This window comes from Zestomonas insulae (assembly GCF_016901015.1).
Lineage (GTDB): Bacteria > Pseudomonadota > Gammaproteobacteria > Pseudomonadales > Pseudomonadaceae > Aquipseudomonas > Aquipseudomonas insulae.
In genome coordinates this window covers 55874-110828 of sequence record NZ_JAFEUP010000001.1, presented here as the reverse complement: position 1 = coordinate 110828, position 54955 = coordinate 55874, and the positions used below count along the sequence as shown (strand labels likewise).

Genomic DNA, 54955 nt, shown 5'->3' with positions numbered 1-54955 from the left:
TGGCGAGTGGTAGCGGCGAGCGCGGCTTCACCTATTTCGGCGTGCTGTTCCTGGTGATGCTGATGGGCATGGCGCTGGCGGTGGCCGGCCCGGTGTGGTCGACCCAGGCGCAGCGCGACCGCGAGCGCGAGCTGCTGTGGGTCGGCGGCCAGTACGCCCAGGCGCTGCGCAGCTACTACCGGAGCTCGCCGGGGCTGGCGCAGTACCCGATGGAGCTGCGCGACCTGCTCGAGGACGAGCGCTTCCCCAACGTACGTCGCCACCTGCGCAAGCTGTACCGCGACCCGCTGACCGGCAGCGACGAATGGGGGCTGGTGCGTTCGTTCGAAGGGCGCATCGTGGGCGTGTACAGCCGCTCGACCAGCCAGCCGCTGAAGCAGGCGAACTTTCCGGTGCAGTGGACCGAATTCGAAGGCATGGGCAGTTACGCCGACTGGCGCTTCGTCGCCGAGAAGGCGTTTCTGGAGGCGCCGGTGAAACCCGGCGAGCGGCGCTAGCCCTGGCATGGGCGATGCAACGCAGAAGTGTGGTTTCGACGTATGGGACGAGGTACGACATGAAGTCGCTGGCCGTTTTACCAACACCCGTTGCACCCCGGCGCTTCGCGCTGGCGCTGCTCTGCGGCCTGGCCCTGTTTGGCACGGGCAACAGCGCCCGCGCCGAGAACGACGAGTTCCTCGGCTTCATCGTCGACAACAGCATTTCCCACATCGGCCACGAGTTTTATCGCTACTTCAGCGACCGCCTGCGCGACACCAGCAAGCTGGATTTCAACCTGGTGGTGCGCGAACGGCCGTCGGCGCGCTGGGGCAGCCTGGTGTGGGTGGAGTACGAGGGACGCGTGCTGTATCGCGAATTCCTCGCGCCGAACACCGCACAACTGCAGCCGTTGGCTTACGCGGCGGCCGACCTGGTCCGCGAGCAGGTCGCCAAGCAGAAGATCGAGCGCCTGCTGCAAGACACTCAAGATCTGGAGAGGGACGAGCTATGAAGAGGAACACCGCATTGCTGCCGGGCTGCCTGCTGCTGGTCGGCACGCTCGCCCAGGCCACCGAGCTGGTCTACACGCCGGTCAATCCGTCGTTCGGCGGCAACCCGCTGAACGGCACCTACTTGCTCAACAACGCCCAGGCGCAGAACGATCACAGCGACCCGAACGTTACCCCGCGCGCCGCGGCCTCGTCGCTGGAGCGCTTCACCAGCCAGCTGGAGTCGCGGCTGCTCTCGCAGTTGCTGAGCAATATCCAGGACGGCAACACCGGCAGCCTGACCACCGACGCCTTCATCATCGACATGGTCGATGACGGCGGCCAGCTGAGCATCGTGATCACCGACCGGGTTACCGGCGAAGTGTCTGAAGTCGTCGTCAACGGGCTCGGCCCGCTGTGATGTAACGCGCCAGGAGGGCGAGAGCATGAAAGCCTGGATGATGTCGATCCTGCTGATGGCCACGCTGCAAGGTTGCGGCCTGCGCGAGCCGATGCCGGCCGAGACGGATAGCGAAATTCCGACCCTGACGCCGCGCGCCTCGACCTACTACGACCTGCTGGCCCTGCCACGGCCGCGTGGCCAGCTGGTGGCAGCGGTGTACGGCTTCCGCGACCAGACCGGGCAGTACAAGCCGACCCCGGCCAGCTCGTTTTCCACCAGCGTGACCCAGGGCGCGGCGAGCATGCTGGTCGACGCCTTGCAGGCCAGCGGTTGGTTCCGCGTGCTGGAGCGCGAGGGCCTGCAGAACGTGCTCACCGAGCGCAAGATCATCCGCGCCTCGCAGAACAAGCCGAACACCCCGGCCAATATCCAGGCCCAGCTGCCGCCGCTGCAGGCCGCCAACTTGCTGCTCGAAGGCGGCATCATCGCCTACGACACCAACGTGCGCAGCGGCGGCGAGGGTGCGCGCTACCTGGGCATTGGCGCCTCGGTCGAATACCGCGTCGACCAAGTCTCGGTGAACCTGCGCGCGGTCGATGTGCGCAGCGGCCAGGTGCTGGCCAACGTGATGACCAGCAAGACCATTTACTCGGTCGGCCGCACCGCCAGTGTGTTCAAGTTCATCGAGTTCAAGGAACTGCTCGAAGCCGAGGCCGGCTACACCACCAACGAGCCGGCGCAGCTGTGCGTGTTGTCGGCCATCGAGGCAGCGGTGGCCCACCTGATCGCCCAGGGCGTCGAACGCCACCTGTGGCAGACCGCCGCCGGGCAGGCGCTCGAAGACACCTCCTTGAAGAAATACCTGGGGCGCATCCAGGCCTCCACTCCCTGAAACAACCCCTGAACTCCCAGCTGGGTAGGGTGGGTTAGCCGCGCAGCGGCGTAACTCACCGTCGCTGCGGTGCCTGCAATCGCGCTCATCTACCGCCAGACTGCTTGCCCCCGTTCCCATGGCGCGGGCCGAGTCTCAGAGAGCTGGCCGAGCGTTCGCAGCGGGCAGCTGGATACCGGCCTGCGCCGGTATGACGGGGCGGATAATGGCGTGGTCTGGGGGAATTGGAGCTGCTGGCGATTCCGGTCGCCCGCTTGCTTCGACTACCGCCAGCCTTCCTACCCCGTCGCCCCGGCACAGGCCGGGGTCCAGAGTGCCGGTCGGCAACTCGCAGCGTGCCACTGGCCTCGGCGTTCGGCAGCAGCGCTGGGTAGCTTCTACGGCTAACCGATCCCGCACGGCTAAGGCGCACCTTCCAGTTGCCGAATCAGCGGCGGCTGTTCAATCCCGTCGACCCACCAGCGCAGCCGGCTTTCCAGGCGTTGCTCAGTGCGCAGAGTCATGCGCTTGAGTGTCGGACATTGCGCTTGCACGCCGGCGCGCAATTCGCCGGCCTGGCGCGAGCGGTTGCTGCCGGCCTGGGTTTCCAGTTCGAAGCGCACCTGCTGGCCGTTGCCGCGAAAGCATAGGCGCAGCTCCGCCAGGTTCGGCGAGGGGGTGTGCAATTCGAGGCTGGCGTCGACGCTGAGCAGCGCGGCGAGCAGGAGCGGGGCGGTGGGTGACATGGCGGGAAGGGAAAAAACCTGCCGCCCGCGAGGGCGGCAGGAAAGGGCAAATCACTGCTGGGTGACGAAGGCCTGGTTGCCCGAGCCGGTCTGATTGACGATGGAGCTCATGTTGATCCCGCCCTGGCTGGCGGTGACCTGGTTGGAGCTGCCGATCTGGTTGACCTGCAGGGTGGCCAGACTGCCGGATTGCGCAGCTTCCACGTTGTTCAGGTCGCCTTGGCTGAAGCCGATGATGCTGCCGTCGGCACCGCTCTGGTCGGCGAGCAGGATGTTCTCGGAACCGTCCTGGTCGAAGAACAGTTCGTTGGTGCTGCCGTCCTGGGTGATCGCGGCGCTGTTGAAGTCGAGGGTCTGGGTCAGCGTCACGCTGTTGCCGTCGCCGTCCTGGCGCAGGCCGATGGTGTTGCTGTTGCCGTCCTGGGTGAGGCTGGCGCTCTGCCCGACGCCGAACTGGCCGCCGTCGAAGGTGCCTTGCCAGTTGCTGACTTCCACGCGGTTGTCGTCGCCCACGGTGCTGACGCTGAGCTGGTGCGCCGCGCCTTCCTGATAGGTGTAGGTTTCGTTGCGTTCACCGCTCTGGAAGTGATCGGTGGAGGAGGCGGCCGACTCGAACTGGTCGGCCTTCAGCACGTTGTCGGTACCTTGCTGGATGATGCTGACCATGTTGTCGCTGCCGAAGCTCTGGTCGACGGCCAGGGCGTTGCCGTCGCCGCTCTGCTCGACGGTGGACTGGCTGCCGATTTCCCCGGATTGCCAGACGTCGATGTAGTTGCCTGTACCGTCCTGGGTGATGCCGATGCTGTTGTCCTGGCCGCCGTCGGACTGCGAGGCGTAGGCCTCGTTCACTTCGCCGCCCTGGGTCACCGAGACTTCGCCGCGATCGTGATCGGCCTGGTACACCGCGGTGTAGTTCAACGTGCCGGTCTGGTCGATGGTCGCCTGGTTGCCGCTACCGGTGATCTGTTCGGCGAAGCTCTCGTTGATCTGGTCGGCCTGATTGACGGTGATCTGGCTGCCGGTCTGCGCCTGCTGGTAGTTGAAGGAGAAGTTCTCGCTACCGCTCTGGGTCTGGCTCGAGGCGCTGCCGATCCCTTCCAGCTGGTCGGAGTGGACGACGTTGAACTCGCCGGACTGGGTCTGCACCGAGCTGCCGTCGGTTTCGAACATCTGCCGGCCGTAGGCGGCGTTGAGCGTGTCGCTCTGGGTCTGCTCGATGCTGCTGTTGTCGGCGCTGCTCTGCTCGGCCATGGCGTCGTGCCCGTCGCCTTGCTGGTCCTGGGTCACGCTGCTGTTGTTGGTCAGGCTCTGGATGACTTCGGCGCGGTTGCCGTCGCCGACTTGGGTCTGGGTCGATGTGCTGTCGCCTGCCATGGCTTGCATGCTAGCCAGGGCCAGGATTGCGGCGGCGAGCGGTTGGTACTGGAATTTCATGGTGTTGCCTCCTGGGAAGGGTCCCTGCTGAACGCACTGCTCGATATGGTTTGCCCGATTCAGCGGTACTGGCGGACCAGCACGCTCTGGTTATTGCCGGTTTGGGTGACGCTGCTGTGCAGGCCAGTGCCGGACTGCTCGATCTGGGCGGTGTTGTAGGCACCGTCCTGGACGATCTGCGCGACGTTGTCGGCGCCGCTCTGGCTGATCCCGGCGACGTTGCCGCTGCCTTGCTGGTAGATGCTTGCCATCTGGTTGATGCCTTCCTGCAAGATGAACGCTTCCTGATTGCTGCCGTTCTGCACGATCAGGCCGAGCAACGACTCGCCGTTCTGGTGGAGCTGCGCCAGGTTGGCCTGGCCGGTCTGTTGCACCAGGGCCTGGGCGGTGGCGCCGCCGAGCTGGCCGAGGTCGGGATCGCCGCCGGCCAGATCGAGGTTGTCCATCAGGTCGGCGGCGTACAGCGCCGTGCTGCTCAGGTACAGGCCGAGCAACACGGCGAGACGACGCTGGCGAAACCCTGCATGGCGTTTCATTGCCCATCCCTGAATCAACCTGCCCGCGCCAGGGCGCGGGCAGGCACTGCGTTAGCGATTGACCAGCGTGACCGTGCGCACGTTGTTGAACGACGAGCGAATGGTGGCGGTGGTGGTGGCCGGCAGGACCAGCCCGGTGGTGGTGGCCGACAGCCGCCAGCGTCCGCTGGCCGGCACCACAGCGCTGCCGATGACCACCGGACCGGTAGTGGTCTGCACCGTCACGGTGATGCTGTTGCCGGTGGTCAGCGAGGAGGTGCCATCCACGCTGAAGGTGTGCCGCGCGTTGGAGCGGGCGACCACGTCAGCCGTGGTGATCGCCAAGTTCTCCGCGACTACCGGCGGTGGCGAGACGTTGATGGTGACCGTGGCTGGCGCGGAAACGGCCCCCAGCGAATCTCGCGCCTGATAGGTGAAGGACGTGCTGAACGCAGCAGTCACGCCGGCCGGCGGGGTATAGGTGATGCTGGTGCCGTCGGTGCTGGCAGTCCCGCGAGTGGGCTGTGTCAGGTTGATCACCGTCAGCGGTCCGTTGCCTTCCGGGTCGGCGTCGTTGGTCAGCACGGCGAGCGTTAGCGGTACGCCGAGGGTGGCACCGGTGTCGTTGACCACGTTCGGTGCCTGGTTCGGGCTGACCGTGACGTTGACCGTGACCGGCGCCGACTGCGCACCGAGGTTGTCCTGCACGCGGTAGGTGAAGCTGGTGCTCAGCGGCGTATTGACCACTGCCGGCGGGGTGTAGACCACCGTGGTGGTGCCATTCAGTGCCACGGTGCCCTGGCCGGCCGGTGGCGGGGTGAGCCCGGTGACGCTGAGCGGCGTGTTGTCATCCGGGTCGCTGTCGTTGGCCAGCACGGCGATGGTCACCGGCACGCCGAAGCTGGTGCTGGCGGTATCGGTCAGGCCGACCGGCGGCTGGTTGCTCGGCTCTTCCGGCGCGCTGCCGACTACCGTGACGTCTTCACTGTCCTCGCCACCGGCGGAGGATTTGACCAGCACGCTGGCGGGCGGCTGGGCCAGGTCGTTGACGGTCAGGGTCTGCACCGGACCGGCCTTGCTCATGCGCCCGAAGCCTTGCACCACCAGATCCGGCACCGCGACCTCATCGCTGGAGCGGGCTTCGATGGTCAGGCGTTTGTCGGCCCAGGAGTAGCGCGCGTTGCTGACCTTGACCACGTCGATCACCCGACTGGAGGCCGAGGTCGGCTTGGTGCTGCCGCTCGGCGCGCTGGCGGTGACCACCACCAGCGGCGGCAAGGGTGCCGGCGCCGGGTTGTGGGCAAAGAAGTGGCCGTTGTTGTCGCTGAGCATGGTGGTCTGGCACGGCGAAGGTGGCGTGCCGATCAGCGCGATGGATTCGCGGAAGCACAGCGAGGAGGTGTTGCTCGAACCGGCGAACACTTCAAGGCGGGTGCCCTGGGCGGTGCGCCGGTAGGTGGTGCGTCCCATTTCCAGCGCGGTGGCCGGACGCGAGTCGAAGACCTTGCCGGTCACGCTGAACACGTTGGTCTGGATGGTGCCGGCCGGGCCTTCGATCTTCACGAAGTTGGTGCCGTTGGGGCTGCCGATCACCGGTTCGACCAGGTTGGGGTCGCCGACAAAGCTTTCCAGCACGCCGGTATCCGGGTTGCGCTCAGGGTACGGGCCGTTGACGCTCTGCAGGAACGGTCCGATATCGCCGGTCAGTGCGCCGCTGAAGTTGCCCGGCGCGCCGATACCGATGTCGCGGGTCATGTTGATCCCGCGCCGTCCGGTCTGGGTGACGGTAATGGTTTCCACGCCGTACGGGTGGGTCACCTTGTACACCCCGGCTACCGGGATCGAGGCGCGGATGCGGATGCGCGCGAAGGACTGCTGCTGGCCGTCGACCGGTACTTCGCCACCCGAGAAGGCCGCTTCGATCGCCGCGACATACACCTCCAGGCCATAGCCGGCGGCGTTGTTGGGGATCTCGGTTTCAGCGGAGAACCAGAACAGTTCGCCCGGCCAGTTGCCGGGGAAGATCATCGGCAGGGTGTCGTCGTACACGCCCGGATCGGGGATCAGCGTGCACATGTAGGCGTTCGGCGCGCCGCCGGCGCGCGAGCTGACGGCCCGCGACTGGCAGAGTTCGAGGCTGAGGTTGTTCTCGTCCTGATACCACACCGGGTACTTGCCGGTCGCGAGGTTGTAAGGACCGGTATCGACCGCGGCGAGATCGGCCATGACCTGGCCAATCGAGAGGGCGGCTACGGTGCAAAGCAAGCCTGGCCACTTGTTCATGATGCCTCCTGGCTCGAAAACGGATATCGCTAGGGGAGGATGACCACTTCTTCGATGTCGGTTCCGCCGTTGGCGGACGTCACCTTCACGCGGGCCGGTGGCAGCGGTGAGATGCCGGTGCTCAGGGTCTTCAGCACGCCGTCGCCAGTCAGCGGGCCGATCGGGGCGCCGTGGTCGAAGTCGGCGGTCAGCGCCGGCAGTGCGGTCTGGTCGCTGCTGCTGGCCTGCACGATGAGCTGGCCGGAATTCAGGCTGTATTCGGCTCGCTGGATCTGTACTTGGTCCTTCAGCCGGAGGCTTGCGGTGGTGGGGGTGCTGGTGGCGATGGCCGCCTGGTTGTCGGCAGTCAGACTGATGTCGACGAGCGCTGTCGGGTTGTTCGCCGACTGGCCGTACCAGTTGCCGGTGGCGGTGCTTTCCAGCATGTCGACGTTCTCACCGAGGCTGTCGGCGAACTTGGCGGTGCCGGGTGGTGGTGGCGCCAGGGCGAACACGTCCTGCTGGGCGACCACGCCGTTGCTGCCCGGCTGCCGCGAGTAGGTGGCGCGCTGCATGATCACCGGGGTCGGCCGGGTGACCGTGGACAGCTTGCCGGAGACGGCGAACAGGTTGGTGCGCAGGTCGATGCCGTTGGGCCCTTCGATGCGCACGTAGTTGGTCCCGTACGGGCTGCCGGTCACGGCCTCCTCGAGGTTCGGGTCGCCGATGTAGCGCTCGCTCTGCTGGGTGACCGGGTTGGTCTCGGTGTACGGGCCGTTCACGCTGCGCAGGAACGGTCCGATGTCACCGCCCAGCGCGCCGGTGTAGGTCTTCGGCGCGCCGATGCCGATGTCGCGGGTCATGTTGATGGCGCGCCGGCCGTCGCCGATGTTGGCGGCGGTGATCTCGTAGACCTCGACGCCGTACGGGTGGGTCACGGTGTAGATGCCCGGAGTGGGGACATCGACGCGGATGCGGATGCGCGCAAAGCTGACCTGATCGCCTTCACGCGGCTCCTCGACGTTGAACGCCGCCTCGATGGCCGCGCCATAGCCGAGGTCGATACCGCTGGCGGCGTCGGTGATCGCCGCGTCGGCGGTGAACCAGAACGCTTCGTCGGGAAAGTTGGTGGGGAAGACGATGGGCTGGGCGTCGTCGAAGACCCCGGGAGTGGGCAACAGCGAGCACATGTACGAAGGCGCGCCGGGGGCGCCGGGCACCCGCGAGCTGAGCGCCTTGGACAGGCACAGGTCGAGCACCCGGCCATGGGTGTCCTGGTACCAGGCGGCGAATGAGCCGTTCTCGGGCAGGTAGGGGCCGGGGTCCACGGCATACAGGACGGCGTGGGCGGATTGGGTGGCCAGGGCCAGAAGCGAGAGGGTGGCCGTGGCGGTGGTCAGTTTGCTGGGCATGGTACTTCCCTCGTGCGTTGGGGAAATGCCCTGTGTAAGCGGAGCTCACAGGCAAGGCTGCGGGCAGCTCCGCAACAACCGTACCAGCCGGCGGGAGAGGCTCTATTTCCTGGGGTGCGCGGGGGTTTACAGAGGTGGTGCTGGGGGTGGCTGGGGGTCTGCCCCCACAACTGGGGCTCCACGGCTGGGGGCAGAAAAGTGGACTAAAATGTCGGTTCTAGATGGCGTGGCAATTTTCCGGCGCGTTAAAAACCAATGAGTTAGGGCGGCTGTCCTTGGTGATTGCTAATACTGTCAAGTTAGTAACGCGTACAAGCTAATTGCCATTGGTGATTTATCGGGGGCTCGGGTTGTGCGCTATAACACACTAAAAATGTGGAAAGGACATTCCCATGCAGGCGATATCAGTCAAAGCGTTCTTCATGGCTGGCGGGGGGAGCACGGAAGCGCCTCAGCAATTCAACCTGCTGCGCTGGTTTTCCCTGGTCAGCCTGATTGTCATCGCCTCGGTGGCGATTGGTCTGGGCATCATTTCGACCCGCTACGTGGTGACCGAAAGCGTCGAGCGCGACGCGATGCTCACCGCGCAGTTCATCCAGGCGATCGCCACGGCCGAAGCACGGCACATGGCGATTCCGGATGTGATGTCGCTGGGCGAGCTGCTCGATCCACGCACCGACGGGCGTCACGTCAACGTCACCCAGGACGCCATCAACCGCGCGCGTAACGAGTACCTCGACCATATCGCCCACCTGCCGGATGCGCTGCTCGCCAACATCTATGCGCCGGACGGCACGATCATCTGGTCGACCAACCCGGCGTTGATCGGTCGCCGCGTACAGAACGATGAACTGGAGGAAGCGTTCAAGGCCAAGACGCGGATTTCCGCCAGCTACCACCGCGCCGATGCCGACCGCATCGAGCAGAAGTTCCTGCGTCCGCCGCAAAGCCTGTTCATCGAGAACTACATCCCGCTGCTCAACGCCGCCGGTGAAGCGGTGACGATGGTGGAGATCTACAAGGAGCCGAAGGACCTCATTGCGCGCATCCAGCGCGGCTATGTGGTGATCTGGTTGGCCACCGCGCTGGGCGGTGGGCTGATCTACTTCGGCCTGTACTGGATCGTGAGACGCGGCTCGGTGCTGCTCGATTCGCAGCAGAAGCAGCTGATCGCCAACGAAACCTTCGTCGCCCTCGGCGAGATGTCATCGGCGGTGGCGCACAGCCTGCGCAATCCGCTGGCGGCGATTCGTTCCAGCGCGGAGCTGGCCCAGGAACTGGCCGCGCCGCCGATCCAGGGCAACATCGGCGACATCATCACCCAGGTCGACCGCATGTCGAAGTGGGTGCGCGAGCTACTGCAATCGTCACGACCGCTCACCGGCGATTCCGAATCGGTGGACGTGGTGACGGTGGTGCAGGAGGTGCTGCAGTCCTTCGACCAGCAGCTGCATCAGGCGGGCGTGACGGTGGAGTTCGACACCCAGTACGCGCCGCGTGTGGTTAGCCAGCGCATGTTGCTCGGCCAGGTGCTCAACAGCCTGTTCGCCAACGCGCTGGAAGCGATGCCCAAGGGCGGACGACTGGCCGTCGAGGTCGAGCCGGACGCCGGCGGGGATACGTTGCACATGCTGATCCGCGACAGCGGCAAGGGCATGTCGCAGCAGCAGAAGGCCATGCTGTTCAAGCCGTTTTTCACCACCAAGCAAGGCGGGCTCGGGGTGGGGCTGGTGATGGTCAAGCGGATCATGGAGCGCTTTGGCGGGACGATTAATCTGACCAGCCGCGAGCAGGAAGGAACCCAAGTAGCGTTGAGCTTCGTTATTGAGAAGGGAGGGCGACATGGAACACAGCATATTGATCGTTGAGGATGACGAGACCCTGGCCGGGAATATCCAGACCTACCTGGAGCGCAAAGACTACGAGGCGGTGGTGTGCCACTCCGCCGAAGAAGCCCTTGAAGTGCTCAAGGACTTTCATCCGGACATTCTGCTCACGGACAACTCGCTACCCGGCATGAACGGCCTGGAGCTGATCCGCCAGGTCCACGAGAGCGCACCGCAGATCAAGCCGATCATGATGACCGGCTACGGCAATATCGACGAAGCGGTGAAGGCGATGAAGGTCGGCGCCTACCACTACCTGACCAAGCCGGTGGCGCTGATCGAGCTGAAGCTGCTGCTGGAAAAGGCCATGGAAGTGCAGCGCATCGAGAACAAGCTGTCCTTCTATCAGAGCCGCGAGGATCGCAGCGCCGGTCTCGACCAACTGATCGGCGAATCGCCGGCCATGCAGTCGGTCAAGGCGGTGGTCGGTCAGTTGCTGGAAGCGGAGCGCCGCGTCGCGGGCGTCGACCTGCCGGCCGTGCTGATCGAGGGTGAAACCGGCACCGGCAAGGAGGTGATCGCGCGTGCCTTGCACTTCGACGGGGTGCGCGCCAAGGGCCCGTTCGTTGAACTGAACTGCGCTTCGCTGCCGGCCAGCCTGCTAGAAGCCGAGCTGTTCGGTCATGAGCGCGGCGCGTTCACCGACGCCAAAGAGCGTCGGGTCGGCCTGGTCGAAGCGGCCGATGGCGGCACGCTGTTCCTCGACGAGATCGGCGAGATGGACATCGGCCTGCAGGCCAAGCTGCTCAAGCTGCTGGAAGACCGCACCATTCGCCGGATCGGCTCGGTGAAGGAGCGCAAGGTCAATCTGCGCATCATCAGTGCGACCAACTGCAACCTCGAGCAGATGGTCCAGCAGGGCAAGTTCCGCCGCGACCTGTTCTTCCGCCTGCGCATCATCTCCATCAAGGTGCCGCGCCTGTACGTGCGCGGTGACGATGTGATCCTCCTGGCGCGGCATTTCCTGCAGCTGCACGGCCAGCGTTATGGCAAGCCGGACCTGCGTTTTTCCAGCGATGGCGAGGCCTTGCTGCGTGGTTACAGCTGGCCGGGCAACGTGCGCGAACTGTGCAACATGCTCGAACAGACCGTACTGCTGGCCCAGGGCAACCTGATCGGCGCGAGCCAGCTGGCCCTCTGCACCGGCCTGGCGGACGAGCCGAAGGGCTTCTTCAGCAGCGATCAGCCGCTGTGGGTACCGCCCACCGAGCATGTCGAGAGCCACAGCCTGCCGGAGGTGGAGCGCGAGATGGTGATCAAGATGCTCAACAAGACCGACTGGAACGTGACCAAGTCGGCCCGTCAGCTCGGCCTGTCGCGCGACATGCTGCGCTACCGCATCGAGAAGTTGGGGCTGGTGCGACCGGGGCGTGAGTATTCCTGAGTCGTAGCTGCTGCGGGTTTGGGCATGACGTCCGGTTGTCGACCGGTTGCCCGACCTTGGCGGTTTGCCGTCACCATCCCTGGCTGACGGATTTGTAATTTTCCGGTCAGTCGGCTGCCAGCTGCGTGCGGGCAACATGCCGACATCGACAACTGACTGGAGTCCCCCATGTCGCTGCGCTCGCTGCCGCTGCTCGCTTCACTGCTCGCCACTTCCGCATTTGCCGATGCGGGGCGGTTCAGCTTCGGCCATCCCGCCAAGCCTGCCGACGCCACGCGCAGCGTGGAGATCGTGCTCGGCGACATGTACTACGAGCCGAACACGGTGCAGGTGAAGGCCGGCGAAACCGTGCGCTTCGTGCTCAAGAACGAGGGTAGTCTGCTGCACGAGTTCAACCTGGGCGATGCCGCCGCGCATGCCGAGCACCAGAAGCGGATGCTGATGATGCAGCAGATGGGCATGCTCACCCCGACCCAGATGAAGCACGACATGCCGATGGACCACAGCCAGATGGGCCACGCCGTGGGCAGTACCGATCACGCCGCAATGATGAAGCACGACGATCCGAATAGCGTGCTGGTCGAACCCGGCAAGAGCGCCGAGCTGACCTGGACCTTCAGCCAGGCCAGCGGCCTGGAGTTCGCCTGCAACATCCCCGGCCATTACCAGGCCGGCATGGTGGGCAGCCTCGAGATCACCCCGTGACTCGCCTGTGGCTGGCGGCCGGCTTGTTGAGCGGCAGCCTGGGCGCGCACGCGGGTACCTATGAGCTGCTGATCGATGAAGGCGAGCTGCGCCTGAGCGATGGCAGCCGTCCGGCGCTGACGGTCAACGGCCAGACGCCGGCGCCGGAGCTGCGCTTCCAGGAAGGCGAAGAGGTGGTGCTCAACGTCACCAACCGCCTCGATCGCGACACTTCGCTGCACTGGCACGGCATCATCCTGCCGTATACCCAGGACGGTGTGCCGGGCATCAGCTTCCCCGGTATCAAGCCGGGCGAGATCTTCACCTACCGCTTCCGCGTGCAGCAGGCCGGCACCTACTGGTACCACGCGCACAGCGGCTTCCAGGAGCAGGAAGGCCTGTACGGGCCGCTGATCATCGAGCCTAAGGGCCGCGAGCCGTACCGCTACGACCGCGAGTACACCGTGCTGCTGTTCGACTGGCAGGACGAAAAGCCCGAACGCACGCTGAACACGCTGAAGAAGCAGGCCGACTACTACAACGACCAGCAGCAGACCGTCGGCGACTTCTTCCGCGAGGCGCGCCGCGACGGTCTCTGGGCGACGCTCAAGGACCGCTGGGCCTGGGGCGACATGCGCATGGCCAAGACCGACATCGCCGACGTCAGCGGCTTCCGCTTCCTGGTCAACGGCAAGGACGTCGAGCAGAACTGGACTGCGCTGTTCAAACCCGGCGAACGGGTGCGCCTGCGCATCATCAACGGCTCGGGGATGAGCTACTTCGACCTGCGTATTCCCGGCCTGCCACTGACCGTGGTGCAAGCCGATGGCAACGACGTGCAGCCGGTGACGGTCGACCAGTTGCGCATCGCGGTCGCCGAAACCTACGACGTGATCGTCCAGCCCAAGGAGGACAAGGCCTACACACTGTTCGCCGAATCCATGGACCGCCGCGGCTACGCCCGCGCCACCCTGGCGCCGCGTGCCGGCATGCAGGGCGAGGTGCCGGCACTGCGCGCGCCGCGGCTGCTGAGCATGGCGGACATGAACATGCAGGGCATGGATCACGCGGGGATGGATCACGGCCAGATGGCCGGCATGGACCACGCCGCCATGGGACACGCCACGCCGTCCGTGGGCAACTCGGACTACGCCACCAACAGTGGCATCGCCCCCGAGCCGGTGGAGCAGGGGCGGGTGCTGGTCTATGGCGACCTCAAGGCCATGCGCCCGTTCGCCGACTACCGCGCGCCGGACCGCACCATCGAGCTGAAGCTGACCGGCAACATGGAGCGCTATTACTGGTCGTTCGACGGCGTGAAGTACTCCGAGGCCGAGCCGATCCGCCTGAAGTACGGCGAGCGGGTGCGCATCCGCTTCGTCAACCAGACCATGATGAACCACCCCATGCACCTGCACGGCATGTGGATGCAGCTGGACAAGGGCAACGGCCGCTTCAATCCGCTCAAACACGTGGTCAACGTCGCCCCAGGACAAAGCCTGGAGGTCGACGTGCCGGTGGATGCCATGGGCGAGTGGGCGTTCCACTGCCATCTGATCTACCACATGGCCACCGGCATGTTCCGCAAGGTCATTGTCGAAGCGCCTGACGGCAGCACGCAGCCGTTCTATCCCGCGCAGCAGAAGGAGAGCGGCCATGCGACGCACTGATGGCGCAGCCCTCGGTCTGCTGCTCAGCTTGCCGGCGGCGGCCATGGAGATGGACGACATGCCGGTCGGCTACTTCGCCTTTGATCACCTCGAGCAGCGCTTCGACGGCGACGCGCAGCGCCTGGCCTGGGAAGCCGAAGGCTGGTACGGCACCGACCGCCACAAGCTGGTGCTGAAGAGCAGTGGCGAACGCGATGCCGGCGGGCCGACCGAGTCCAGCGAAACGCAGCTGCTCTACCGCCGCGAGGCCAGCGAATTCTTCGACTGGCAGGCCGGTCTGCGCCATGACGATCAGCCCGGGCCGACGCGCAGCTACGCGGTGCTGGGCTTCAAGGGCCTCGCGCCGCAATGGATAGAGCTGGATGCCAACCTGTTCCTCAGTGAACGCGGCGATCCCTCGCTGCGGGTCGAGGCTGAGTACGAGCTGCTGCTGACCCAGCGCTGGGTGCTCGAACCCAAGCTGGAGTACCAACTGGCCTTCGCCGATGACCCGGAATTGCATGTCGGTTCAGGTGGCAGCACGCTGGAGGGCGGTTTGCGCCTGCACTACCGCATCACGCCAGCGTTTGCCCCCTATGTAGGTTATGTCTGGGAGAGGAGTTATGGGCGCAGCGCCGAATGGCAGCGTGCGGCGGGCGAGGCCGACGAGGAGGGCGCCTGGCTGCTGGGGCTGCGCTTCTGGCTGTGAGCCGGCCGGTCGCCGGCGCTGAAAATCGCCGGCGATCTGTATACACTTGCCGCGTTTTTGCTCAGTCAGGTCCGTCGCCATGCAGCATCCCGCCGAACATTCGCCGCTGGGCAAGTCCAGCGAGTACGTCGCCACCTATACGCCGTCGCTGCTGTTTCCGATTTCGCGCACCACCAAGTGGGCGGAGCTGGGGCTGACGGCGCAAACCCTGCCGTATCAGGGTGTCGACTACTGGAACTGCTACGAGCTGTCCTGGCTGCTGCCATCCGGCAAGCCGGTGGTGGCCATCGGCGAGTTCGCCATCCCGGCCGAGTCGCCGCACATCATCGAATCCAAGTCGTTCAAGCTGTACCTCAACTCGCTGAACCAGAGCGTGTTCGCCAGCTTTGCGGAACTCGAAGCGGTGCTCGCCGCGGATTTGTCCGCGGCCGCCGGCGCGCCGGTCCGCGTGCGCGTGCGTAGCCTCGCCGACGTCGAGGCGGACGGCGTAGCGCCGCTGCCGGGGGTGTGCATCGATGACCTGGAGATCGCGGTGAGCGACTACGCTCATCCACGCCCGGAACTGTTGCGGTGTGAGGCCGGTCAGCCCGCCGATGAGGCGCTGCACAGCCACCTGCTGAAATCCAATTGCCCGGTGACCGGCCAGCCGGACTGGGGCAGCGTGGCGGTGACCTATCGCGCTTCGGCACGCCTCGATCACGCCAGCTTCCTGGCCTATCTGGTGAGCTTCCGGCAGCACGCCGACTTCCACGAGCAGTGCGTCGAGCGCATCTTCCTCGACCTGCAGAAGCTGCTCGCCCCTGAGCAGCTGATGGTGTGCGCCCGCTACGTGCGGCGCGGCGGGCTGGACATCAACCCCTACCGCAGCACCAGCGCGATCCACCCGGACAACCGCCGGCTGGTCCGCCAATAACGCAAAAGCCCCGGTCGATGCCGGGGCTTTTCTATTCCGCTACCTTTTCTAGATGCCCATGTTGGCCAGGCTCTGGACGATATTGCGCAGCGTACCGGCCAGGGTAGGGTGCTCGACTTCGAAGCGCTCCACGGCCAGATTGACCCCGTCGACCAGGCCGGTGTCCGGCGTCACGGCCTCCAGGCCGAGCTTGAGCTCGATCTGCGCGATCAGCTCCTGCAGGTGCGCTTGCTCGTCGGCAGTCAGCGGAGCGCCGCCTTCCAGTTGCTCGCGAAGTTCGTTCAGTTGCTGCTGCAGTTCGCGGTCAGGCATGACCTTCTCCCTCCGTTGTAGGCATCGGCATTGACCCTGCGCCGCTGCGAAAGGTCCGTGCCTGCTAATAAGAGGTTACTCCATGCCCGCAACCTTTGCCCGGCTGCGGCGGGCTGGCGGCGTGGCGTCGATCTGTATCCAGGTGTTGCGTGGGGCGGGCGTCAGGCCCGCTTCGCAATACCGCCATGGCGGAGGAACAGTTCACGCATGGCCTCCGGCACCGGAATACTCTGATTGCTCTCGTAGTTGACCCAGACCAGCTTGCAGAAGCCCTCGCCATACAGGGTTTTCGGGTCTTCTTCGGTGGTCAGGCGGTGCTCGAGGACCAGACTGCTGCGGCCGATGGCGCCTGCATAGAGGTCCAGGCGCACGGTGGCCGGATGCTCGACCGCCTTCAGGTAGGTGTGCATGTTCTGCAGTACCAGTGGGCCCACCGCGCCGCGCGCGACGCCGATGCTGTTGAACCAGAGAATCCGCGCTTCTTCCATGTAACGGATGTAGACGGCGTTGTTGACATGCTGGCGGCTGTCCATGTCGCCCCAGCGCACGGGAATGCGGGCGGTGAACAACGGGCTTTTGTCGGCCATATGGCACTCCGAATGGCTGCTTAAATACAGGGGAGGGGCTTATACTGCGCGGCCTGAAGACGGCTTGGCCGTCACACTACTGATTCTCATGGAGAGACTGCAAATGCGTTTGCACGCTGCGAACTGGATCGATCGGCTGGCGCGAGTGCTGGCCTGTGCCGGGCTGGCGCTGTTGCCATTGGCCGCCGGCGCTGCCGAGGAAGACCCCTGGGAGAGCGTCAATCGCCCGATCTTCCGCTTCAACGACTTCCTCGACACCTACGCCTTGAAACCCTTGGCGCAGGGCTATCAGGCTGTTACGCCGCAGTTCTTCGAGGACGGCGTGCACAACATGTTCAATAACGTCGGTGATGTCGGCAACTTGGCCAACAACCTGCTGCAAGGCAAGGTGCAGGACGCCGGCGTGGATACCGGCCGGCTGATCTTCAACACCACCTTCGGCCTGCTCGGTTTCTTCGATGTCGGTACGCAAATGGGCCTGGCCCGCAACGACGAAGACTTTGGCCAGACCCTGGGCGCCTGGGGTGTCGGCAGTGGCCCATACGTAGTGTTGCCGTTCTTCGGGCCGAGCACCCTGCGTGACGCGCCGGCGAAGATTCCGGACTCCTACCTCGGGCCGTACCCCTATATCGACCACGTGCCGACCCGCAACGTGATCCGCGGCGTCAACGTGGTGGATACGCGCGCCAACCTGTTGTCTGCGGAAAAGCTGATCAACGGCGACAAGTACGTGTTCATCCGCAACGTGTACCTGCAGAACCGCGAGTTCAAGGTCAAGGATGGCGAAGTCGAGGACGATTTCTGATCGGTGTTCGCCAGACATGAAGAAGGCGGCCCTTGGCCGCCTTTTTTGTATCCGTGGATGACTCAGCCCATCGCCACGATGGCCAGCCCGATGGCCTGCTTGCCACCTTCAATAGCGGCGACGCGGACCACTTCCGCTTCGGCATCGAGGCCCTTGAGCTCCTGGTGGGGCGAGGGAATCCGCACGCGCACTCGTTCTCCCACGCTCACCGCGCTGACGGCCTCCAGCTGCAGTCCGGTGCTCGACAGGTCCAGGCAGAGCGCCGGGATTTCCTTGCCGGCATGCACCAAGGTAACTGGCGCTTCGACCCGCATACGGATGAAGTCGCGTTTTTCGCTGTAGTCCCGATCGTTTTGACTCATGGTCCGATCCTCTTGTTTTAGAAGCGCTCCGACGGTCCTTATAACTTCGCCAATTCGGGGTGTAAAGGCACCCTTACGGCAATCGGACCGCGCTTGAATCAAGGGCCGGATGGGAGTACCGTCTGCGCCTTGATGTGAACTGAGTACACGCGTTCAGGGTCTATTTCCTGACGCTTTCGCCAACTTCCCTGGCGCCGTTTGCCTGGTACCCCATGCACAACTCCAGTGCCTCGCTGCTGATAATCGATGACGACGACGTAGTGCGCGCGAGCCTCGCGGCCTACTTGGAAGACAGCGGCTTCCAAGTCCTGCAAGCCAGTAACGGCCTGCAGGGCCTGCAGGTGTTCGAGCAGGAAAAGCCTGATCTGGTCGTGTGCGACCTGCGTATGCCGCAGGTGGACGGTCTCGAGCTGATTCGTCGGATCAACGCCCTGGAAGTCGAAGTGCCAGTGATCGTGGTGTCCGGCGCCGGTGTCATGGGCGACGTCGTCGAGGCGCTGCGCCTCGGTGCCGCGGATTACCTGATCAAGCCTCTGGAAGACCTCGCAGTGCTCGAGCACGCGGTGCGCCGCGCGCTCGATCGTGCGCATCTACGTCTGGAGAACCGGCGCTATCGCGAGAAGCTGGAAACCGCCAATCGCGAGCTGGAAGCCAGTCTGCACCTGCTGCAGGAAGACCAGAATGCCGGTCGCCAGGTGCAGATGAACATGCTGCCGGTGACGCCGTTGGACATCGACGATCTGCAGTTTGCCCACCAGATCATTCCGTCGTTGTACCTGTCTGGCGATTTCGTCGATTACTTCCGTGTCGATGATCACCGTGTGGTGTTCTACCTGGCGGATGTTTCCGGGCATGGCGCTTCGTCGGCGTTCGTCACCGTACTGCTCAAGTTCATGACTACCCGCTTGCTCTACGAATCGCGGCGCGGCGGGCAGTTGCCGGAGTTCAAGCCTTCGGATGTGCTCGGGCACATCAATCGTGGGCTGATCAATTGCAAACTGGGCAAGCACGTCACCATGCTGGGTGGCGTGATCGATCAGCAGAAAGGCACGCTGACCTACAGCATTGGCGGGCACCTGCCGCTGCCGGTGCTGTACAGCAACGGCGAGGCGCGATACCTGGAAGGGCGTGGCTTGCCGGTCGGGCTGTTCGATGAAGCGGCCTATACCGACTTGGTGATGGATATGCCCAAGTCGTTTAGCATTACCCTGTTATCCGATGGCATTCTGGACCTTTTGCCCGGCGACACACTCAAAGACAAAGAGACAGCGCTGCCTGAATTGGTATGCAAGGCTGGCGGCAGCCTCGAGGGCCTACGTAAGGTGCTCGGGTTGGGCGATCTCGGCGAAATGCCGGATGACATCGCCTTGCTGGTGTTGAGCAGAAACCTTGCATGAGCGAGCGCATGAGAGGCGTGGCATGAGTACCGGTAGAATTCAATTCGCCGAGCAGGACGGAACCTTCGTCCTCAAGTTTGTCGGCGAAGTGCGCCTTACCCTGTGTTCGGCGCTGGATGCGACCATCGAGAGAATCTTCACTGCGTTGAATTTCACGGCGATCGTCATCGATCTCACGGAAACCCGCAGCATCGATAGCACCACGCTGGGCCTGCTGGCCAAGCTGTCCATCCTGTCGCGGCAGAAAATCGGCCTGTTACCCACGTTGGTGACCACCAACGAGGACATCTCTCGCCTGCTCGAGTCGATGGGCTTCGATCAGGTGTTCAACATCGTCAATCGGCCGGTGCCTTGCCCGGAATGCCTGGATGACCTGCCGTCGCAGGACCAGTCCGAGGACGTGGTGAAGGCCAAGGTGCTCGAAGCGCACAAGATCCTGATGGGCTTGAACGAGTCCAATCGCGCTGCGTTCCACGACTTGGTCAATGCACTCGAACAGCACTGAGTTTCGCTGAGCTGTAAATGAAAACGCGCGCCCTCGGCGCGCGTTTTTCGTTTGCTGGCGATCAGGCGCGGCTGGCGAGCAGCGCTTCGAGCTTTTCCTGGTCGCGGGCGAACAGGCGGATGCCTTCGGCCAGCTTTTCGGTGGCCATGGCATCTTCGTTGAAGTTCCAGCGGAAGTCCGCCTCGTCGAGCACCAGGCGCGCCTCGCCGGCCTGGCCGGGCGCCAGTTTGCGCGGCAGGCTGCCGCTGTCGTCGGCCAACTGCTGCAGCAGTTCCGGGCTGATGGTCAGGCGGTCGCAGCCGGCCAGTTGCTCGATCTGGCCGAGGTTGCGGAAGCTCGCTCCCATCACCACGGTGTTGTAGCCGTTGGCCTTGTAGTAGTCGTAGATACGCGTCACCGAGCGCACGCCCGGGTCTTCGGCGCCGACGAAATCGCGGCCTTCGGCCTTCTTGTACCAGTCGTAGATACGGCCGACGAAGGGCGAGATCAGGAACACCCCGGCGTCGGCGCAGGCGGCGGCCTGGGCGAAGGCGAACAGCAGGGTCAGGTTGGTCTGCACGCCGGCTTTTTCCAGCTGCTCGGCGGCGCGGATACCTTCCCAGGTGGCGGCGATCTTGATCAGCACGCGCTCGCGGCCGATGCCGGCCTGTTCGTACAGACCGATCAGGCGCTCGGCGCGCTGCAGGGTGGCTTGGGTGTCGAAGGACAGGCGCGCGTCCACCTCGGTGGAGATGCGTCCAGGAATGACCTTGAGAATCTCCTGGCCGACGGCCACGCCGAAGCGGTCGCAGGCCAGGCCGAGATCGCCGCCGCTGCCGCCGATGGCGTCCTGCAGCAGCTGCGCATAGCGCGGCAGCGCCGCGGCCTTGAGCAGCAGCGAAGGGTTGGTGGTGGCGTCGACCGGCTTGAGGCGGGCAATCGCGTCGATGTCGCCGGTGTCGGCAACCACGGTGGTGATGGCTTTCAGTTGGTCCAGCTTGGAAGTCATGGTGCAGGCCTGTGCGGGGCGAATGCCCTGACCTTACCCGACGCCGCACCCAGGCTCAACGGCAGCTTGATGCCAGCATGGCGCGACGCGGGTGGAAACCCGCTGTGGGGTTCCACCCGTCTGCGCTCAGCGCACCGTGAGCGCCACCACCGACGGATCGGCCTGGGTTCCCCAGCCACCGCCCAGCGCCTTGTAGATCGCCACGATACCGCGATACAGCTCGACCTCGGCGAGTGCCTGGGCGTCCTCGGCGGCCAGGCGTTCGCGCTCGGCGTCGAGCAGCACCAGGAAGTCCACCGTGCCTTCGCGATAACGGATGCCCGCCTGCTCGGCGGCGGCACGGCTGGCCTCGCTCTGGCGTACCAGCGAGAGCAGGCGCTGCTGACGCTTGCCGTAGTCGCTGAAGGCGTTTTCCGACTCTTCCAGGGCCAGGAGCACCTGCTGTTCGTACTCGGCGAGCACGCCGTCGGCCTCGGCTTCGGCGCCACGCAGGCGGGCACGCACGCTGCCCAGGTCGAACGCCGGCCAGGTGATGCTCGGCGCGACGCCCCAGGCGCGCGCGGCCGAGGAGCCGAGCTGCGAGCCGCGCCCGGCGGTGAAGCCGAGGAAGCCAGACAGGCTGACGCGTGGGAACAGGTCGGCGGTGGCCACCCCGACGTTGGCGGTGGCCGCGGCCAGGCGGCGCTCGGCGGCGCGGATGTCCGGGCGACGCCGCAGCAGCTCGCCCGGATCGCCAATCGGCAGGGCCTTGGCGATGGCCGGCAGGGCGCGCGGCGAGAGGTCGATGCTGAGCTGTTCGGGTCGCTGGCCAAGTAGGGTGGCGATGCGGTTGCGCGCCCGCACCTCCTGCGCCTGCAGCTGCGGCAGGCTGGCTTCGGTGGCGGCCAGGCGCGCATCGGCGCGCAGCACGTCGAGTTCGTTGCCGACTCCAGCATCGCGCAGCTGGGTGGTCAGGTCGCGGGATTCCCGCTGGTTGTCGAGGTTGCTGCGGGCGATCTGCTCGCGCAGCTGAGCGCCGCGTAGTTCGCCGTAGGCGTCGACCAGCTCGGCGATCAGGCTGATCTGCAGCTGCTGCAGGTCGGCCTCGACCGCACCGATGTCGGCCTCGCTGGCTTCGATCTCGCGCTGGATGCGGCCAAACAGGTCGAGCTCCCAGGCCATGTCCAGGCCGAGGTCATAGCGCTCGACATTGACCCGGTCCTCGGTCAGCCCTGGTTGCTGGGCCTTGCCGATCTCGCTGCTGGCGCGGCTGGTGACGGTGGGCAGCTGGTCGTTGGCGACATCGTCGCGAATCGCTCGCGCCGCCCGCAGACGGGCGTAGGCGACGCGCAACTCGCGGTTACCCGCGAGGGAGCTGGCAACCAGTTGGTTGAGGGTCGGGTCGTCGAACTGCTGCCACCACAGGGTCTCAAAACTCGAACGGTCGTAACCCTGGTCGGCACTGGCCACGCGCGCCGCTTCGGTGGTCGGCGCCTGGTAGTCCGGGCCGACCGCGCAGGCGCTCAAGGCCAGGGCCAGCAGGGACGGGGCGAATACCTTGGCGATCATGCGTGCAGCTCCTTGAGGGGTTGGGTTTTCGTCGCCTTGCGCACCTCGCGTTTTTCCACGAAGCCGCGGATCAGCACATAGAACACCGGGGTCAGCAGCAGGCCGAAGAAGGTCACGCCGATCATCCCGCTGAACACGGCGACGCCCATGGCGTGGCGCATCTCCGCACCGGCGCCGGACGACAGCACCAGCGGCACCACGCCCATGATGAAGGCGAAGCTGGTCATCAGGATCGGCCGCAACCGCAGGCGGCAGGCTTCCAGCACCGCGGCGACGCGGTCCATGCCTTCGGCCTGTTTGTCCTTGGCGAACTCGACGATGAGGATGGCGTTCTTGCACGCCAAGCCGACCAGCACGATCAAACCGATCTGGGTGAAGATGTTGTTGTCGCCACCGGCCAGGATCACCCCGGTGATGGCCGACAGCAGGGTCATCGGCACGATCAGGATCACCGCCAGCGGCAGGCTCCAGCTCTCGTACTGCGCGGCCAGCACCAGGAAGGCGAGGATCACGCAGAGCGGGAAGACGAACAGCGCGGTATTGCCGGCGAGGATCTGCTGGTAGGTCAGGTCGGTCCACTCGTAGCTCATGCCGTTGGGCAGTTCCTGCTTGAGCAGCTTCTCCATCGCCGCCTCGGCCTGGCCGGAGCTGTAGCCCGGTGCCGCGGCGCCGTTGATCTCGGCGGTGATGAAGCCGTTGTAGTGCATCACCCGGTCCGGGCCGGCGCTGTCGCTGACCTTGACGAAGGTCGACAGCGGCACCATCTCGCCACGGTTGTTGCGCACTTTCAGCTGGCCGATCTGCTCAGGGGCCAGACGGAATTTCTGCTCGGCCTGCACGTTGACCTGGTAGGTGCGGCCGAAGCGGTTGAAGTCGTTGGCATACAGCGAGCCGAGGTAGACCTGCATGGTGTCGAAGATGTCGCTGATCGCTACGCCGTGGGTCTTGGCCTTCTCGCGGTCGATGTCGGCGTCCACCTGCGGCACATTGACCTGGTAGCTGGTGAACAGCCCGGCCAGTTCCGGCACGTTCTGGCTCTTGGCGATGATGTTCTGCACCTGGGTGTACAGCTCCTCATAGCCGAGGTTGCCACGGTCCTGCACCTGCACGCGGAAGCCGCCGATGGTGCCGAGGCCCTGCACGGGCGGCGGCGGGAAGATCGCGATGAAGGCGTCCTGAATCTCGCCGAACTGCGCGTTGAGGTCGGCGGCGATGGCACTGGCGGACAACGCCGGGTCCTTGCGCTGATCGAACGGCTTCAGCGGGGTGAAGACGATGCCGCTGTTCGGGCTGTTGGTGAAACCGTTGATCGACAGGCCGGGGAAGGCCACGGTGTTTTCCACGCCCGGATGCTTGCCGGCGATCTCCGACATGCGCTTGATCACCGCCTCGGTACGGTCGAGGGTGGCGGCGTCCGGCAGCTGGGCGAAAGCCACCAGGTACTGCTTGTCCTGCGGCGGCACGAAGCCGGTCGGGGTGCTGGAGAAGCCCAGGTAGGTCAGGCCCATCAGCCCGGCATAGACCACCAGCGCCACCGAGCTGCCGCGCAGCACGCGGCGTACCACGCCGACGTAGCCGCTGCCGGCGCGCTCGAACACGCGGTTGAACGGACGGAACAGCCAGCCGCCGAACAGCTTGTCGAGGACCCGCGAGAAGCGGTCCTTCGGTGCGTCATGCTCGCGCAGCAGCACCGCGGCCAGGGCCGGCGATAGGGTCAGCGAGTTGAACGCGGAGATCACCGTGGAGATCGCGATGGTCAGCGCGAACTGCTGGTAGAACTGCCCGGTGAGGCCGGAGATGAACGCGGTCGGCACGAACACCGCGCAGAGCACCAGGGCGGTGGCGACGATCGGCCCGGTGACTTCCTTCATCGCCTGCTTGGTGGCTTCCACCGGCGACTTGCCGAGGCCGATATTGCGCTCGACGTTCTCCACCACGACGATGGCGTCGTCCACCACAATGCCGATGGCCAGCACCAGGCCGAACAGCGACAGCGCATTGAGCGAGAAGCCGAACATGTGCATGACCGCGAAGGTGCCGATCAGCGACACCGGCACAGCGGCCAGCGGGATGATCGAAGCGCGCCAGGTCTGCAGGAAGAGGATCACCACCAGCACCACCAGGACGATGGCTTCGAGCAGGGTGTGTACCACCGCTTCGATGGAGCCGCGCACGAAGATGGTCGGGTCGTAGACGATTTCGTAGTCGACGCCCTGCGGGAAGCTCTGCTTCAGCTCGCTCATGCGCTTGCGCACGGCGTCGGAGATTTCGATGGCGTTCGAGCCGGGGCGCTGGAACACCGGGATGGCCACGGCCGGCTGGTTGTTGAGCAGCGAGCGCAGGGCGTACTGGCTGGAGCCCAGCTCGATGCGCGCGATGTCCTTCAGGCGGGTGATTTCACCGTCTTCACCGGCACGGATGATGATGTTCTCGAACTCTTCCTCGTTGATCAGTCGACCCTGGGTGTTGATCGACAGCTGGAAGCTGGTGTCGCCCGGCGCCGGCGGCGCGCCGAGGGAGCCGGCGGCAACCTGGCGGTTCTGTTCGCGAATCGCGTTGACCACGTCGCTGGCGGTGAGGTTGCGCGAAGCCACCTTGTTCGGATCGAGCCACACGCGCAGCGAGTAGTTGCCGAGGCCGAACAGCTGCACGTCGCCCACGCCATCCAGACGCGCCAGCTCGTCCTTAACGTTGAGCGCGGCGTAGTTGGACAGGTAGAGCATGTCGTAGCGGTTATCCGGCGAGGTCAGGTGCACGACCATGGTCAGGTCGGGCGAGGCCTTGTCGACGGTCACCCCGAGGCGCTGCACCTCGGTGGGCAGGGTCGGCATGGTGCGCGTCACGCGGTTTTGCACCTGCACCTGGGCGTTGTCCAGGTTGGTGCCGAGGGCGAAGGTGATGGTCAGGGTCATCTTGCCGTCGGCGGTACCCTGCGAAGACATGTAGAGCATGCCTTCGACACCGGTGATGGCCTGTTCCAGCGGCGAGGCGACGGTTTCGCCGATCACCTTGGGGTTGGCGCCGGGGAAGTTGGCGCGCACCACCACGGTGGGCGGCACTACTTCCGGGTATTCGCTGATCGGCAGCTGGAACAGCGAGATCGCGCCGCCGATCAGGATCAGCAGGGAGAGCACGGCGGCGAAGATCGGCCGCGAAATGAAGAATTGCGAGAAGTTCATCGTCTGGGTCCTTCAGGATTCTCAGGCAAAACCGTCCCGTCGCCCCGCCGAAACGGGGCTGGAAGACGGGCTGGTTTTAGCCGCGCGGCGTGATCGGGCGGTTGACGGGCTGGCGTTCGGCGACCCGCGGCGGATTGCTGGCGGCCACGGCGGTGCGTTGTTCGGCGAGGGCGGCGAGGGTGGCTTGGTCGGCCATCGGCACCGCATCCGGGCTGACCGGCATGCCCGGACGGGCGCGCTGCAGGCCGTTGACGACGATCTTCTCGCCCTTGGCCAGACCGCTGCGCACGATACGCAGGCCTTCCAGCTTGGGACCGAGCTCGATGGCGCGGTAGGCGACCTTGTCATCCTCGGCGAGGACCAGGACGAACTTCTTGCCGAGGTCGGTGCCGACCGCCGAATCCTTGATCAGTGCGGCGTCGTAGGTGGCGCTGCCGACCAGTTTCAGGCGCGCGTAGAGCCCGGGGGTGAACTCGCCCTTGCGGTTGTCGAACACCGCGCGGCCACGAATGGTGCCGGTCTTCGGGTCGACCTGGTTGTCGATGAAGTCCATCTGCCCCAGGTGCGGGAAGCCGTCTTCGTCGGACAGGCCGAGGTACACCGGGGTGGCGTCGCCGCGGCTGCCTTGGCGGGCCAGCTGGTTGTACTTGAGGAACACGCGCTCATCGGCGTCGAAGTAGGCGTACACCTTGTCGGTGGAGACCAGGCTGGTCAGGCGGCTTTCGCCGGCGTTGACCAGGTTGCCGGTGGTCACTTCGGCGCGGCTGACGCGGCCGTCGATCGGCGCGGTGACCTGGGTGAAGTTGAGGTTCAGGCGTGCCGCTTCCAGGCCGGCCTGGATCGCCGCGACTTCGGCGCGGGCCTGCAGCGCCGCACTGGCGCGGGCGTCGGCGAGTTCGGCGGAAATCGCATTGCTGGCGCGCAGGCGCTCGCCACGGCGGGCTTCATTCTCGGTGCGGCTGAGGTTGGCGCGGACTTGCTGCAACTGGGCTTCCAGGCGGCGGACTTCAGCCTCAAACGGGCGAGGGTCGATCTGGAACAGCAGGTCGCCTTTCTTCACCAGCGAGCCTTCGCTGAAAGCCACCTTGTCGATGTAGCCGGACACCCGCGGGCGAACCACCACCGACTCGGGCGCTTCCAGGCGGCCAGTCAGTTCGTCCCACTCGGTCACCGGTTGCTGGATCACTTCGGCGACGCTGACCTTGGCCGGCGCCGGGGCGGCTGCCTGGTCCGGCGCGCGTCCGCAGGCCGCCAGAATCAGCAGTGACAGGGCGGCGAGGGGGTAACGCAAGGCTTTGTAGGACTGTTCCATGGAATGATTCCGCCAATTGGTATTCAGGATTGGGCGGAGTCTGCGTTGCGCGAGCGCCTTTGCACGAATCGAACTGGGCGAAGTTGAATATCAATCCGAATGATGGAAGGCGCCTTTCCATCGATGGCGACGAAGGTTGCGGCGGGCGACGAGACCACTTATCGCGGCGCCGGGGATCGCCGGGGCGGTTGGGACCAAGGGCCTATACTCAGACCCTCACCCGACATTCTGGCGGCATGGCCAGGCGGGTGAGCCATCCGTGAGTCGGCTCGCTGGCGTCTTTATTCCGCCGGCGACCGTGCATCCCACCTCTCAGCGACGCGGCTGCGGGCCGGGCGCCCTGGCGCTTGGGCACCGCCGCAACCGAACAGGAGGTAGTGCCATGAAAACAACCCTGACCCGCGCCATTCCGGCCTTATTGCTGGCTGCGGCCTGCTGCACGACGGCCATGGCCGCGCAGAACCTGGCGGAATTCAAGGGCGGGATCGGCGTGATCCCGGTATCCAGCGCGCCAGGCCCGGACCTGACCGCGACCAGCGTGACCCGCAACATCGTGCGCGGCGTGCAACCGCCGGGGCAGATCTGGCTGATCGACAAGCTCGAGGCCCGAGTGCGCGCCGACGGGCGCATCAAGGTGGAAGGCGAGGGCTTGATCCTCGGCGGCGGCAACAGCGTCGGCATCGCCACCGGGCAACGGGTGTTTGCCACGCTGATCTGCGAGGCGGCGGCGCCGTTCGTGCTGAGCAATTCCGACGTGGCCGGCGTGCTGCTCACCGCCAGCGGCGACTTCAGCATCGACGACGTGCTGTCGCCGACCCCGGCCGCGCCGTGCCCGAGCCCGGTGCTGCTGATCCGCAACGCCGCCAATGGCAGCTGGTTCGCAGCCGGCATTCCCAAACTGCCCGACTAAAGCTCGCGACGGCGCCAGCACCCGCCTGGCGCCGTCGTGGTCACGCCGAGGACCGTTGGCGGCAGCCAAACCGGCTGCCGCGCTATAGGATGCAAGCTTCCGCAGTGCTGCGCTGCACGACGAGGAGTGCGCATGAAAGTCATCGGTCTGATCGGCGGGATGAGCTGGGAATCCACGCTGCCGTACTACCGGCTGGTCAATGAAGCGGTCAAGGAGCGCCTGGGTGGCCTGCATTCCGCCAAGCTGGTGCTCTACAGCGTGGACTTCCACGAGATCGAGCGGCTGCAGCAGAGCGGTGACTGGGAGGCCGCGGGGCGCCTGCTGGCGGACGCGGCGCGTGCCCTGCAGGCGGCTGGCGCGGAGTTTCTGGTGCTGTGCACGAACACCATGCACAAGGTGGCGCCGGCCATCGAGGCGGCAGTGCGCATTCCTTTGCTGCACATCGCCGATCCGACCGCGGCGGCGATCAAACAGGCCGGCTGGCAGCGGGTCGGCCTGCTCGGGACGCGCTTCACCATGGAACAGGCGTTCTACAGGGAGCGCTTGAGCGAGCGTCACGGCTTGGCGGTGCTGATTCCCGACGCAGCGGATCGCGACATCGTGCACCGCATCATCTATGAGGAGCTGTGCCTGGGGCAGGTGCGTGACGAGTCGCGGGCCGAGTACCGGCGGATCATGGCGGCGCTGGTCGAGCAGGGCGCCCAGGTGATCATCCTCGGTTGCACGGAAATCGCCCTGCTGGTCAGTGCAGCGGATGCCACGGTGCCGCTGTTCGACACCACACGCATTCACGCCCAGCAGGCCGCGGAGTACGCCCTGGCCGAGGCCTGAGGCGGATCAGGCCAGGCTGTCCGGGTCGCCGAAGAACATCTGGATGCGCGAGCGCAGCCAGCGCTCGGCGGGATCGTTGTCCTGCGCGCCACGCCAGGCCATGTGCAGCTCGAAGCTGCCGGTTTCCAGCGGCAGGTCTTCGGCACGCAGGCCGCCGGCGGCGGTGAGCGCGGAGGCGGTGTAGTCGGGTACGGTGGCGACGATGTCGGTGCCGGCCAGCAGCGTGCCGAGGCCATTGAACTGCGGCACGGCGAGGACCACATGGCGACTGCGGCCGAGCTTGGCCAACTCTTCGTCGATGAAGCCGCTGAGGTCGCCGGCGAACGACACCAGGGCATGCGGCCGTGCGCAATAGGCGTCCAGGCTGAGCGCGCCCGGCGCGCTGTCGGCGCGCAGCAACTTCGGCGCATTGCGGCGCAGCACCTTGCGCTTGGCGTTGGCCGGCAGCTCGACGGTGTAGCTGACGCCGACGGAAATCTCGCCGGAGGCCAGCAGCGTCGGGGTCAGTAGGTAGTTGGCGCGGCGCACCACCAACACCACGCCCGGAGCCTCGGCGCGCAGGCGCTTGAGCAGCGCCGGCAGCAGGGCGAACTCGACGTCATCGGATAGCCCGATGCGGAACACCGCGGTGCTGGTGGCGGGATCGAAATCGGCAGCGCGGCTGACTGCGGTGGAAATGGAGTCCAGCGCCGGCGACAGCAGGGCGAAAATCTCCACGGCACGCGCCGAGGGCTCCATGCTGCGCCCAGTGCGGACGAACAGCGGGTCGTCGAACAGGCTGCGCAGGCGGGCGAGGGCGGCACTGATCGCCGGCTGGCCGAGGAACAGTTTTTCCGCCGCGCGCGTGACGCTGCGCTCGTGCATCAGCGTCTCGAACACGATCAGCAGGTTGAGATCGACGCGGCGCAGATCGTTACGATTCATGGAGAGCTTCCCGGCTTGCCAGGCGGATAAAACTGCAGGGCCGGCCGGCTGCCGTCAAGTCGCTCATCATCGCCGTGCATGTGCACTATCAACGGCAACAGGTAGTCTTACGCGAAAAGCCCCGATAAAGTCCGGGCCATTAGAGATAACAGGCGAGGTTCGTGATGTCCCGCATGATTCGCTTTCACCAATTTGGTCCTGCCGAAGTCCTCAAGATTGAACAGGCCGACGTCGCCCAGCCCGGTCCGGGCGAGGTGCTGCTGCGTGCCGAAGCGATCGGCGTGAGCTGGTTCGATGTGCTGTGGCGGCAGAACCTGTCGCCCTGTCAGACCCGTCTGCCGGCCGGTATCGGCCATGAAGTGGCCGGCGAAGTGCTGGCAGTCGGCAGCGATGTCACCGACTTCGCCGTGGGCGACAAGGTCGCCAGCTTCATGGCGCACAGTCCCAACGAGTACCCGGCCTACGGCGAGCAGGTGCTGCTGCCGCGCGGTTCGCTGGTGCGCTATCCGGAGCAACTCAGCGCGGCGCAGGCCAGCGTGCATTACACCGCGCTGCTGACCGGCTATTTCGCCTACGTCGACCTGGCGCACATCCAGCCCGGGCAGAGCGTGCTGCTCACCGACGCGGCGCATTGCAACGGTCCGGCCATGGTCCAGCTCGGCAAGGCCCTCGGCGCGACGGTGTATGCCGCGACCAAGGACGCCGAGGACCGCGAGTTCCTGCTCGGCCTGGGTGCCGACAAGGTGATCGTCACCGAGGAAGAAGACCTGGTCGGCCGGATTGCCAAGTTCACCAACGAGCGTGGCGTTGACGTCGTGCTCGATGGTTTGGGCGGCCCGCAGATGTGCCTGCTCGGCGATGTCCTGGCGCCGCGTGGTCGCCTGATCCTGTATGGACTGCAGGGCGGCAACGACACGCCGTTCCCGGCCTGCGCGGCGTTCCAGAAGAACATCCAGTTCTTCGTGCACTGCCTGGGTAACTTCACCGGCAAGCCGGACCTGAACATTCCCCAGGATGAAGTGGCCCTACAACGCGCGCTGACAGCGATCAACCAGATGACCCGCGACGGCCTGCTGCAGACGCAGATCGGCAAGACCTATCCGTTCGCCTCGGTGGTCGAAGCGCATCGCTACATGGAAAGCTGCCCGAAAGACGGCCGCGTGGTGCTGTTCCCGTAAGCCGTGCAGGGCCGCGTTCAGCGGCCCTGCAGCAGTTCGATCGACTGATCGAGCAGCGCCAGCGGCGCCTGGGTCTTGTGGATGTCCACCGACAGCAACTGACGGAAGCGCCGCGCACCGGGGAAGCCCTGAGCCAGGCCGAGCACGTGGCGGGTGATGTGGTGCATCGACCCGCCGTCCGCCAGGTGCCGTTCAATGTACGGCCGCAACGCCAGCAGCGCTTCCGAACGGCTGATCACCGGCGTATCGCGGCCGAACAGTTCCTGATCCACCTGCGCCAGCAGATAGGGGTTGTGGTAGGCCTCGCGACCGAGCATCACGCCGTCGAAGGTCTGCAGGTGCGCCTGGCACTCGTCCAGGGTCTTGATGCCGCCGTTGAGGATCAGCTCCAGGTCGGGGAAGTCCTGCTTGAGTTGCGCGGCCACTTCATAGCGCAGCGGCGGAATCTCGCGGTTTTCCTTCGGCGACAGGCCTTCGAGGATGGCGATACGCGCGTGCACGGTGAAGCTGCGGCAACCGGCCTCGCGGACCTGGCCGACGAAATCGCACAGCTCGGCGTAGCTGTCGCGGCCGTTGATGCCGATGCGGTGCTTGACCGTCACCGGAATGCTCACGGCATCCAGCATCGCCTTGACGCACTCGGCGACCAGCGCCGGATGGCCCATCAGGCAGGCGCCGATCATGTTGTTCTGCACCCGGTCGCTGGGGCAGCCGACGTTCAGGTTGACCTCATCGTAGCCGGCCTGCTCGGCCAGCCGCGCGCAGGCCGCCAGTTCCTGCGGATTGCTGCCGCCCAGTTGCAGGGCCAGCGGATGCTCGCTTTCGTCATGCCGCAGAAAACGCGCCGTGTCGCCGTGCAGCAGCGCGCCGGTAGTGACCATCTCGGTGTACAGCAGGGCGTCCTTGGACAGCAGGCGCAGGAAGAAGCGGCAATGCCGGTCCGTCCAATCCATCATCGGGGCCACGGAAAAGCGGCGGGAAATAGCGTTCTGGCTCATAGGGCGGATTCGGACTGCTGACGACTGAAAGGGTAATTCGGCACGCTGGCGCGGGCGAGAAGGCGATTGGCTGGGCGCTTGGCCGCGAACGGAAAAATCGGCCTGCAAGTCTAAGAGCGAACGGGGCCGGAGGAAAGCCGAAGCAGACGGGCCGGCCTGCGCAATTCTCTCGCTGGGCTGGAGAACTTCCGCCGCGGATGTGCGTCAATGTCTCCCGAACGGCGATTAGGAGAGCATATGCGCGCCCGCACTTACGGCTGGATCGGTGGAATGTTGATGGCGGTCTGGCCCTGGACCGGGAGCCAGGCGGCCAGCTGTCCGGCCGACCAGTATCAGCTCTGCGCGCTGACCTGCTATTGCCTGCCGGTGTCGCCGGAGGTCGTCAAACAGGGTGAGGTGATCCTCCGCCAACAGGGCGCGCAGCTCGCTGCGCCGATGCTGGAGGACTGGATCGTGCAGTCGCGGGCGGCGATGCCCGCCGAGCAGCTGCAACCGATCCCGCCGGCGCTTCGCCAGCAGCTGAGCGCTTTCTACGCCGCGGACGTGCTGGATACCGCGCGCTTCAAGGTCAACGGTGGCCAGGTGCTCAGCTCGGCGGAGAGCATCCTGCAGAACCCCGACATCAACGCGGTGACGCTGATCGACGTGATCGTCTTCCGCAGCGCCGAAGACGCCGCCAGCAACGTTGCGCTGTGGGCGCACGAGCTCAAGCATGTCGAGCAGTACCGCGACTGGGGCGTGCACGAATTCGCCCTGCGCTACGCCCAGGATTCCGATGCGGTGGAAGCGCCGGCCTATGCCATCCAGCGCCAGGTTGCGGTGAGCCTGCAGCCGACCCCATTGGTGCCGAGCAGCGACCTCGACGTCGCACCGGAGTAGCGGCGCGCTGCCGAGTGGCGCCACGCGCCAGGTCAGCAAACGCTGAAAAATCCAGTTGCCGTCGCTCCCGCGCAGGCGGGAGTCCAGGTGCTGCGGGCCTTCTGGATTATTCCCCTGCGGGCCAGCGCAAGCGCTGTTCAGCGATGGAGCCGCTGTCCCGCCTGCGCGGGAATGACGGCCTTTTCAGCGCTTCCCTCTGCGTCTAGGGCTGCCGGTTCTAGTCGTCGTGCTCCGGCGCGCGCCGCTCGTTCTCGGCTTCCTCGCGGGCCTGGGCCTGCTGCTTCGGGCTTTCGCTGTCGCTGCGCACCTGCGCGTGGCTGATCAGGGCGAAGATCAGGCTGCCGCCGATGATGTTGCCGGCCAGGGTCGGCCCGGCGAAGGTCAGCCAGAACTCCTCCCAGGCCACTTCGCCGGCGAACACCAGGTAGGAGACTTCGACCGAGCCGACCACGATGTGGGTGAAGTCGCCCAGCGCCATCAGGTAGGTGATGACCACGATGATGGCGATCTTGCTGGTTTCCAGCGACGGGATCATCCACACCATGGTGGCGATCATCCAGCCGGAAATGATGCCCTTGGCGAACATCTGGCTGGTGTGGTTCTCCATCACCTTGCGGCCGATGTCGAGGAAGGCCGCATCGGTCGCGCTGTCGAAGATCGGCAGGTGCAGCATCACGTAGGCGACCAGCACGGTGCCGCACAGGTTGCCGGCCAGCACCACGCTCCACAGGCGCAGCAGGCGGCCGAAGTTGCCCAGCGTCGGTTTGCTCATCACCGGCAGCACGGCGGTCAGGGTGTTCTCGGTGAACAGCTGCTGGCGGGCCAGGATCACCGCGAGGAAGCCGGCGGAGTAGCCCAGGCTGCTGATCACCTTGGCGCCGTCGATGCCCTCCAGGCGCGCGCTGAACAGCCCCATGGCCATCAGCGACAGGCCCATCGACAGTCCGGCCGCGACCGCCGACCACCACAGCGCGGCGACCGTGCGCTCCAGCTCCTTGTCGCCCTGCAGGCGGATGATCTCGTGCAGCACCGCGGCGCGTGGCGGCTGGTTCTTGCTCGCCTCGCGCACTTCCTTGGCGGACAAGGTCGGGGTCTTGCCATCCGTTTTGCTGTCCATGGGCGCCATCCCTCGAAACACCGGTGGGCTGGCGCAATGACGCCAGGGCTTTAGTTGAGAGCGCGGGCCGCGGCGGGAGTTCGCCGCCGGCCTGGCGGCCGTCGCCTGGTGGGTGGCGAAAGGTTGAACGAATCGCCGGGAGGCTGCGTCGGAACCTACAGGCGATCACTAACGGCCTGTCACTTCCATTTCCCTTATCGCTCGACCCCGGCGTCGACGCAGGAGTGTCTCCATGGACATCACCGAAGACCGCAAGGCAACCATCAAAGTCCTCAACAACCTGATCGAGACCAGCAAGGACGGCGAGGCCGGCTTCAAGGTCTGCGCCGAAGACGTCAAGCGTCCGGACCTGAAGACCCTGTTCCTCGACCGCGCCCAGCAATGCGCCCAGGCGGCGGCGGAACTGCAGCGCGTGGTGCTGCAACTGGGCGGCGACCCGGAAGAGAGCACCAGCGTGGGTGGCGACCTGCACCGCCGCTGGGTCGACCTCAAGGCGCTGGTCACCGGCAAGGACGAAGAGGCGGTGCTCAACGAGTGCGAGCGCGGCGAAGACGTCGCCAAGAAGCACTACGCCGAAGCCCTGGAAAAGCCGCTGCCGGCGGAGATCCGCACCCTGGTGCAGCGTCAGTACGACGGCGTGTTGCGCAACCACGATCAGATCAAGGCACTGCGCAACGCCGCGCGCGCCAACAGCTGACGGTAGGGCCGGCCGGCGCCATGAATGGCGCTGGCCAGGCTGCATTTCGCCGCGGTTTGCCGGATTTTTTGAGATTTTTTGAGACCGCTTGATCCTGCCGCTGGGTATCATCGACGAGTAACAAACCGGCCTCCGGGCCGCGAACAACAATAGGCGCCAGCTAGAGCGTCATCAGTCGAGAGCCAGACGAAGAGAACCATGCGCCAGCACAGCCGGATCATCATTCGCTCGATCTTCCGTATCAAAGTCAGCAACCGCCGCAACGACAAACTGGTTGGTTATGTCGGCGATCTTTCCGAGCACGGCCTGCGCCTGGTCGGCGACACCTTGCTCGAGGTGGGCAGCACGCTGGAACTGCGCATTCGCATGCGCGACAAGGATGGCCAGATGCGCCATGCCGACGTTGACGTGAAATGCCTGTGGGCACGGGAAAACGCCCAGACCGGGCATTTCGAGGCGGGCCTCAGCCTGGTGCTGCCGTCGGTGTCCTACAGCGAGCTGATCCGCGACATGCGCGCGACGCGCGGAGTGCGCGAGGAAAGCTGAGTCAGAAGTGCGTCGCGGCGTTCGCTCGCGACGTCAATCAAGGTAGGTGGGGTAATGGGCCGTGCGGACCCATCGCCCTCTGCCTGCACTACCCAGGCGCTTAGCCCAGAGTGCCGAGAATATTCACCCCAACCCGATCGGGAATCTCGTTCTGCGACAGCACGTGCAGGCCCGGGCTGAACACCCGCGCGTAGCGGGCGAGCAGCGGGCGCAGTTGCGGCATCACGGTGAGGATCGGTGGGTGGCCTTCCTTGCGCAGGCGTTCCTTGACCACCGGCATGGCGGTCTGCAGCTGGTTGAGCAGGTTCGGCTCGACCGGAATGTTGTCCAGGCTCACCGGGCCGGCCTGCTGGGCGATCGACAGGGCGCTGAGCAGGGTGTTCTCCAGGGCATTTTCGAGGATGAACACCGACAGTTCGCCGCGTTCCCCGGCAATTCCGGCGACGATGCTGCGGCGCAGCGCGTAGCGCACGTCGGAGGCGAGCAGCACCGGGTCCTTGGTCGATTCGCTGGCCTCCACCAGGGTGGTGGCGATAGTCACGATGTCCTTCAGCGGCACCTGCTCGAGCAGCAGCTGGCGGTACACGCGGTGCTGCTGGCTGTAGCTCAGCTGGGTCTTGAGGTTGTCCGCCAGCTTCGGCGCCTGCAGCGCCAGGCGCTGCATCAGGTGGTCGACATCGTCGTGCTTGAAGATGTCCGGCAGGTGCTCGCGCACCACCTTGTTGAGGTGCGTGGCGATCACGCTGGCGCAGTCGATCACCTGGTAGCCGAGGTTCAGCGCGCGCGCCTTGTCGGCCGGTTGAATCCACACCACCTGCATGCGGTAGGCCGGGTCGACGCCGAGGATGCCGTCGATCTCGCCGTACAGTTCCGGTGAGGGAATCGCCATCAGCCGGTCGGCGTGGATTTCCGCGCCGTCGATGCGTTCGCCGCTGATGTAGATGTTGTACTGCGCGGCCTTGAGCCGCAGGCTGTCGCGGATCTGGATTTCCGGCAGCAGGAAACCGAGGCTTTCCGAGAGCGTCTGCCGCACCCCGCGCACCCGTTGCACCAGCGGCGCACCGCCGGATTCGTTGACCAGGCCGACCAGCTTGTAGCCGAGCGAGATGGACAGCCGCTCGACCAGCGGAATGTCTTCCCAGCCCAGTTGTTGGGCGCGTTCCTGGTCCATGGCCTTGGCGATCGCCTCGGTCTTTTCCAGGGTCACCGCCTCGCTGGGCGGGCCGGACAAAGACACCCGCCAGGCGATGAAGCCGACCAGCGCGGCGAACGCGAGGAACGCCAGGTGCGGCATGCCCGGCACCAGAGCGAGGATGAACAGGATGCCGGCCACGGTGTACAGCGTCGCCGGCGAGGCGAGCATCTGCTTGCGCACCAGCGAGGTGATGTCCGCCGCCTCGTTGACCCGGGTGACGATGATCGCCGCCGCAGTCGACAGCAGCAGCGCCGGAATCTGTGCGACCAGGCCGTCACCGATGGTCAGCAGGGCGTACAGGCGGAACGCTTCGCCGCCGGCCAGGCCGTGGACGAACACGCCGATGGCAACGCCGCCGAACAGGTTGATCAGAAGGATCAGGATGCCGGCGATGGCGTCGCCGCGGACGAACTTCGACGCGCCGTCCATGGCGCCGTAGAAGTCGGCTTCCTTGGCCACTTCCTGGCGCCGCGCCTTGGCTTCGTCCTGGCTGACCAGTCCGGCGTTGAGGTCGGCGTCGATGGCCATCTGCTTGCCGGGCAGGGCGTCCAGGGTGAAGCGCGCGGTCACCTCGGAGATGCGCTCCCCACCTTTGGTGATGACCATGAAGTTGATGATCATCAGGATCACGAAGACGATCATGCCGACGATGAAGTTGCCGCCGATCACCACATGACCGAAGGCCTCGATCACCTTACCGGCCGCCGCCGAGCCGGTGTGGCCGTCGAGCAGTACCACGCGGGTCGAGGCGACGTTGAGCGACAGGCGCAGCAGTGTGGTGACCAGCACCACGGTGGGCAGCAGCGAGAAGTCCAGCGGGCTGCGCGACGACACGCTGACCATCAACACCAGCAGGGCGATGCCGATGTTGAAGGTGAACAGCACGTCAAGCAGCAACGGCGGCAGCGGCAGGATGATCATCGCCAGGATCGACAGGATCACCAGCGGGATACCGATCCGCCCGCTGCGCAAGGTCGGCATGAGTTGGTCGAGGAGGTTCATGGTCAGGCCCTGTTTGCCAAGCTATCGGGCCAAACAGTCTGAAAACTACTGCGTTCGGTTAGTCGGCGTTGAAATCAGGCTCAAAATGCTCATTTACAACTCGTAAACTGCGCTTTTTCGCCTGATTTCGCCTTGCCTAACCTTCTTTCGCTACGTTTTCAAACTGTCTGGGATTGGAAGGTTCTTCGTCAGTTCGGGTTTGCCGCGACGCCCCTGGCGATAGGCGCGCAGCTGCAGGATGTAGGTGAGGACGTGGGCCACTGCGGTGTACAGCGGTGCCGGAATCTGTTGGTTGACCTGGGTGCTGAAGTAGATGGCGCGCGCCAGCGGCGGCAGTTCGAGCACGTCCAACTCGCGCGACTGGGCCATCTTGCGGATGAACAGCGCGGTTTCGTCGACGCCCTTGGCGATCACGAATGGCGCTTGCGCCTTTTTCGGGTCGTATTTCAGCGCCACCGCGAAGTGCGTCGGGTTGACGATGACCACGTCGGCCTTCTTGATCACCCGGCTGATCTGCCGCTGCATCAGCTGGCGCTGCACCTGCTTGATGCGCGCCTTCACTTCCGGGCGGCCTTCCTGGTTTTTGTGCTCCTCGCGGCGCTCCTGCTTGGTCATGCGCAGCTTCTTGAGGAAGAAGAAGCGCTGCAGCGGGATGTCGATGAAGGCGAACACCACGAACACCAGCAGCAGGCTCAGGGTGGTGTCGAACATCAGCTGCATGGCGCTGCTGATCGCGCTGCGGATGTCGGTGCGCGCCAGGGCGAACAGCTGCGGTGCGGTGTCGACCAGCAGGTACCAGGCGATGCCGAACAGCACCAGGATCTTCAGCAGCGACTTGGCCAGGTCGGTCCAGTTCTGCGCCGAAACGATGCGCGCCAGGCCGCTGATCGGGTTGAGCTTGCTGAGCTTGAAGGCGAAGTTCTCCGAGGCGAACACCCAGCCGCCGGGCACCAGCGAGAACACCACCACCAGCAGCTGGGTGATCAGCAGCGGGGCGAGCAGCACCACGAACACCAGCAGGTTGTGGCTGAGGATCAGTTCGAGATCGTCCAGGCCGATCTCGCTGTGGCGAAAATCGATGAACGCCAGTCGGAAGCTCTCACCGAGGCCCTGCAGGAAATGCCCGGCGCTGTACTTGAGCACCAGCAGGCTGACCAGCAGCGACACCGCGGTGGCCAAGTCGCGCGAGCGGGCCACCTGACCCTGGTCGCGGCTCTTCTTCAGCTTGTGCTGCGAGGCCTCTTCGGTTTTTTCCTGCCCGCTGTTCTGCTCAGCCATGCAGCGGGCTCCGCATCAGCGCGCCGAGGTTGTCGAGCAGCGACCGGGTCAGGTGCAGGTAGTGCTCGGGCAGGTCTGGCAGGGTCAGGTGGATACACAGCAGGCCGGTGAGGATGGCCATCGGAAAGCCCAGTGAGAACAGGTTCATCGCCGGCGAGATGCGGTTGAGCAGGCCGAAGCAGAACTGCACCAGGGTCATGCAGAACACCACCGGCAGGGTGATCAGCACCGCCGCGGCGAGCACCCAGCTCATCGCGTAGATCAGCGTCTCGAAGCCCGGGTAGTGCAGGCCGCTGCCGACCGGCCAGTAGATGAAGCTCTGGTACAGCACGCTGACGGTGAGCAGATGGCCGTCGATGGCGAAGAACAGCAGGGCGAGTAGCAGGAAATACAGCTGCGAGACGATCGACGACGAAGACACGCCGTTCAGCGGGTCGTTGTAGCGCGCCATGCTCATGCCCATCTGCGTGGAAATCACCTCACCGACCACGGCGAAGATGACGAACACCAGTTGCAGGCTGAGGCCCAGCAGCAGGCCGAAGCCGATCTGCTCGAGGGTGGTGAGGATGCCGGCCAGCGACAGCGGGTCGATCGCCCCGACCTCGGGCAGCGCGGCGGCCAGCGCCAGGGTTAGGGCCAGGGCCAGGACGATGCGCACGCGCATCGACAGCGCCTTGTGGCTGTACAGCGGCGCCAGGCTGAACAGCGCGAGGATGCGGCAGAACGGCCACCAGTAGTTCTGCAGGGTCTGCAGGTACTGGCTGGCGTGGAGCAGGGGTTCGCTGGCGTTCATCCGTCAGCCGACCAGGTGGCCGGCCTGCTTGAAGGTTTCGATGAACAGGTCGCTGAGCGTGCGCAGAATCCAGTGGCCGGAGAACACCAGCATGCCGAGGGTGATCAGCAGGCGCGGCAGGAAGCTGAGCATCTGTTCGTTGATCTGCGTGGCCGCCTGGAAAATGCTCACCAGCAGGCCGCCGATCAGGCTCGGCACGATCAGCACGCAGACCACCAGCGCGGTGATGTGCACGGCGTTGGAGACAATCTCCACGGCGGTATCCGGGGTCAGCATGGGCGCACCTGCAGGGCGGCGGGGAGGGCGGCGAGGCGCTTCATCAGAACGGCTGCACGCTGGAAGTCAGCGTGCCCATCATCAGTGCCCAGCCGTCGACCAGGACGAAGATCATCAGCTTGAACGGCAGCGAGATCATCATCGGTGAGAGCATCATCATGCCCATCGCCATCAGCACGCTGGCCACCACCAGGTCGATCACCAGGAACGGGATGAAGATCATGAAGCCGAGCTGGAACGCGGTCTTCAGCTCGCTGAGCACGAACGCGGGGAGCAGCAGGGAGAACTCCAGCTCCTCCAGATTGGCCGGCATCTGCTCGCCGGCCAGCGAGACCATGGTTTCCAGCGAAGTCTTGTTGGTCTGCGCCAGCATGAAGTGGCTGAGCGTGGTCTTCGCCTTGCCGAGGCCCTGCTCCAGGGTGATCTGGTCGGCCTGGAACGGCACGAAGGCGTCGCTGTAGATCTCGTTCCACACCGGGCGCATCACCAGCATGGTCATGCACAGGGCGATGCCGATCAGGATGTTGTTCGGCGGGCTCTGCTGCAGGCCCATGGCCTGGCGGAGGATGGCCAGGACGATGATGAAGCGGGTGAAGCAGGTCATCATCATCAGCATCGCCGGCAGGAAGCCGAGCAGCGTCATGATCACCAAGATCTGCAGCTTGACGCTCAGTTCCTGGCCATTGGCGGTGTCGTTCAGGCTGAGCAGGGCGATGTCGCCGCCGGCCGCGCGCACTTCCAGCGGCAGCAGGCAGGCGCCCAGCAGCAGGGCCGACGAGACCAGTCGACGCGCGCGCATCATGCGGTGAGGTCGTGCAGGCCGGCGCCGCTGAGTTCGACGATGCGCAGGCCGTAGTTGCCGTTCATCACCACCACCTCGGCCTTGGCGAACAGGGCGCCGTTGACCTTCACATCGAGTGGCTCGCCGGCCAGTTTGTCGAGGACGATCACGCTGCTGGTGTCGACGTCCATCAGTTCCTTCAGGGAAATCTCGGTGGAGGCCACTTCCAGGGTGACGTTGACCGGGATCTTGCCGAAGAAGCTCAGGTCCTGTTGCGCCGGCTGCGCGACGCTGAGGGTGCTGCTCTCGTCGCCGAGCGCGTCGTCCAGCCCGAGGTCGCCGTCGTTGATCAGGTTGTCCAGGTCGGAATCGGAAAGTTGACTGCTCATGGGCTTTTCACGCTCTCAAGAGAGGTTAGATAGAGGGCGCCGTCTTCCTCGAAGATGGAGCCACGGAACAACTTCTGCTGGTTGACCTGCACCTCGCAGCGCTCCAGCAGGCGCATCGGCAGGATGTCGCCGGCGCGCAGGCCGAGCACCTGGGCCAGCGGCATCTGCAGCGCGGCGACCACGCAGTCGAGGCGCACCGGCAGGTGCTTGAGGTGATTGGCCGGGCTGCCGTTCAGCCGAGTTGGCTGCGGGTTGGCCAGGCGGCTGGTGAGTTCGTCGACCAGCTGCGCATCCAGGTAGATGAAGATCGACGAGCGCCCGCCGCTGATGTGGCTGCTGTAGTGGAACTCGGCGATGTATTCCCACTGGACGATTTCGTAATCGTTGTCGTGCGGGTGCAGGGTGCCGAACGTGGCGCCGGACAGCAGCGAGCGGGCAAAGATCTGCGTGATGTCCATGCCCAGGCGGCTGCGCATGCGCTGCTCGGAGGTGGAGATCGGCGGGGTGTCGTGGCTGGGCAGGCTGGTGCCGCCGTAATAGCACTCCAGCGCTTCGGTCAATAAAGGCCGGTCAATGGCGAAACCCACTTTGCCAAGTGCGCAGCGATAGATGCACTCCGCGGTGGCTTCGCGCTGTTCGTGAACTTCCACCTTGGTCAATTCAAGATTAATTCGGTAGTTGCGCAGGAAGTAGTCGCTGATATTCCGCGGATGCTTGCTGGCGATCTCTCGAATGTATTGAGGGATCTTGTGGTAGTGCCGGCCTAATTTCTGCGGTTTGAGCCGCGTGAGACTGTCGGCGGGCACGCCATGGTGGACTTTAGAATGACCAGTCATGTGGTGATCTGTGTTCCGGACGTGTAACTGCAGGACTGAGAGTCAACCCGCCGTGCGGTCGCTGCAGTGGCTGTCGAGTGAGCCTGGCTAGGTTCGATTCATGGCCGCGCTTGTGGCGCGAGACCCGCACTGTCCCTGTGGTAGCGGCAGCCTTGGGCGAGGGTGGAGTCTAGGGAGGAGGGGGCAAAAATTTAAATCAATAGAAATCAAATGACGTTTTTGATCGTCATTGCGGGGCTTTGATTTGATTTAACGGCAACTGACTCGGCAGTTTTTTGTGAGCCGGTTAACGTAGCGCTCGGATCAGATTACGGCGCCTGGAAAAGTTCCGGCGAGTTCCCGTAATGGAAAGTAAAGGCGACACAAAGTTCCAGGCGATTAAGTAAATCGCGGAAAAATCATAACGGCCACGACCGCCGTTTCGCACTCGGACTGATAGTTGCCGGATGGCAATCGGACGAACAGGTGAATTAGTTGAAACAGGTCAATCGATCGGTAAGTTACGCCTACGACGGAATGTTCGAGCAACTACCGGAACAGCAGAAAGTTGTGATCGTCGGTGCTGCGGCTACTAGTAGCCAGGCATTGCACGATGGCCTGTTGCGTCAGGGTTGCCGTGTCGTGCAAGTGGCCGATGCCGGGGCGCTGAACGCCCGCCTGCTCGCCGAGGCGAGCATGGTGTTCATCTGTGCCAACAGCCTGCCGACCCAGGGCCTGTACGCCCAGGTCGATGACCTGCTGCGCCGTGCGCCGCAGCTCAGCGTGGTGCCGATCGTCGAGTACGCCGACCAGGCCAAGGCCGCCGCGCTGCTCGAACTGGGCTGCGTCGACTACCTGCTGTCGCCGTTCAGCGAGGCGCAACTGAATGCCCTGCTGCGCCGCCAGGAACAGGCCGGCAGCGCCGAAGAAAGCTTCGTCTCCTGCTCGCAGGCCGGGCGCCGGCTGCTGGCCATGGCCCAGCGTGTGGCGCAGACCCGCGCGCCGATCCTCATCAGCGGCGAGACGGGCACCGGCAAGGAGCTGATGGCCCGCTACATCCACCGTTTCTCCGCCAGCGCCGAGGCGCCGTTCATCGCGGTCAACTGCGCGGCGATCCCCGAGCAGATGCTCGAATCGATCCTCTTCGGCCACGAACGCGGCGCCTTCACCGGCGCGGTCAGCGCCCAGCCGGGCAAGTTCGAGCTGGCCAACGGCGGAACCCTGCTGCTCGACGAAATCGGCGAGCTGCCGCTCGGCCTGCAGGCCAAGCTGCTGCGCGTGCTGCAGGAGCAGCGCGTCGAGCGCCTCGGCGGGCGCAAGGAGATCGCCCTCGACGTGCGCATCATCGCCGCGACCAACCGCGACCTGCAGGCCGAAGTCGCCGCGGGCCGCTTCCGCGCCGACCTGATGTTCCGCCTCGACGTGCTGCCGCTGCACATCAGCCCGCTGCGCGAACGCAAGGACGACATCCTGCCGCTGGTGCGCCGCTTCATCCGCCAGTACGCGCCGCAGGAAGCCCACGACAACCTGCTCACCGCCGACGCCAGCCGCGCGCTGCTCGCACACGACTGGCCGGGCAACGTGAGAGAACTGGAGAACACCGTGCAACGCGCCCTGGTGCTGCGCAACGGGCTGTTCATCCAGCCCGCCGACCTCGGCCTGGTCGCCCCCGAGGCGCCGGCCATGCGCGAGGAGCGCGCCCAGCCGCTGTTCGCCGAAACCGGCAAGGCGGCGCTGCGCGCCAGCGGCAAGTGGGCCGAGTACCAGCACGTGCTGGACACCATCCGCCGTTTCGACGGCCACAAGACCAAAGCGGCGGAGAGCCTGGGCATGACCACTCGCGCGCTGCGTTACCGCCTCAATGCCATGCGCGAGCAGGGCGTGCACGTCCCTCTCTGAAGCGAATCTGGAGACCGCGAGATGAACCCGATCATGCAGGTGCAGCAGGACATGCTGGACCGGATGAACCAGCTCAAGGACCTGTCCGGTGCGGCGATCAAGCCGGCCGGACTGGTCGACGGCCACGCCGCCAGCGGCCCCACCGGGGCGTTCGAGGACGCCCTGCGCGCGGTGGACGCCGAGCAGCACCAAGCCAGCGCGGCGATGGCGGCGGTGGACAGCGGGCAGAGCGACAACCTGGTCGGCGCGATGATCGACAGCCAGAAAGCCAGCGTGTCGTTCTCCGCCCTGTTGCAGGTGCGCAACAAGCTGACCAATGCCTTCGACGAAATCATGAGACTGCCGCTGTGACAGGGCGTGGGTGCTGAGCCGTGCTGCAGACGATCAAGAGCAAGCTGCCCGTCAACGGGCTGAAACTGGACCCGCGCCTCGCGCTGCTGGGCATGGCGGCGCTCGCCGCGCTGCTGGCGGTGGGCGTGGTCTATTACCTGTGGCGCGACCAGGGCGCGTTCCGCCCGCTGTATGGCGCCGGTGAGGCCTTCCCGGCCGCCGAGGTCATGCAGGTGCTGGATGCCGACAACATCGCCTACCGCCTGCACCCGCAGAGTGGCCAGGTGCTGGTGCGCGAGGATCAGCTCGGCCAGGCGCGCATGCTGCTCACCGCCAAGGGCGTGAAGGTGGCGGTGCCGGCCGGCTATGAACTGTTCGACAAGGACGAACCGCTCGGCACCAGCCAGTTCGTCCAGGACGTGCGCCTCAAGCGCAGCCTGGAAGGTGAGCTGGCGCGCACGGTGATGACCCTCGAAGGTATCGAGCGGGCACGCGTGCACCTGGCGCTGGAGGAGAGCAGCTCCTTCGTGGTCAGCAAGCGCGACCCGGCCAAGGCTTCGGTGACCTTGCAACTGGTGCCCGGCTACCGGCTCAAGCCAGAGCAGGTCGCGGCGATCGTCAACCTGGTCGCCAACAGCGTGCCGCAGCTGAAGGCCGAGGACATCAGCGTCGTCGACCAGCACGGCGCGCTGCTGTCACGCGGCCTGGACGCCTGGGGCGGGCCGCAGCAGAGCTGGCAGGTGGTCAACGACTATCAGCAGAAGGCCGTGGCCAACGTCGAGGAAGTGCTGGCACCGGTGCTCGGCAGTGGCAACTACCGCATCAGCGTCGCCGCCGACATCGACTTCAGCCAGAAGGAAGAGACCGTGCAGGCCTACGGCGATGCGCCGCGTCTGCGCAACGAAGTGCTGCGCGACGAAAGCACCCTCGACCAACTGGCCCTCGGCGTGCCGGGCTCGCTGAGCAACAGTCCGCCGCCCAAGCCGGAAGAGGCGCAGCCGGGGCAACCCGCCCAGGCGCAGCCGGCCCAGGGCAACAAGGCCAAGGACCTGCAGAACAAGGCGGCGACCTCGCTGCGCAAGGAATCCAACCGCCAGCTGGATTACGACCAGAGCGTCACCCACGTCAAGCACGCGCCGTTCAGCCTGCGTCAGCAGAGCGTGGCGGTGGTGCTCAATGCCGGCAGCGCCCCGGAAGGTGGCTGGAAGCCGGAAACCCGCGCCGAGCTGGAAGCGATGGTCAAGAGTGCGGTGGGCTTCAACGCGGCGCGCGGCGACAGCCTGACTCTCAGCGTGCTGCCGTTCGCCGGTGCCGTCGAGCCGCTGGCTGCGGCGCCCTGGTGGGACGACAGCCGCCTGCATGAACTGGTGAAAATCGCCGTGTTCGGCCTGATCAGCTTGCTGTTGCTGCTGATCGTGGTCCGCCCGGTGGTGCGCAGCCTGACCCAGCGCAGCACTCCGGCGTTGCCGCAGGACGAATCCAGTGTGTTCGCCGCGCTGGCCGAGGAACGCAGCGAGCGCCTGCTCGCTCGGGTCGGCGACGAGCCGCGCGCCCTGGGGGTGTTCAGCGAGCTGAACCCGCTCTCGGAAATCCGCCTGCCGGCACCCGGCTCGGGTCTGGAGCACCAGATCGAGCACCTGCAGATGCTGGCCAAGAACGATCCCGAGCGCGTCTCGGAAGTCATCAAGCAATGGATAGGGCGCAATGAAAGAGACCTCACTCCCGCAAGCTGATGCGGCGCGCACCCAGGTGCGCGCGCAGAGCCGATCGATGACCTCCATGGAGCAGGCGGCGATCCTCATGCTGAGCATGGGCGACGAGACCTCGGCCGGCGTGCTGCGGCACTTCTCCCGCGAGGAAATCATCAGCATCAGCCAGGCCATGGCGCGGCTGAACAACGTCAAGTTGCCGATGGTGTCCGACGTGATCGGCCGCTTCTTCGACGACTACAAGGAGCAGAGCAGCATCAAAGGCGCCTCGCGCAGCTACCTGTCCGGCATGCTCGGTAAGGCGCTCGGCAGCGACATCACGCGCAGCCTGCTGGACAGCATCTACGGCGAGGAAATCCGCGCCAAGATGGCCAAGATGGAGTGGATCGATCCCAAGCAGTTCGCAGCGCTGATCGCCAAGGAACACGCGCAGATGCAGGCGGTGTTCCTCGCCTTCCTGCCGCCGGGCATGGCCAGCGAAGTGCTCGAATGCCTGCCGGCCGAGCGCCAGGACGAGCTGCTGTACCGCATCGCCAACCTCAGCGAAGTGAACAGCGACGTGATCGCCGAGCTCGAGCAACTGATCGAACGCAGCCTGGCGGTGCTCTCCACCCAGGGCTCGCAGGTGCGCGGCATCAAGCAGGCCGCCGACATCATGAACCGCTACAAGGGCGACCGGAACCAGATGTTCGAGCTGCTGCGCGGCCACAGCGAGGACCTGGTCGGCAAGCTGGAGGAGGAGATGTACGACTTCTTCATCCTCTCGCGGCAGACCCAGGACGTGCTGCAGGCGCTGCTCGAAGCCATTCCGCTGGAAGAGTGGGTGGTCGCCCTCAAGGGCGCCGAGCCGGCGCTGGTCAAGGCCATCCAGGGCGCCATGCCGAAACGCCAGGCGCAGCAGATGGAGTCCATCAAGCGTCGCCAGGGCCCGGTGCCGCTGAGCCGCGTCGAGCAGGTGCGCAAAGACATCATGCTGATGGTCCGCGAGCTGGCCGCGCAGGGCGACATCCAGCTGCAGCTGTTCCGCGAACAGACGGTCGACTAAGGAGCGCAGCATGACGGTCAAGGTGATCCGCAACGGCGGGCGCAACTGGCGTCCGTTCCGCTTCCCGCCGCGCTGCAGCGCACCGCTGAGCGGCGACTGGGATGGCGACCCGGCGGGCATGCAGCGCGCGGTGGCCGAAGGTTTCCAGCAAGGCATCGAGAAGGGCTATCAGGACGGTCTGCAGCAGGGCCTGGAAACCGGCCAGCGCGAAGGCTTCGACAGCGGCCGTCAGGAAGGCTTGCGTCAGGGGCGCGAAGAAGGCCGCGCGCAGGGTCGTCAGGTGTTCGAGGCGGCCAGCCAGCCGCTTGAGCAGATCAGCGCGCAGCTGCGCAGCTTCCTCGCCGAGCAGGACAGCAAGCGTCGCCAGGAGCTGCTCGAGCTGGTGCAGAAGGTCGCCAAGCAGGTAATCCGCGTCGAGCTGACGCTCAACCCGACGCAGCTGCTGACCCTCGCCGAGGAAGCCCTGGCGGCGATGCCGGGCGAGCCGGGCGAGGTGCAGATTCTGCTCAATCCGGAGGAGTGCGCGCGGATCAAGGACCTGGTGCCCGAACGCGCCGCGGCCTGGCGGCTGGTGGCCGACGAGCGCCTGGCGCTCGGCGAGTGCCGGGTGGTCACCGCCCAGGCGGAGGCCGACATCGGCTGCCAGCAGCGCCTCGATTCGTGCATCGAGACGCTCTCCGAACACCTCAACCTGAGCGAGGCCTAAGCGGTGAGCCAGTTGGCCGACTTCAAGCTCGACGAGGCGCTGCGCTCGCTCGACGGCGTGCAGCTGGCCAAGGTCAGTGGCCGGCTGGTGCGCGTCTCCGGCATGGTCCTGGAAAGCCTCGGCTGCCAGCGCATGACCGGCCAGCGCTGCCACGTCGAACAGGCCGACGGCAGCATGCTCGAAGCACAGGTGGTCGGCTTCAACCGCGAAATCACCTACCTGATGCCGTTCAAGAAGCCGGTCGGCTTGACCGCCGGCTCGCGGGTGTTTCCGGTGCGCGACGAGGCGCGCCTGCAGATCGACGAATCCTGGCTCGGGCGGGTGGTCAACGGCCTCGGCGAACCGCTCGACGAACTGGGCAGGCTCGGAGGCCGCGACACCCTGCCGACCGAGCTGCCGACGGTCAATCCGCTCAAGCGCCGCCCGGTGGAGGAGCCGCTGGACGTCGGCGTACGCGCGATCAACGCCATGCTCACCGTCGGCAAGGGCCAGCGGGTCGGCCTGTTCGCCGGCAGCGGGGTGGGCAAGAGCGTGCTGCTCGGCATGATCACCCGGCAGACCAAGGCCGACATCGTGGTGGTCGGGCTGATCGGTGAGCGCGGCCGCGAAGTGCAGGAATTCATTCTCCACTCGCTCGGCCCGGAAGGCCTGCGCAAGGCGGTGGTGGTGGTGGCGCCGGCCAACGAGTCGCCGCTGATGCGCCTCAAGGCCGCCGAGCTGTGCCACAGCATCGCCGCGTATTTCCGCGACCAGGGCAACGACGTGCTGCTCTTGGTCGACTCGCTGACCCGCTACGCCATGGCCCAGCGCGAGATCGCCCTGGCCCTCGGCGAGCCGCCGGCGACCAAGGGCTATCCGCCGTCGGTGTTCGGCCTGCTGCCCGAGCTGGTGGAGAGCGCCGGCAACGGCGCGAGCGGGCAAGGCAGCCTGAGCGCGCTGTACACCGTGCTGGCCGAGGGCGACGACCAGCAGGACCCGGTGGTCGACTGCGCGCGGGCGATCCTCGACGGCCACATCGTGCTGTCGCGCAAGCTCGCCGATGTCGGTCATTACCCGGCGATCGACATCGCCGCGTCGGTGAGCCGCTGCATGAGCCAGGTCACCGAGCCGGCGCACCAGACCGCGGCGCGCCACCTCAAGGAGTTCTACAGCACCTACGAGAAGATCAAGGAGCTGATTCCCCTCGGCGGCTACACGCCCGGCATGGACGGCAAGACCGACCGCGCCGTGCAGCTGGCGCCGAGCATCGAGCGCTTCCTGCGCCAGGAGGTCGGCGATGGAGCCGAGCTTGGCACCAGCATCGCCATCCTGCGGAGCCTGATCAAATAGCCATGAAAGAGCAGATCGAAACCCTCGGCCGCCTGGCCAGCTTGCGCGGCAACAAGGTCCGGCAGATGCTCGGCCGGGTCACCTATCAACAGAACCTGTGCCAGCGCTACCGCAACAACATCGCCGGGCTGGATCGCCTATGCGGCTTCAGCGCGGCGACCAGTACGCCGCTGCAGCGCCACAACCAGCAGCAGTACAAGGCCACCCTGCACAAGATGATCGAGTTGCAGCGTCGCGAACTGGCGCTGGCCGAGGAGAACCTCACGCGCATCCAGGGCGACCTGCTGGCGGCGATGCGCAACGAGAAGGTGGTGACCCAGGTGATGGAATCGAAGATGCTGCAGTGGCAGCACCTGCTCGCCCAGCAGGAGCAGAAGATTCAGGACGGCCTGGCCGCGCAGGCCTGGTGGCGGGTGCAGGTGAGCTGAACGACGTGCAAATTTTTTGAAAATCGATTTAAGTCAGCGCTGCAAGCGGTCGCCTATTCGTCGATAAGCCCCCGAGTTGGATTGGAATCATGGAAATCAACAGGCAATTCAAGGCCGGTTACACCGCCCAGAGCGAAGTGCAGGGCCCGGCCAAGAGCGAGCGTCTGCAGCAGTCGCAGCCGGCGCCAGCCGCTGTCGCGCCGGTGTCGGCCAGTGAGGAGCTGCCGTTGGAGCAGTTGCAGGAAGCCCTGCGCAAGCTGCCGGAAGTCGACCTGGACAAGGTCGCGGCACTCAAGCTGGCGCTGCAGCGCGGCGATCTGCTCACCGACAGCACCGCGCTGGCCGGCAGCATGCTCGACTATCACGGCGGCAAACCGGCGTGACCCAGCGCGAGCAACTGCTGCAAGCGGTAGAACAGGACCTGCAGCAGGACTGCTCCGATTACCTGGGTTTGCGCGGCCTGATGCAGGAGCTGTATCAGCACCTGCTCAAGCGCGACAGCGAGCGGATCGATCTGCTCAATCAGCAGATCTCCGAGCTGGTCGATCAGGTGCGCGTGCGCGCCGGACGGCGCAGCAAGATTCTCGCCGCGTTCAAGCTGGCCCCGGGCGGCGGTGCCATGCAGCAACTGCTGACCTTGTTTCCCGAGGCGCGGCGCGACTACCTGCAGGAAACCTGGCAGCAGCTCGGCCTGCTCGCCGGCCAGTGCAAGCGCCTCAACGAGCGCAACGGCAAGCTGCTGGCGATGCACCACGAAATCCTTTCCCAGCTGCTCGGCGAGGCCGAGAGCCAGCACCTCTACGCTCCGCAGCATTACTGAGCGGTAGAGCATTCCCCGGCGTGCGCGACACGCCCATGTCGAGTTCGTTTAGCTCGCGCTTTCTGTGGGCGCGAGGCGGGGCCGATGCGGTTTCGCAACGCCGCCTGATAGTTCTCGATGTAGGGCGCGCATCGCGCTGCCGATCACCAGTGCATAGCTCCTGTTTCCCGCCCGCGATTTCCCCTCTATTCGCCTTAAGCGCGCGCCTTCCGCAGTCGCCTGTTTATCCATGACGCCACGCCTGCGCGTCGGGCGGAAGCGCGTCTTCCGCTTCCGCTCCGCGCGCGCCCCGGCGGAAGTTCGGCTTCTCCATCCATAGGGCTGAAACGGCTCTGGAATGCGGGTTTCGGCTATTGGCACCGTAATTGCTCTAGACCAGTCAAAGAGGATTTGTACATGGCGATTGATTCGGACTACATCAAGCAGATGGCAACCCAACTGGCCTCTTACGAGGTGCAGTCGGCGCAGGCCAAGGCACAGCGCAATGAGGCGGACTACAAGGCCCAGCTGAGTGCCGTGACCTCGTTGGACAGTGCATTGAAAACCTTCAAGTCGGCGCTGTACGGCATGAAGAGCGGCGGCAGCACCATGCTGATCAACAGTGCCACCTTCAGCAAGGCCGACATGGCCACCGCGAGCGTCGGCACCACTGCCGTTCCAGGCAGCTACCAGTTCTTCGTCAAGCAGCTGGCCAGCACCCATCAACTGGCCCTGGAAGGGTTGGCTGACGGCAGCTTCGGCGCCAGTGGCCTATTGACCATCGGCCAGGGCAGCAACTCGTTCAAGGTCGACCTGAGCACCATCGACAGCGATGGCAACGGCAGCAATTCGCTGGCCGAGCTGGCTGCAGCAATCAATGCGGCGGCGGACAACACCGGTGTCAAAGCCACCCAGGTGCGCAGTAACGGCACCGTGTCGCTGGCCCTGGCGGCAGAGAAGAGCGGCCTGGACAACGCGATCAGTACCCTGACGTTCTCCGGCGGCGGCGCCCTGGCCGATGCCATCGCCAACAAACGCGAGCTGTCCAAGGCGCAGGACGCCGAGGTCTACCTGGGTGGCGAAAGTGGCATGAAGCTAACCAGCAGCAGCAACACTTTCGAGAACGTCATCGACGGCGTCAGCCTGACCTTCAACAAAGCCCAGGCCAGCGGCGAGCAGGCTCTGGCCGTGGAGATCGGCCAGGACAAGAAGGCCACTACCGATAAGGCCAACGTCTTCATCGGCGCCTTCAACACCCTGATGGGCACCTTCGACACGCTGACCGCCAGCGGCGGCGAGACCGCTGCGCGCGGCGTCTTGGCTGGCGACTCCAGCGTGCGTTCGATCGAAACCATGCTCAACCAAGTGGTGCGCACCGCGTTTGGCGGCAAAACCCTGATGCAGTTCGGCATTGTCGCCGACCGCAACGGCAAGTTGACCATCGACAGCGCGCGCTTCGAGAAAGCGGTGGCCGCCGATCCGGAAGGCTTCGAGAAGCTGTTCACCGACAAGGGCAACCTGCTCGACAGCGTCGACAAGAACCTCGCCGCCTACACCAGCAGCGTCAACGGCGTGATGAAGAGCCGCAAGGATAGCCTCAACGCCATGCTGAAACGCGTCGACGATCAGTACGACAACATCCAGAAGCAGTACGACAACTATTACGGCCGTTACCTCAAGCAGTACACCAGCATGATGCAGACCATGGCGGCCATGGAACAAACCTCCGGAATGTTTGCATGAGCAACTACCAATTGAACGAAAGCTACGACAGCTACCGCTCCGTCGACCTCGAGGCGCGCGCTGCCGCCGCCTCGCCTTACGAACTGGTGCTGGTGCTGTTCGACGGCCTGCTCGACGAGCTGGCCCGCGCGCGCGGCCATATCGAGGCCAAGCGCTTCCAGCAGAAGGGCCAGTCGCTGGAGAAGTGCCTGAACATCCTCAATGGCCTCAACGGCGCACTCGACTACGAGGCCGGCGGTGAAGTGGTGCAGGGTCTGGCGCGTCTCTACGACTACTGCATCTACCGAATCTCCGACGTCAGCGTGAGCCTGTCGCTGGAGGGTCTGGACGAAGTGGTGGGGCTGCTCGGCGTGCTGCGCGAGGGTTGGGCGGGTGTCAATGACGGCCGTCGCTGAACTGCGCGCGCTGCACGCCTGGCTGACCGGCGTGCTGACGCAGCGCGATTGGGATCGTCTGGCGGATGTCGACCAGGCGATTCGCACCCAGTTGCAGCGCCTGGGCGGTCGCGAGCTGTCCGCCGAGGAGCTGAAGGCCAAGCGCGCGTTGCAGCAGCTGCACGAGCAGGCGCGCAACGCGGGTGCGGACGAATGTGCACGGTTGCGTCGCCTGTTGCTGACGCACCTGGAGTACGCCGAAGGGCGATCGGCCTACATGCAGGTCGACCTGATGCAGGGTGGGAGATAAGCCGTGCTGCAAGTGATGAGCCAAGCCGCAGCCTCGGTTGCGCCAACTGCCGACGCGCCGGTGCTGCCGCAGGGCTTTGCCACCGCCGGGGCGGCCAGACCGGCCGCGGGTGCGCCGGCACAAGCGGGCGCAAGCTTGCCGGTTGAGATCGCGCTGCCGGCCGCGTTCGGTGAGCAGTTGGCGCGCAGCGCGCGGGACACCTCGGCCGAAGCACCGGCGCAAACCGACGCAGTCGATACCGAGTCCAGCCAGGACGGCAGCGAGCCGAACGCGCTGGCACTGCCAGAGGCCGAGCAGTGGTTGCAGAGCATGCTCGACCAGCAGGCGGTAAGTATCCAGGCGCGCGATCACGCTGAGGCTGCGCAGGCCGACGCCGACGCGCTGGCGCCGCTGCCGGGTGGCGAGCTGGCGGCGCTGCTGGGTGCGCAAGTGGCCGCCGCGCCAGCACAAGGACTGCCGGGCAAGGCCGCGCCGCTGCCGAACGCGTCGCCGGTGGCCCGTGCCGAAGGTGCAGTCGATGCGTTGCCGGCAGCGTCGAGCACGCCGGTCGGCAAGCTCGCCGAGGTGCTGCCGGTGCTGGCGAATACCGCCGATAGCCTGGACGGCCAACTGACTGCACAGCTCGATCGGCTGGCCGGCAGCGCGCCGCAGGCAGTCGATGGCAACAGCACGGCCACCCTGCCGTATTCGACCAACCATCAGCTGCCGGCGCTGGAGCGTCATCTGACGCTGCAGGCGCCGGAATCCAAGTGGGGCGAGCAGATGCTGCATGCGCTGCGCGACAGCGTCGAGTTGCAGGTACGCCACAACGTGCAGAACGCCAGCATCCGCCTCGATCCGCCCGAGCTGGGCAGCCTGGAGATCTACCTGAGCCACGACTCGGGTCGCCTCAACGTGCAGATCTCCGCTGCGCAGGGCGATGTCGCGCGCTTGCTGCAGCAAACCAGCGACCGCCTGCGCCAGGAGCTGGTCGGGCAGAACTTCGTGCAGGTTAACGTGCAGGTCTCGGCGGACAGCCAGTCCGGTGGCCAGCACGGGCAACAGGGACGCCACCGCCCGTTCGACGACGAGCCGGTGCTGGCCCAGCCGCGCAATACCGCGCAGCCGGAGAGCGGCCAGACCGGGCCGGCCAGCGACGTGCTGGTCACGGTGTAAGGCAATACGGCTGCCACGCGGATGCGTGGCGGCCATGGGTTTAACCAGGAAGAAGAATCTGTCATGACGATGCCACGCATCATGCTGTTAGTCCTTGTATTGAACACCCTGATCGCCGTCGGCGGCGTGGTGTTCAACTACCAGTTGGTCAAGCCGCTGCTGGCCGCCAGCCAGGCGGCCAAGGTCAGTGCGCCGGTGCTCGGCGAAGACGGCAAACCGGTCGAGGCGGCGCCCGCCGCGGAAGCTGCCGAAGAAGAGGTCGAGCCGGCGGAGTACGCGTTCTTCCCGGTGACCAAGATCATCGTCAGCCTGCAGGGCAAGGACCGTGAGCATTACTTCATCGTCGACCTGGTGCTGCAGGCCAACCTCGAAACCGAGCAGAAGAAGCTGCAGCAGATCGACCCGATGGTGCGCAACTCGGCGGTCGCCTATCTCTCCGCGCTGAAGTTCGACGAGCTGCGCGGCAAGCCGATTCCCGAGCTGCAAGTGGCACTCGAACAGGCCCTGCTCGCCGACTTCGCGACCAAGAAGATCGTCGCGCCGTTCGAGCATGTGCTGGTCAGCAAGCTGATCGTGCAGTAGGCCCGGCCCATGAACGCCAACTGCGCCATCGATTACGACTACGCCGCCGGTTCCGGCGGTCATCTGCTGTTCGCCCCCGGCGCCGAGCAGAAGTGGTTGATGCAGTACCTGCCGCTGGTCAAGCGCATCGTCGGCCAGCTGTCGCTGCAGGCCAACCAGGTGCTCGACCGCGAAGACATGGAGCAGATCGGCCTGATGGGCCTGTTGGAAGGCCTGCGGCGCTACGGCACGCCCGACGAGCAGTTCGCCGGCTTCGCCGCGCTGCGCATTCGCGGCGCGATTCTCGATGAGCTGCGCCGCCAGGACTGGCGCCCGCGCCAGGTGCGCCAGCAGGCGCATCGCATCCGCGACGGCATTCGCAGCCTCAGCCGGCGTCTCGGCCGCGCGCCGAGCGACGCGGAAATCCTCGCCGCCACCGGGCTCGACGAGCAGGCCTACCAGGAGTTCCTGATGGCCGAGTCTTCCGAGGCCATCGAAAGCCTCGACGAGCTGCTACAGAACGGCCACGAGGGCTTCGCCAGCGTCGAGGCGGGGGTCGAGGAGCGGGTGCTCAAGGAGCGTCTGCTGGCCCAGGCGCTGAGCCAGCTGGATGAGCGCGAGCGATTGGTGCTGACGCTCTATTACCAGCACGAGCTGAGCCTGAAGGAAATCGCCCTGGTGCTGGAAGTCAGCGACGCCCGGGTCTGTCAATTGAGCAAGCAGGCCATCAACAAGGCCTGCCGTTATCTAACCGAGAGAAACTGAGCCGTGCAGAAAGTATTAGGTGCATTGATCATCGTCGGCTGCGTGCTGGGCGGCTACGCCATGGCCAACGGCGATATGAGCGTGCTGTGGCAGCCGGCTGAAGTGCTGATCATCCTCGGCGCCGGCCTGGGCAGCCTGGTGGTCGGCAACCCCAAGGAAGTGCTGGTCGAGATGTGCGCGCAGATCAAGGGCGTGTTCGTCTATACCCGGCGCGGCGAGGAGTTCCAGCGCCAGTTGCTGATGCTGCTTTATGAACTGCTGGAGATGGTCGATGCGGGCGGCCTCAAGGTGCTCGACGAGCACATCGAGGAGCCGGAACAGAGCGAGCTGTTCGCCAAGTACCCGCTGATCCTGCAGGAAAA

At 65.4% G+C, this 54955-nt stretch carries 58 protein-coding genes (3 of these 58 running past the window's edge); 36 read left to right on the top strand and 22 right to left on the bottom strand.

Translation table 11 applies throughout. The features are described from left to right. Positions 1 to 13: the 3' end of a type II secretion system protein gene (locus tag JQX08_RS00565; protein WP_204913940.1), read on the top strand. Its footprint begins 365 nt before the window's first position; only the last 13 of its 378 coding nucleotides appear in the window; its start codon lies beyond the left edge, outside the window; it ends in the stop codon at positions 11 to 13. Beyond that, a protein-coding gene (locus JQX08_RS00560; RefSeq protein WP_204913939.1) for a type II secretion system protein crosses the window boundary here: on the top strand, positions 1 to 497 show its 3' portion. The gene continues 1 nt to the left of window position 1, outside the view; the window shows 497 of its 498 coding nt (coding positions 2-498); only part of the start codon is in view: it crosses the left edge, with 2 bases visible at positions 1 to 2; the stop codon is at positions 495 to 497. Before JQX08_RS00565 ends, JQX08_RS00560 begins: the two co-directional genes overlap by 14 nt. Positions 498 to 556: 59 nt before the next feature. Beyond that, a complete protein-coding gene (csgE, locus tag JQX08_RS00555; protein ID WP_204913938.1) occupies positions 557 to 991 on the top strand; it encodes a curli production assembly/transport protein CsgE in 435 nt (144 codons plus the stop codon). After that, complete coding sequence (locus tag JQX08_RS00550) at positions 988 to 1389, top strand: curli assembly protein CsgF (protein ID WP_204913934.1); 402 nt, start codon at positions 988 to 990, stop codon at positions 1387 to 1389. Before csgE ends, JQX08_RS00550 begins: the two co-directional genes overlap by 4 nt. Before the next feature lie 25 nt (positions 1390 to 1414). Beyond that, positions 1415 to 2263, top strand: coding sequence for a CsgG/HfaB family protein (locus tag JQX08_RS00545; protein WP_204913933.1), 849 nt, complete (start codon positions 1415 to 1417; stop codon positions 2261 to 2263). 401 nt (positions 2264 to 2664) lie between these two features. Here the strand turns inward: JQX08_RS00545 and JQX08_RS00540 are convergent, their stop codons facing one another. Genes JQX08_RS00540 through JQX08_RS00520 form a run of 5 tightly spaced genes read right to left on the bottom strand, consistent with a single transcriptional unit; the run spans position 2665 to position 8611 of the window. Then, positions 2665 to 2988, bottom strand: coding sequence for a hypothetical protein (locus tag JQX08_RS00540; protein WP_204913932.1), 324 nt, complete (start codon positions 2986 to 2988; stop codon positions 2665 to 2667). Positions 2989 to 3039: 51 nt separating this feature from the next. After that, entirely contained in the window at positions 3040 to 4422 is a 1383-nt protein-coding gene (locus JQX08_RS00535) for a curlin (protein WP_204913931.1), read from the bottom strand. A 59-nt stretch (positions 4423 to 4481) separates the two neighbouring features. After that, positions 4482 to 4958 (bottom strand): curlin, encoded by a 477-nt coding sequence (locus JQX08_RS00530; protein WP_204913930.1) that lies wholly within the window; start codon positions 4956 to 4958, stop codon positions 4482 to 4484. Between the two features lie 51 nt (positions 4959 to 5009). Next, entirely contained in the window at positions 5010 to 7220 is a 2211-nt protein-coding gene (locus JQX08_RS00525; RefSeq protein WP_204913928.1) for an Ig-like domain-containing protein, read from the bottom strand. Between the two features lie 29 nt (positions 7221 to 7249). Beyond that, a complete protein-coding gene (locus JQX08_RS00520; protein WP_204913926.1) occupies positions 7250 to 8611 on the bottom strand; it encodes a hypothetical protein in 1362 nt (453 codons plus the stop codon). 392 nt (positions 8612 to 9003) lie between these two features. Here JQX08_RS00520 and JQX08_RS00515 point away from each other — a divergent pair, with 392 nt between their 5' ends. The 6 genes from JQX08_RS00515 to queF all read left to right on the top strand — a co-directional run bounded on the left by JQX08_RS00515 (position 9004) and on the right by queF (position 15836). After that, on the top strand, positions 9004 to 10479 hold the full coding sequence (locus JQX08_RS00515; RefSeq protein WP_204913924.1) for a sensor histidine kinase: 1476 nt from the start codon (positions 9004 to 9006) through the stop codon (positions 10477 to 10479). Further along, positions 10454 to 11881 (top strand): sigma-54-dependent transcriptional regulator, encoded by a 1428-nt coding sequence (locus tag JQX08_RS00510; RefSeq protein WP_204913922.1) that lies wholly within the window; start codon positions 10454 to 10456, stop codon positions 11879 to 11881. Before JQX08_RS00515 ends, JQX08_RS00510 begins: the two co-directional genes overlap by 26 nt. A gap of 168 nt (positions 11882 to 12049) precedes the next feature. After that, entirely contained in the window at positions 12050 to 12586 is a 537-nt protein-coding gene (gene copI, locus JQX08_RS00505; RefSeq protein ID WP_204913920.1) for a copper-resistant cuproprotein CopI, read from the top strand. Next, complete coding sequence (locus JQX08_RS00500; RefSeq protein ID WP_204913919.1) at positions 12583 to 14235, top strand: copper resistance system multicopper oxidase; 1653 nt, start codon at positions 12583 to 12585, stop codon at positions 14233 to 14235. Before copI ends, JQX08_RS00500 begins: the two co-directional genes overlap by 4 nt. Next, on the top strand, positions 14222 to 14923 hold the full coding sequence (locus tag JQX08_RS00495) for a copper resistance protein B (protein ID WP_204913918.1): 702 nt from the start codon (positions 14222 to 14224) through the stop codon (positions 14921 to 14923). Before JQX08_RS00500 ends, JQX08_RS00495 begins: the two co-directional genes overlap by 14 nt. Positions 14924 to 15002: 79 nt before the next feature. Then, positions 15003 to 15836 (top strand): NADPH-dependent 7-cyano-7-deazaguanine reductase QueF, encoded by an 834-nt coding sequence (gene queF, locus JQX08_RS00490; RefSeq protein WP_204913917.1) that lies wholly within the window; start codon positions 15003 to 15005, stop codon positions 15834 to 15836. A 48-nt stretch (positions 15837 to 15884) separates the two neighbouring features. Here queF and JQX08_RS00485 read toward each other — a convergent pair whose 3' ends face one another. Further along, positions 15885 to 16148, bottom strand: a complete 264-nt coding sequence (locus JQX08_RS00485; RefSeq protein ID WP_204913916.1) for a DUF4404 family protein — start codon at positions 16146 to 16148, stop codon at positions 15885 to 15887. 161 nt (positions 16149 to 16309) lie between these two features. Next, entirely contained in the window at positions 16310 to 16735 is a 426-nt protein-coding gene (locus tag JQX08_RS00480; protein WP_204913915.1) for an acyl-CoA thioesterase, read from the bottom strand. 103 nt (positions 16736 to 16838) lie between these two features. On the opposite strand from JQX08_RS00480, the gene JQX08_RS00475 reads away from it, so the two are divergent. Continuing rightward, positions 16839 to 17540 (top strand): MlaA family lipoprotein, encoded by a 702-nt coding sequence (locus JQX08_RS00475; protein WP_204913914.1) that lies wholly within the window; start codon positions 16839 to 16841, stop codon positions 17538 to 17540. A 62-nt stretch (positions 17541 to 17602) separates the two neighbouring features. On the opposite strand, the gene JQX08_RS00470 is transcribed toward JQX08_RS00475, so the two are convergent. Continuing rightward, a complete protein-coding gene (locus JQX08_RS00470) occupies positions 17603 to 17902 on the bottom strand; it encodes a PilZ domain-containing protein (RefSeq protein ID WP_204913913.1) in 300 nt (99 codons plus the stop codon). A gap of 212 nt (positions 17903 to 18114) precedes the next feature. Here JQX08_RS00470 and rssB point away from each other — a divergent pair, with 212 nt between their 5' ends. Both rssB and rssC read left to right on the top strand, forming a co-directional pair. Further along, a complete protein-coding gene (rssB, locus tag JQX08_RS00465) occupies positions 18115 to 19299 on the top strand; it encodes a two-component system response regulator RssB (protein WP_204913911.1) in 1185 nt (394 codons plus the stop codon). Positions 19300 to 19321: 22 nt separating this feature from the next. Further along, entirely contained in the window at positions 19322 to 19804 is a 483-nt protein-coding gene (gene rssC, locus JQX08_RS00460; protein WP_204913910.1) for an anti-sigma factor antagonist RssC, read from the top strand. 61 nt (positions 19805 to 19865) lie between these two features. On the opposite strand, the gene tal is transcribed toward rssC, so the two are convergent. The 4 genes from tal to mexE all read right to left on the bottom strand — a co-directional run bounded on the left by tal (position 19866) and on the right by mexE (position 26831). Then, positions 19866 to 20792, bottom strand: coding sequence for a transaldolase (tal, locus tag JQX08_RS00455; RefSeq protein ID WP_204913909.1), 927 nt, complete (start codon positions 20790 to 20792; stop codon positions 19866 to 19868). Positions 20793 to 20918: 126 nt separating this feature from the next. Further along, on the bottom strand, positions 20919 to 22340 hold the full coding sequence (locus JQX08_RS00450) for an efflux transporter outer membrane subunit (RefSeq protein ID WP_204913908.1): 1422 nt from the start codon (positions 22338 to 22340) through the stop codon (positions 20919 to 20921). Next, positions 22337 to 25519, bottom strand: coding sequence for an efflux RND transporter permease subunit (locus tag JQX08_RS00445; RefSeq protein ID WP_204913907.1), 3183 nt, complete (start codon positions 25517 to 25519; stop codon positions 22337 to 22339). The genes JQX08_RS00450 and JQX08_RS00445 overlap by 4 nt, the downstream gene beginning before the upstream one ends. 76 nt (positions 25520 to 25595) lie before the next feature. Next, entirely contained in the window at positions 25596 to 26831 is a 1236-nt protein-coding gene (gene mexE / locus JQX08_RS00440) for a multidrug efflux RND transporter periplasmic adaptor subunit MexE (RefSeq protein WP_204913906.1), read from the bottom strand. Positions 26832 to 27213: 382 nt separating this feature from the next. Between mexE and JQX08_RS00435 the strand changes: the two genes are divergently transcribed. Together JQX08_RS00435 and JQX08_RS00430 are read left to right on the top strand one after the other, a co-directional pair. Then, the gene (locus JQX08_RS00435) at positions 27214 to 27741 is read left to right on the top strand and encodes a hypothetical protein (protein ID WP_204913905.1); all 528 of its coding nucleotides are present in this window, start codon (positions 27214 to 27216) and stop codon (positions 27739 to 27741) included. 132 nt (positions 27742 to 27873) lie between these two features. Beyond that, positions 27874 to 28572: an aspartate/glutamate racemase family protein gene (locus tag JQX08_RS00430; RefSeq protein WP_204913904.1), complete on the top strand. Its 699-nt coding sequence runs from the start codon at positions 27874 to 27876 to the stop codon at positions 28570 to 28572. Positions 28573 to 28578: 6 nt separating this feature from the next. Here JQX08_RS00430 and JQX08_RS00425 read toward each other — a convergent pair whose 3' ends face one another. Next, complete coding sequence (locus tag JQX08_RS00425) at positions 28579 to 29496, bottom strand: LysR family transcriptional regulator (RefSeq protein WP_239481940.1); 918 nt, start codon at positions 29494 to 29496, stop codon at positions 28579 to 28581. A gap of 164 nt (positions 29497 to 29660) precedes the next feature. On the opposite strand from JQX08_RS00425, the gene JQX08_RS00420 reads away from it, so the two are divergent. Continuing rightward, the gene (locus tag JQX08_RS00420) at positions 29661 to 30674 is read left to right on the top strand and encodes a zinc-dependent alcohol dehydrogenase family protein (RefSeq protein WP_204913903.1); all 1014 of its coding nucleotides are present in this window, start codon (positions 29661 to 29663) and stop codon (positions 30672 to 30674) included. A gap of 17 nt (positions 30675 to 30691) precedes the next feature. Here JQX08_RS00420 and dusA read toward each other — a convergent pair whose 3' ends face one another. Continuing rightward, positions 30692 to 31672, bottom strand: coding sequence for a tRNA dihydrouridine(20/20a) synthase DusA (gene dusA / locus JQX08_RS00415; RefSeq protein WP_204913901.1), 981 nt, complete (start codon positions 31670 to 31672; stop codon positions 30692 to 30694). A gap of 237 nt (positions 31673 to 31909) precedes the next feature. Here dusA and JQX08_RS00410 point away from each other — a divergent pair, with 237 nt between their 5' ends. Continuing rightward, complete coding sequence (locus JQX08_RS00410) at positions 31910 to 32551, top strand: eCIS core domain-containing protein (protein WP_204913899.1); 642 nt, start codon at positions 31910 to 31912, stop codon at positions 32549 to 32551. 217 nt (positions 32552 to 32768) lie between these two features. On the opposite strand, the gene JQX08_RS00405 is transcribed toward JQX08_RS00410, so the two are convergent. Beyond that, positions 32769 to 33668: a formate/nitrite transporter family protein gene (locus JQX08_RS00405; RefSeq protein ID WP_204913896.1), complete on the bottom strand. Its 900-nt coding sequence runs from the start codon at positions 33666 to 33668 to the stop codon at positions 32769 to 32771. A gap of 232 nt (positions 33669 to 33900) precedes the next feature. Here JQX08_RS00405 and JQX08_RS00400 point away from each other — a divergent pair, with 232 nt between their 5' ends. Beyond that, positions 33901 to 34365, top strand: a complete 465-nt coding sequence (locus JQX08_RS00400) for a PA2169 family four-helix-bundle protein (RefSeq protein WP_204913894.1) — start codon at positions 33901 to 33903, stop codon at positions 34363 to 34365. Between the two features lie 198 nt (positions 34366 to 34563). Continuing rightward, positions 34564 to 34911, top strand: a complete 348-nt coding sequence (locus JQX08_RS00395; RefSeq protein ID WP_204913892.1) for a PilZ domain-containing protein — start codon at positions 34564 to 34566, stop codon at positions 34909 to 34911. Between the two features lie 100 nt (positions 34912 to 35011). Here JQX08_RS00395 and JQX08_RS00390 read toward each other — a convergent pair whose 3' ends face one another. The 7 genes from JQX08_RS00390 to JQX08_RS00360 form a co-directional block, all read right to left on the bottom strand. Next, complete coding sequence (locus JQX08_RS00390) at positions 35012 to 37108, bottom strand: flagellar biosynthesis protein FlhA (RefSeq protein ID WP_204913890.1); 2097 nt, start codon at positions 37106 to 37108, stop codon at positions 35012 to 35014. Between the two features lie 150 nt (positions 37109 to 37258). Further along, complete coding sequence (gene flhB, locus JQX08_RS00385) at positions 37259 to 38386, bottom strand: flagellar biosynthesis protein FlhB (RefSeq protein WP_204913889.1); 1128 nt, start codon at positions 38384 to 38386, stop codon at positions 37259 to 37261. After that, positions 38379 to 39179, bottom strand: a complete 801-nt coding sequence (gene fliR / locus JQX08_RS00380) for a flagellar biosynthetic protein FliR (RefSeq protein ID WP_204913887.1) — start codon at positions 39177 to 39179, stop codon at positions 38379 to 38381. Before fliR ends, flhB begins: the two co-directional genes overlap by 8 nt. 3 nt (positions 39180 to 39182) lie before the next feature. Beyond that, positions 39183 to 39455 carry a flagellar biosynthetic protein FliQ gene (locus JQX08_RS00375; RefSeq protein WP_204913885.1) on the bottom strand — a complete coding sequence of 91 codons (273 nt, stop codon included), beginning with the start codon at positions 39453 to 39455 and terminating at the stop codon, positions 39183 to 39185. Positions 39456 to 39498: 43 nt separating this feature from the next. After that, positions 39499 to 40254 (bottom strand): flagellar type III secretion system pore protein FliP, encoded by a 756-nt coding sequence (gene fliP, locus JQX08_RS00370; protein ID WP_430472502.1) that lies wholly within the window; start codon positions 40252 to 40254, stop codon positions 39499 to 39501. Beyond that, a complete protein-coding gene (gene fliN / locus JQX08_RS00365) occupies positions 40254 to 40625 on the bottom strand; it encodes a flagellar motor switch protein FliN (protein ID WP_204913883.1) in 372 nt (123 codons plus the stop codon). Before fliN ends, fliP begins: the two co-directional genes overlap by 1 nt. After that, positions 40622 to 41461, bottom strand: a complete 840-nt coding sequence (locus JQX08_RS00360) for a FliM/FliN family flagellar motor switch protein (protein WP_204913882.1) — start codon at positions 41459 to 41461, stop codon at positions 40622 to 40624. The genes fliN and JQX08_RS00360 overlap by 4 nt, the downstream gene beginning before the upstream one ends. Before the next feature lie 474 nt (positions 41462 to 41935). Here JQX08_RS00360 and JQX08_RS00355 point away from each other — a divergent pair, with 474 nt between their 5' ends. The 16 genes from JQX08_RS00355 to motA all read left to right on the top strand — a co-directional run. Beyond that, positions 41936 to 43339 carry a sigma-54 dependent transcriptional regulator gene (locus JQX08_RS00355; protein WP_239481939.1) on the top strand — a complete coding sequence of 468 codons (1404 nt, stop codon included), beginning with the start codon at positions 41936 to 41938 and terminating at the stop codon, positions 43337 to 43339. Positions 43340 to 43360: 21 nt separating this feature from the next. After that, the gene (gene fliE, locus JQX08_RS00350) at positions 43361 to 43690 is read left to right on the top strand and encodes a flagellar hook-basal body complex protein FliE (protein WP_204913881.1); all 330 of its coding nucleotides are present in this window, start codon (positions 43361 to 43363) and stop codon (positions 43688 to 43690) included. 20 nt (positions 43691 to 43710) lie between these two features. Further along, the gene (gene fliF / locus JQX08_RS00345; RefSeq protein WP_204913880.1) at positions 43711 to 45402 is read left to right on the top strand and encodes a flagellar basal-body MS-ring/collar protein FliF; all 1692 of its coding nucleotides are present in this window, start codon (positions 43711 to 43713) and stop codon (positions 45400 to 45402) included. Continuing rightward, positions 45374 to 46423, top strand: a complete 1050-nt coding sequence (locus JQX08_RS00340; RefSeq protein ID WP_204913878.1) for a FliG C-terminal domain-containing protein — start codon at positions 45374 to 45376, stop codon at positions 46421 to 46423. The genes fliF and JQX08_RS00340 overlap by 29 nt, the downstream gene beginning before the upstream one ends. A gap of 10 nt (positions 46424 to 46433) precedes the next feature. Continuing rightward, on the top strand, positions 46434 to 47129 hold the full coding sequence (gene fliH / locus JQX08_RS00335) for a flagellar assembly protein FliH (protein ID WP_204913876.1): 696 nt from the start codon (positions 46434 to 46436) through the stop codon (positions 47127 to 47129). Positions 47130 to 47141: 12 nt separating this feature from the next. After that, a complete protein-coding gene (gene fliI / locus JQX08_RS00330) occupies positions 47142 to 48458 on the top strand; it encodes a flagellar protein export ATPase FliI (RefSeq protein WP_204915298.1) in 1317 nt (438 codons plus the stop codon). Between the two features lie 2 nt (positions 48459 to 48460). Next, complete coding sequence (locus tag JQX08_RS00325) at positions 48461 to 48886, top strand: flagellar FliJ family protein (RefSeq protein ID WP_204913875.1); 426 nt, start codon at positions 48461 to 48463, stop codon at positions 48884 to 48886. Positions 48887 to 48975: 89 nt separating this feature from the next. Continuing rightward, positions 48976 to 49269 carry a flagellar biosynthesis anti-sigma factor FlgM gene (flgM, locus tag JQX08_RS00320; RefSeq protein WP_204913874.1) on the top strand — a complete coding sequence of 98 codons (294 nt, stop codon included), beginning with the start codon at positions 48976 to 48978 and terminating at the stop codon, positions 49267 to 49269. Continuing rightward, on the top strand, positions 49266 to 49706 hold the full coding sequence (gene flgN, locus JQX08_RS00315; protein WP_204913873.1) for a flagellar export chaperone FlgN: 441 nt from the start codon (positions 49266 to 49268) through the stop codon (positions 49704 to 49706). The genes flgM and flgN overlap by 4 nt, the downstream gene beginning before the upstream one ends. A gap of 396 nt (positions 49707 to 50102) precedes the next feature. Then, a complete protein-coding gene (gene fliD, locus JQX08_RS00310; RefSeq protein ID WP_204913872.1) occupies positions 50103 to 51428 on the top strand; it encodes a flagellar filament capping protein FliD in 1326 nt (441 codons plus the stop codon). Then, a complete protein-coding gene (fliS, locus tag JQX08_RS00305; protein ID WP_204913871.1) occupies positions 51425 to 51823 on the top strand; it encodes a flagellar export chaperone FliS in 399 nt (132 codons plus the stop codon). The genes fliD and fliS overlap by 4 nt, the downstream gene beginning before the upstream one ends. Beyond that, positions 51807 to 52112 carry a hypothetical protein gene (locus tag JQX08_RS00300; protein ID WP_204913870.1) on the top strand — a complete coding sequence of 102 codons (306 nt, stop codon included), beginning with the start codon at positions 51807 to 51809 and terminating at the stop codon, positions 52110 to 52112. The genes fliS and JQX08_RS00300 overlap by 17 nt, the downstream gene beginning before the upstream one ends. A 3-nt stretch (positions 52113 to 52115) precedes the next feature. Beyond that, positions 52116 to 53267 (top strand): flagellar hook-length control protein FliK, encoded by a 1152-nt coding sequence (locus JQX08_RS00295; protein ID WP_204913868.1) that lies wholly within the window; start codon positions 52116 to 52118, stop codon positions 53265 to 53267. A gap of 63 nt (positions 53268 to 53330) precedes the next feature. Continuing rightward, complete coding sequence (locus tag JQX08_RS00290) at positions 53331 to 53849, top strand: flagellar basal body-associated FliL family protein (RefSeq protein WP_204913866.1); 519 nt, start codon at positions 53331 to 53333, stop codon at positions 53847 to 53849. A gap of 9 nt (positions 53850 to 53858) precedes the next feature. Beyond that, positions 53859 to 54593 carry a FliA/WhiG family RNA polymerase sigma factor gene (locus tag JQX08_RS00285; protein WP_204913864.1) on the top strand — a complete coding sequence of 245 codons (735 nt, stop codon included), beginning with the start codon at positions 53859 to 53861 and terminating at the stop codon, positions 54591 to 54593. A gap of 3 nt (positions 54594 to 54596) precedes the next feature. Next, positions 54597 to 54955, top strand: partial view of a flagellar motor stator protein MotA gene (gene motA, locus JQX08_RS00280; protein WP_204913862.1) — the 5' portion only. The gene runs 514 nt beyond the window's last position; only the first 359 of its 873 coding nucleotides appear in the window; it begins with the start codon at positions 54597 to 54599; its stop codon lies off the right edge, out of view.

What these genes read in the sequence shown, in the direction of transcription:
- JQX08_RS00525 (WP_204913928.1), bottom strand. Translation starts at nt 7,220, where the DNA reads ATGAACAAGTGGCCAGGCTTGCTTTGCACCGTAGCCGCCCTCTCGATT.
- JQX08_RS00475 (WP_204913914.1), top strand. Translation starts at nt 16,839, where the DNA reads ATGCGTTTGCACGCTGCGAACTGGATCGATCGGCTGGCGCGAGTGCTG.
- JQX08_RS00435 (WP_204913905.1), top strand. Translation starts at nt 27,214, where the DNA reads ATGAAAACAACCCTGACCCGCGCCATTCCGGCCTTATTGCTGGCTGCG.
- JQX08_RS00430 (WP_204913904.1), top strand. Translation starts at nt 27,874, where the DNA reads ATGAAAGTCATCGGTCTGATCGGCGGGATGAGCTGGGAATCCACGCTG.
- csgE (WP_204913938.1), top strand. Translation starts at nt 557, where the DNA reads ATGAAGTCGCTGGCCGTTTTACCAACACCCGTTGCACCCCGGCGCTTC.
- JQX08_RS00545 (WP_204913933.1), top strand. Translation starts at nt 1,415, where the DNA reads ATGAAAGCCTGGATGATGTCGATCCTGCTGATGGCCACGCTGCAAGGT.
- copI (WP_204913920.1), top strand. Translation starts at nt 12,050, where the DNA reads ATGTCGCTGCGCTCGCTGCCGCTGCTCGCTTCACTGCTCGCCACTTCC.
- fliR (WP_204913887.1), bottom strand. Translation starts at nt 39,179, where the DNA reads ATGAACGCCAGCGAACCCCTGCTCCACGCCAGCCAGTACCTGCAGACC.
- JQX08_RS00290 (WP_204913866.1), top strand. Translation starts at nt 53,331, where the DNA reads ATGACGATGCCACGCATCATGCTGTTAGTCCTTGTATTGAACACCCTG.
- JQX08_RS00550 (WP_204913934.1), top strand. Translation starts at nt 988, where the DNA reads ATGAAGAGGAACACCGCATTGCTGCCGGGCTGCCTGCTGCTGGTCGGC.
- JQX08_RS00540 (WP_204913932.1), bottom strand. Translation starts at nt 2,988, where the DNA reads ATGTCACCCACCGCCCCGCTCCTGCTCGCCGCGCTGCTCAGCGTCGAC.
- JQX08_RS00445 (WP_204913907.1), bottom strand. Translation starts at nt 25,519, where the DNA reads ATGAACTTCTCGCAATTCTTCATTTCGCGGCCGATCTTCGCCGCCGTG.
- JQX08_RS00510 (WP_204913922.1), top strand. Translation starts at nt 10,454, where the DNA reads ATGGAACACAGCATATTGATCGTTGAGGATGACGAGACCCTGGCCGGG.
- JQX08_RS00390 (WP_204913890.1), bottom strand. Translation starts at nt 37,108, where the DNA reads ATGAACCTCCTCGACCAACTCATGCCGACCTTGCGCAGCGGGCGGATC.
- dusA (WP_204913901.1), bottom strand. Translation starts at nt 31,672, where the DNA reads ATGAGCCAGAACGCTATTTCCCGCCGCTTTTCCGTGGCCCCGATGATG.
- JQX08_RS00520 (WP_204913926.1), bottom strand. Translation starts at nt 8,611, where the DNA reads ATGCCCAGCAAACTGACCACCGCCACGGCCACCCTCTCGCTTCTGGCC.
- JQX08_RS00535 (WP_204913931.1), bottom strand. Translation starts at nt 4,422, where the DNA reads ATGAAATTCCAGTACCAACCGCTCGCCGCCGCAATCCTGGCCCTGGCT.
- tal (WP_204913909.1), bottom strand. Translation starts at nt 20,792, where the DNA reads ATGACTTCCAAGCTGGACCAACTGAAAGCCATCACCACCGTGGTTGCC.
- JQX08_RS00375 (WP_204913885.1), bottom strand. Translation starts at nt 39,455, where the DNA reads ATGCTGACCCCGGATACCGCCGTGGAGATTGTCTCCAACGCCGTGCAC.
- JQX08_RS00285 (WP_204913864.1), top strand. Translation starts at nt 53,859, where the DNA reads ATGAACGCCAACTGCGCCATCGATTACGACTACGCCGCCGGTTCCGGC.
- JQX08_RS00530 (WP_204913930.1), bottom strand. Translation starts at nt 4,958, where the DNA reads ATGAAACGCCATGCAGGGTTTCGCCAGCGTCGTCTCGCCGTGTTGCTC.
- rssC (WP_204913910.1), top strand. Translation starts at nt 19,322, where the DNA reads ATGAGTACCGGTAGAATTCAATTCGCCGAGCAGGACGGAACCTTCGTC.
- queF (WP_204913917.1), top strand. Translation starts at nt 15,003, where the DNA reads ATGCAGCATCCCGCCGAACATTCGCCGCTGGGCAAGTCCAGCGAGTAC.
- fliS (WP_204913871.1), top strand. Translation starts at nt 51,425, where the DNA reads ATGAGCAACTACCAATTGAACGAAAGCTACGACAGCTACCGCTCCGTC.
- JQX08_RS00470 (WP_204913913.1), bottom strand. Translation starts at nt 17,902, where the DNA reads ATGAGTCAAAACGATCGGGACTACAGCGAAAAACGCGACTTCATCCGT.
- fliP (WP_430472502.1), bottom strand. Translation starts at nt 40,254, where the DNA reads ATGCGCGCGCGTCGACTGGTCTCGTCGGCCCTGCTGCTGGGCGCCTGC.
- JQX08_RS00495 (WP_204913918.1), top strand. Translation starts at nt 14,222, where the DNA reads ATGCGACGCACTGATGGCGCAGCCCTCGGTCTGCTGCTCAGCTTGCCG.
- JQX08_RS00450 (WP_204913908.1), bottom strand. Translation starts at nt 22,340, where the DNA reads ATGATCGCCAAGGTATTCGCCCCGTCCCTGCTGGCCCTGGCCTTGAGC.
- JQX08_RS00400 (WP_204913894.1), top strand. Translation starts at nt 33,901, where the DNA reads ATGGACATCACCGAAGACCGCAAGGCAACCATCAAAGTCCTCAACAAC.
- JQX08_RS00395 (WP_204913892.1), top strand. Translation starts at nt 34,564, where the DNA reads ATGCGCCAGCACAGCCGGATCATCATTCGCTCGATCTTCCGTATCAAA.
- mexE (WP_204913906.1), bottom strand. Translation starts at nt 26,831, where the DNA reads ATGGAACAGTCCTACAAAGCCTTGCGTTACCCCCTCGCCGCCCTGTCA.
- fliE (WP_204913881.1), top strand. Translation starts at nt 43,361, where the DNA reads ATGAACCCGATCATGCAGGTGCAGCAGGACATGCTGGACCGGATGAAC.
- JQX08_RS00480 (WP_204913915.1), bottom strand. Translation starts at nt 16,735, where the DNA reads ATGGCCGACAAAAGCCCGTTGTTCACCGCCCGCATTCCCGTGCGCTGG.
- JQX08_RS00340 (WP_204913878.1), top strand. Translation starts at nt 45,374, where the DNA reads ATGAAAGAGACCTCACTCCCGCAAGCTGATGCGGCGCGCACCCAGGTG.
- rssB (WP_204913911.1), top strand. Translation starts at nt 18,115, where the DNA reads ATGCACAACTCCAGTGCCTCGCTGCTGATAATCGATGACGACGACGTA.
- JQX08_RS00405 (WP_204913896.1), bottom strand. Translation starts at nt 33,668, where the DNA reads ATGGACAGCAAAACGGATGGCAAGACCCCGACCTTGTCCGCCAAGGAA.
- JQX08_RS00420 (WP_204913903.1), top strand. Translation starts at nt 29,661, where the DNA reads ATGTCCCGCATGATTCGCTTTCACCAATTTGGTCCTGCCGAAGTCCTC.
- JQX08_RS00300 (WP_204913870.1), top strand. Translation starts at nt 51,807, where the DNA reads ATGACGGCCGTCGCTGAACTGCGCGCGCTGCACGCCTGGCTGACCGGC.
- JQX08_RS00485 (WP_204913916.1), bottom strand. Translation starts at nt 16,148, where the DNA reads ATGCCTGACCGCGAACTGCAGCAGCAACTGAACGAACTTCGCGAGCAA.
- fliN (WP_204913883.1), bottom strand. Translation starts at nt 40,625, where the DNA reads ATGAGCAGTCAACTTTCCGATTCCGACCTGGACAACCTGATCAACGAC.
- fliD (WP_204913872.1), top strand. Translation starts at nt 50,103, where the DNA reads ATGGCGATTGATTCGGACTACATCAAGCAGATGGCAACCCAACTGGCC.
- JQX08_RS00360 (WP_204913882.1), bottom strand. Translation starts at nt 41,461, where the DNA reads ATGACTGGTCATTCTAAAGTCCACCATGGCGTGCCCGCCGACAGTCTC.
- JQX08_RS00325 (WP_204913875.1), top strand. Translation starts at nt 48,461, where the DNA reads ATGAAAGAGCAGATCGAAACCCTCGGCCGCCTGGCCAGCTTGCGCGGC.
- fliH (WP_204913876.1), top strand. Translation starts at nt 46,434, where the DNA reads ATGACGGTCAAGGTGATCCGCAACGGCGGGCGCAACTGGCGTCCGTTC.
- flhB (WP_204913889.1), bottom strand. Translation starts at nt 38,386, where the DNA reads ATGGCTGAGCAGAACAGCGGGCAGGAAAAAACCGAAGAGGCCTCGCAG.
- JQX08_RS00515 (WP_204913924.1), top strand. Translation starts at nt 9,004, where the DNA reads ATGCAGGCGATATCAGTCAAAGCGTTCTTCATGGCTGGCGGGGGGAGC.
- JQX08_RS00425 (WP_239481940.1), bottom strand. Translation starts at nt 29,496, where the DNA reads ATGAATCGTAACGATCTGCGCCGCGTCGATCTCAACCTGCTGATCGTG.
- JQX08_RS00410 (WP_204913899.1), top strand. Translation starts at nt 31,910, where the DNA reads ATGCGCGCCCGCACTTACGGCTGGATCGGTGGAATGTTGATGGCGGTC.
- flgM (WP_204913874.1), top strand. Translation starts at nt 48,976, where the DNA reads ATGGAAATCAACAGGCAATTCAAGGCCGGTTACACCGCCCAGAGCGAA.